Here is a 53,329-nt window from a genome sequence, read left to right as displayed (position 1 = left end):
GAACTCCTGCCGAGGGTCTCGTACACGTCGACCAGCTTGGCGCCCGCGCCGATCGTGCCGTCGGCCGATATATGGGACAGCTTCGACACGTCGATGACGAGGCGGCCGTTGCCGGACGACCAGCCGGCGTAGGAGTGGCCGCCGTTGCGTATCGAGACGGGTATGTGGTGCGCACGCGCGTAGGCGAGGCACTCACGGATGTCGTCCTCGCCCGCGATGTACGCGACGGCTGCGGGCTTCAGGCTGTCGTAGCGGGTGTTGTAGAGCTGACGGGCCGTGGGGTAGTCGGCGTCGCCGGGGCGGATGAGTTTGCCGTCGAGCCCGTGGGCGAGTGCGGTCCAGTCGGCGGCCGCGCGCGGCATGGAGCCGGAGCCGGTCGTGCCGGGCGGGGTGCTGCCGGGTGTGGTCCTGGTGGTGGTGGAACCGGTCGTGGAGCCCGGCGGCTTCTGGTCTGAACTGCCCGTATTGCCCGAACTGTTCGTGTTGCGGCAGGCGACGGCGGTGGCCAGGACGGGTACGGCGGCGAGCAGAGTGCGACGTTGCATGAGTGAACCTCCCGGCGTACGAGACGAGTACCCCGGGTGTACGGGTTCCATGACGCGACCGTCCGTTCGGTCACCGGGCGGTGGGTGCGGGGTGGGGCGGACGTGCCGACGGTGTCTCAGGTCTGTGCCGTGTGCTCCGCCGCGTCCGTACGGGCGCGTTCGCGCGAGCGGCGGGCCGGGCCGGTCCAGCCGCAGACACAGCGGGCCGTGCAGAAGGAGCCGCGTTCGGAGGTCGTGGTGGTGTGCTGCCGGGGGTTCCGCAGGGGGTCGTCGTCGCGCACCCGTCCACGGTACTGGGGCGTGACGAGGGTTCACGGAAGTCGTTAGGCGAAGGAGGCGGGCGCGGACGATTACTGGCCAGGCGTTGGGGGTTGGCAGGCGATGGTGGAGCAGTACAGAGGCAGGGCCAGGGCGCTCGCCGGTGCCGCATTCGCTCTGGCGGGGGTGGTGGGGGCCGGTGGCTGTACGGCCGGGACCGGGGCGTCGGCCGACGACCGGAACGGCGGGCCGGAGGCGGTGCGGGAGGCCGCGCACGTCCTGGCCGGGGCCGGCAGCTCCCGGGCCAGGACGGCGATGACGATGGCGACCGGCGGGACGCGGGTGACCATCCGGGGCACCGGCGGTTTCGACTTCAGGCGGCGCAGCGGCCGGCTCCGGGTCGTCCTGCCCCCGGATGCCGCGGGGGCCGAGGAGCATCCGCCGATCACCGAACTCCTCACGCCCGCCGCGGTCTACATGAAGAACAGGGGCGCCAATGTGCCCGCCGGTGAGTGGGTACGGATCGAGCCGGCGAAACTCTCCGACGGGAACCTGGTGACCAACGGGGCGACCGATCCGCTGGTCGCGGCCGAGCTGCTGCGCGGGGCGCGCGGGGTGGCGTACGCCGGTACGGAGGAGCTGGCCGGTACGCGGGTGCGGCACTACAAGGGGATTGCCGATCTGTCGGTGGCCGCCCGGAACGCGGCGCCGCAGGCCAGGGCGGTGCTGGCCGCGGCGGCGAAAGGGTTCGCCGGACCCGGTGTGCCCTTCGACGCCTACTTCGACGCCCGGGGCCGGCTGCGCAAGGTGCGCGAGATGTTCAGCTTCGCCAACAAGGGGCAAACGGTCCAGGTGGCGTCGACGACGCTGCTCTACGACTTCGGCGCACCGGTGTCGGTGACGCTGCCGCCGCTCGGCGACATCTACGCCGGGAGCGTCGAGTAGGAGTCGGGCGGGGGTCACGTGGGGGCCGAGAGGAACCGTCAGGAACCAGTGGGAAATGGTCCGTCCGTGCCATGCGCGGCGTGTACGCGTTTCCCTACGCTGGGAAGTCGGCTCAGAAAGGGGTGATGGCCATGGCCGGAGTGCTGACCGTCCAGGACCGCATCGCCCTCGTCGAGATCGAACTGTGCGGAGAGTTGATGATCGCGGCCGCCGCTTCGCTGGAGGAGCGGCTCAGCCAGGCCCGTATCGACGAGGTGCTGATGGTGAGGACCGCGCGGCCCGCGCGGACCGCGCCCCCGGAGGGGTGCGCCGGCACCCGCCGGGACCGCGAACGCGACCGCTGAGCGGGACGCGGCAACCGGAGGACGCAGGGTGGCCGGGGGCAGGGCTCCCGGCCGCACCGACTGCCCGGCGGCTCTGGCTCCCGCGGTCGCAGCGGTCGCAGCCGGGGGCAGCGGTCACAGCCGGGGGCAGCGGCCGCCCTGACCGTACCGACCGACGATTTTCAGCCACCACCGACCACCACCAGTCACCACCGGCCACAGCCGGCGACCGCTGGGCGGAGCGGGGGCTCAGGTGCGCAGCAGCCGGGCGATCGCCTTGGTGGCTTCCTCGACCTTCGCGTCGATCTCCTCGCCGCCGCGGACCGCCGCGTCCGCCACGCAGTGCCGCAGGTGCTCCTCCAGGAGCTGGAGCGCGAAGGACTGCAGGGCCTTGGTGGAGGCCGATACCTGGGTGAGTATGTCGATGCAGTAGACGTCCTCGTCCACGAGCCGCTGGAGCCCGCGGATCTGGCCCTCGATCCGGCGCAGCCGCTTGAGGTGTTCGTCCTTCTGCTTGTGGTAGCCGTGCACGACGGGCTCGGTGCCCGGCTCCTGGCCCGTACGGTCGGGCGCGCCGGCCGCCTCGGTGGTTGTCATCGCGTCCTCCCGTTGTGGAACCGTTGTGAATGATGGTGTCTCGCTGTCCAGAAAGGTTCTTGATACCCCTCGTGGGTATATAGTACCGATCCTTCCGAAAATCGGGGCGGGCCCCGTGCTGATCACTGTGCCCCATGGGCGACACTGAACAACGCCGGTTAGCCGTGGCCGGATGATGCGCCTAGCATCAGCCTGACCGAATCCAGAGCCCCGAGGACCCCACGTGCGCTTTCGTCTGACCCCCAGGGAGACGAGCTTCTACGACATGTTCGCCGCATCCGCGGACAACATCGTCACGGGCTCGAAGCTCCTCATGGAACTGCTCGGCGCGGACGCATCCGGCCGGGTCGAGATCGCGGAGCGGATGCGGGCAGCGGAGCACGCGGGGGACGACGCGACTCACGCGATCTTCCACCAGCTCAACTCCTCCTTCATCACGCCGTTCGACCGCGAGGACATCTACAACCTCGCCTCGTGCCTCGACGACATCATGGACTTCATGGAGGAGGCCGTCGACCTCGTCGTGCTGTACCAGGTCGAGGAGCTGCCCAAGGGCGTCGAGCAGCAGATCGAGGTGCTGGCCAGGGCAGCTGTGCTGACCGCTGAGGCGATGCCGAGCCTGCGGACGATGAACAACCTGACCGAGTACTGGATCGAGGTCAACCGGCTGGAGAACCAGGCCGACCAGATCCACCGCAAGCTGCTCGCCCACCTCTTCAATGGCAAGTACGACGCCATGGAGGTCCTGAAGCTCAAGCAGATCGTGGATGTGCTGGAAGAGGCTGCCGACGCGTTCGAGCACGTGGCCAACACGGTGGAGACCATCGCGGTCAAGGAGTCCTGAACCTCGTGGACACCTTCACTCTGATCGTGACCATTGCTGTCGCGCTCGGATTCACCTACACGAACGGCTTCCACGACTCCGCCAATGCCATCGCGACCTCGGTGTCCACCCGGGCGCTGACGCCGCGTGCGGCTCTGGCGATGGCCGCTGTGATGAACCTCGCGGGCGCCTTCCTGGGCAGCGGGGTCGCCAAGACCGTCAGTGAAGGGCTGATCGCCACGCCCACCGGGCAGAAGGGGATGGGCATCCTCTTCTCCGCGCTCGTCGGCGCGATCGTCTGGAACCTGATCACCTGGTACTTCGGGCTGCCGTCCTCGTCCTCGCACGCCCTGTTCGGCGGACTGGTCGGCGCCGCGCTCGCGGGCGGCACGATGGTGCACTGGAGCGGGGTGGTCGAGAAGATCGTCATCCCGATGTTCCTGTCCCCGGTCGTCGGTCTTGTGGTCGGCTATCTGGTGATGGTCGCGATCCTGTGGTTGTTCCGTAAGTCCAACCCGCACAAGGCGAAGCGCGGATTCCGTATCGCCCAGACGGTCTCCGCCGCGGGCATGGCGCTCGGCCACGGTCTTCAGGACGCGCAGAAGACCATGGGTGTCGTCATGATGGCCCTGGTCATCTCCGGGCACGAGACCTTCAGCGACGCGATCCCCGTCTGGGTCAAGCTCGTCTGCGCGCTGATGCTCTCGCTCGGTACGTACGCGGGCGGCTGGCGCATCATGCGGACCCTCGGCCGCAAGATCATCGAGTTGGACCCGCCGCAGGGCTTCGCGGCGGAGACCACCGGTGCAGCGATCATGTTCGGCTCGTCATACCTCTTCCAGGCGCCGATCTCGACCACGCACGTCATCACCTCGGCGATCATGGGTGTGGGAGCGACCAAGCGCCCGCGCGCGGTGCGCTGGGGCGTGGCCAAGAACATCGTCCTCGGCTGGTTCATCACCATGCCGGCCGCCGCGGTCGTCGCTGCCCTCAGCTACTGGGTCGTCCTGCTGCTCTTCTGACCGCCGGCGCACTCGCCCGGGCGGCCGTACGAAGTGGGCCCGCCCCCCGGAATCCACGGGGGGCGGGCCCTTTTTTCTGCCTTGCGGTGGCACCGCCATGCAGCACCGCAAGCCGTGGCGTCTATCCGAAGCGGCCCGAGATGTAGTCCTCGGTCGCCTGGACTGACGGGTTCGAGAAGATCCGTTCGGTCTCGTCGATCTCGATGAGCCGGCCCGGCTTGCCCACCGCCGAGAGGTTGAAGAAGGCCGTGCGGTCCGAGACGCGCGCCGCCTGCTGCATGTTGTGCGTCACGATGACGATCGTGAAGCGTTCCTTCAGCTCACCCACCAGGTCCTCGATGGCGAGGGTGGAGATCGGGTCGAGCGCCGAGCACGGCTCGTCCATCAGCAGGACCTGCGGTTCGACCGCGATGGCGCGGGCGATGCAGAGCCGCTGCTGCTGGCCGCCGGAGAGCCCGGAGCCCGGCTTGTTGAGGCGGTCCTTGACCTCGTTCCAGAGGTTGGCGCCCCGGAGCGACTTCTCGACGATGTCGGTCAGCTCGCTCTTGCGGTACGAGCCGTTCAGGCGCAGGCCCGCCGCGACGTTGTCGAAGATCGACATGGTCGGGAAGGGGTTCGGGCGCTGGAAGACCATGCCGACCGTACGGCGTACGGCGACGGGGTCGACGTGGCTCCCGTACAGGTTCTCGTCGTCCAGCATCACCTTGCCCTCGACGCGGCCGCCCGGGGTGACCTCGTGCATCCGGTTGAGGGTGCGCAGGAAGGTCGACTTGCCGCAGCCGGACGGGCCGATGAAGGCGGTCACCGAGCGGGGTTCCACGGTCATCGAGATGTCCTCGATGGCCTTGTGGGAGCTGTAGTAGGCGGTCAGGCCGCTGATGTCGATTCGCTTGGCCATGAAAATCAGCTTCTTCTCTCGGCCTCAGCGGCCGGTCTTCGGGGCCTTCCAGCGGGCTATGCCGCGGGCGACGAGGTTCAGGATCATGACGAAGGCGATCAGCACCAGTGCCGCTGCCCAGGCCCGGTCGATCGCGGGCGGCTCGCCGAGCTTGTACTGCTCGAAGATGTAGTACGGCAGGGAGGACTGGCCGTCCTTGAAGGGGTTGGTGTTGATCATCTGGCTGCCGAACACCAGCAGCATGATCGGCGCGGTCTCCCCGGCGATGCGCGCGATGGCCAGCATCACACCGGTGGTGATACCGCCGATCGCGGTCGGCAGGACGACCTTGAGGATCATGCGCCACTTCGGTACGCCGAGGGCCAGCGCCGCTTCGCGCAGCTCGTTCGGGACGAGCTTGAGCATCTCCTCGGTGGAGCGGACCACGACCGGCATCATCAGGATCGTCAGCGCGAGCGAGCCCATCAGGCCCGAGGGCGCGGTGTCGGTCATCAGCATGATCGACAGGATGAACAGGCCGGCGACGATGGACGGGATGCCGGTCATGACGTCCACGAAGAACGTCACGGCCCTGGCCAGCGCGCCCTTGCCGTACTCCACCAGATAGACGGCCGTCAGCAGGCCGATGGGGACGGCGATCACCGTGGCGATGCCGACCTGCTCCACGGTGCCGACCAGCGCGTGGTAGACGCCGCCGCCCTGGTCGGACGAGAGGACGCCGACCATCGAGTGGGTGAGGAAGTTGACGCTGAGGTCCTTGACCCCGTGGCCGACGGTCGTCCAGAGCAGCGAGAGCAGCGGGATGACGGCCAGGATGAAGCAGACCCAGATGATGCTGGTCGCGAAGCGGTCCTTGGCCTGGCGCTTGTTCTCGACCAGCGCGGTCGTGACGTAGGAGAGCGCGAGGAAGGCGGCGACGGCGATCAGGCCCCACTGGACCTTGCTGCTGAGGCCTGCGGCGGTGCCGATCCCCGCGCCGATCACGATCGCGGCGGCGGCGAAGCCGGCCGGCGCCCAGCGGGGGAGGCTGCGGGCGCTGAGGCTCGGAGCCGCGTGCACGCGCGGCGTCTGCTCCTGTCCGGTCTCTACGGCTGTGTCGCTCATGCGTTGGCCCCCGAGTACTCCTTGCGGCGGGCGATGATCAGCCGGGCCGCGCCGTTCACGAGCAGGGTGAGGACGAAGAGGACCAGGCCGGACGCGATCAGGGCGTCACGCCCCAGCGGGTTGGCCTCGTCGAACTTCGCCGCGATGTTCTGGGCGAAGGTGCCGCCGCCCGGGTCGAGCAGGTGCAGCGACATCACATAGCTGGGCGAGAGGACCGTGGCGACGGCCATCGTCTCGCCGAGCGCCCGGCCCAGGCCCAGCATGGAGGCCGAGATGACACCCGAGCGTCCGAAGGGCAGTACGGAGAGCCGGATGACCTCCCAGCGGGTGGCGCCGAGGGCGAGCGCGGCTTCCTCGTTCATCCGCGGGACCTGGAGGAAGACCTCCCGGCTGACGCTGGTCACGATCGGCAGGATCATGATCGCCAGCAGGATGCCGACGGTCAGCATGTTCCGCGAGACGCCGGGCTGCGTCTGGTCGAAGATGTACGTCCAGCCGAAGTACTGGTCGAGCCAGACGTTGAGGCCGCCGAGGTAGGGCACCAGGATCAGGGCGCCCCAGATGCCGTAGATGATGCTGGGCACCGCGGCCAGCAGGTCCACCACGTACGCGAGTGTGGTGGCCAGCCTGCGCGGCGCGTAGTGCGAGATGAAGAGCGCGATGCCGACGGCGACGGGGACCGCGATGACCATCGCGATGACCGAGCTGATGACGGTGCCGACGAGCAGGACCGCGATGCCGAAGACCGGCGGTGTCTGCGAGGGCAGCCAGTCGAACGTCGTGAAGAAGTTGCCCTGGTCCTTCGAGATGGCGATGGAGGCGCGGTAGGTGAGGAACCCCGCGATCGCTGCCATCACCACGAGGAGCAGGACGCCCGAGCCTCTGGAGAGGCCGAGGAAGACCCGGTCGCCCAGCCGGCCGGTGGACGGGCCCGACGGGGTGTGGAGGGGGGTTTCCGGTGGAGGGGTGTCTATCTGTGCGGTGGTAGCCATGGTGGTCTTTCCGGTCTGTGTGGGGGAGCTGTGGCTCCCCTGGCGGCGGTGCACCGGATGGGGGGGCGGTGACCGGCCCGGAGGAGCGCTCCGGGCCGGACGCCGTCACTGCTGTGGAACGTGTGGAACGTGGGGAACCGGACTACGAGATCGTGGCGAGCGTCTTGCGCACCTTGGCGTTGATCTCGGTCGGGATCGGCGCGTAACCGGCGGTCGAGAGCTGCTTCTGGCCCTCGTCGCTCGCCGTGTAGTTCAGGAAGGACTTGACGGTGCCGAGGGTGTCGGACTTGTTGCCCTTGTCACAGACGATCTCGTACGTCACCAGGACGATCGGGTACGCGCCGTCGGCCTTGGTGGTGTAGTCGAGCTTGAGCGACAGGTCGGAGCCGGTGCCGACGACCTTGGCCGCGGCGATGGCCTTGGAGGCGTTGTCGGAGGTCGCTTCGACGGGGGCGCTGGCGCCCGTGTCGATCTTGACCGTGGAGATCTTCTGCGAGGTGGCGTACGAGAGCTCGAAGTAGCCGATCGAGCCGTCGACCTGCTTCACCTGCTGGGAGACACCGGCCGAACCGGCCGCGGCCTGGCCGCCGGGCGCGGGCCACGACTTGCCGACCGGGTACTTCCAGTCGCCGGGCGCCGCCGCGGTCAGGTACTTGCTCAGGTTCTCCGTGGTGCCGGAGTCTTCGGCGCGGTGGAAGGGCTGGATCGCCTTGGACGGCAGCTTCGCGCCGGGGTTGAGCTTCTTGATCGCCGGGTCGTCCCAGGTCTTGATCTTCGCCGAGAAGATCTTCGCCAGCGTGGGGGCGTCGAGGACCAGGTTGTCCACGCCCTCCAGGTGGTAGCCGACCGCGATGGGGCCGCCGACCATCGGGAGGTCGATGCCCTGGCCGCCGCCGGTGCAGACCTTCTTGGAGTCCGCGACCTCGGCGGGCTTCAGCGGCGAGTCCGAACCGGCGTAGCCGACCGTGCCCTGGTTGAAGGCGACGATGCCCTCACCGGACGAGGACGACTTGTAGTTGATGTCGACACCGGGGCAGGCGGCCATGTAGCCCTTGGCCCACAGGTCCATCGCGTTCTTCTGCGCGCTCGAACCGGAGGCGCGCAGCTGGCCCTTCGCACCGTCGCACTTGACGTCGGATGCGGCGTTCGTCTTGGTGCCGGTGCCTCCGGTCGAGCCGCTGTTGTTGTCCGAACCGCACGCCGTGAGGACCAGGGCGCCGGATACGGCGAGGGCGCCGAGCGCGGCGGCGCGAAGCCGGGTCTTGCGCTGCTGAAGCTTCACTTCGGGTGTTCCTTCCAGGAGCCGCCGGGTTTCGATTCGTTGTACGGCGGCGTGCGAAGAGGTGACCGGTGCGGCGGGGTGCCGTGCACCGTGTAAGGCCGAAATTAGGCAGATCAGGTGAAGTGGCCGACGGGGGTGAGTGAACGGAGAGTGAACCTCGGCGGACGACCGGGTGCGGGGTCCTGTGCGGTGACCGCAGGGTGACGCACCGTCCGCCGCCACAGGCCCCGTACGCCCCATGCCTCTGTGCGGCACCGCTGTTTCCAGCCCTTCTGCGGCGCCTCTGTGGCCTCGCGGTGGCCCGTTGTTTCCGGGCGTTTCCGGGCGTTTCCGTGCCTCCTGGGCCGGTGCGGGGCGGTCCGGTGCGGTCCGGTGGCGTCAGCGCAGCGCGGCGTGCAGTGCGTCGAGCAGTTCCCGGTCGCGCTGCTGGGTGAGGCGGGCGCGGGCAGCGGCCGGGGAGAGCCAGCGCACCCGGTCCACCTCGCTGTTCGGGGTGAACTCTCCGGCCGTCGCCTCGGCGGCCCAGTAGCTGACCTCCTTGGGGCGGCCGTTCGCCCGGTACCGCACGGTGGGGAGGCGGGCGCCGGGGGCGCAGTCGTGGCCGGTCTCCTCGTGGACCTCGCGCAGTGCGGCGGCCAGGGTGTCCTCGCCCGGTTTCAGCTTGCCCTTCGGGTGCGACCAGTCGTCGTACTTCGGCCGGTGGACCAGGCAGATCTCCAGCCCGCCGGCCGGGGCGCGGCGCCACAGCACGCACCCCGCCGCCCGTACGGGAACCTCCGCGTCACTCGTCATGGGGTGCTCACCGCCGTGCGCTGCCAGGTCTGCTGGAAGGTGTAGCGGGCGGCTTCGACCTCGTGGCGCTGGTCGGCGTGGAGCACCCCCAGTGCGTACGCCGTCGCCGGGGCGATCCGGGGCGTACGGGCCGCCGAAGCGGCTGCCCCCGCGGCCTCGGCCGCTTCGCGGTGCTGGTCGAGGGCCTGGCCCGCGCCGTAGAGCCGCAGGTCGGGGCCCGGCCGGTCGTCCTGGCCGGCGTGCAGGGCCTCCTGCGCGTAGCGGTGCAGCCGCAGCAGCAGTCTGACCTGGTGCCAGGGGGCGTCCTGGGCGTCGCTCAGCCCCTCCGCGTTGTACGGGTGCGCGGCCCGGTGCAGCGGCAGCGCCGTCACCGCGTCCGAGAGTCTGCGGCCCGCCGTCTCGGCCGCGGGCGGCAGGGTCTCGGTGGCGTACGTGGTCGCGGCGGGCGCGAACGGCACGTCCGACGCCAGCAGCGCGACGGCGTCCGCGGCCGCGTGGAAGCGGGAGGAGCCCAGCGCCTGGAGCGCCGCCGAGTGGGCGCGGGTCCTGGCCAGGGTCAGCTGCCGCTCCAGGAGCGCGCCGGCGCGCGCGGCGCCCATGGCGAGCGCGGGGTGCGGGGCCGTCCCGTCGCGCGGCCCCGGCAGCGAAGCCGTACCGGCCGAGAGCCTGCCGAGTGCTTCGAGCAGCCGGGCCAGCCGCTCGGCGTACGCGTGCTCACGGGCCAGCGTGCCGGAGAGCCAGGCCAGTTCGGACCGCAGCTGGTCGGCCCAGGCCGCGTCGAGGTGGCCGCGGAAGGTGTGCAGGGTGCCGCTGATACGGCGGGCGGACCGGCGCAGCGCGCGGGCGGCCTCCTCGTCTCCTTCCGAGTACGTGCGCAGGCTGCGCAGGAACTCCGCGGCCTGGTCGTGCAGATAGCGGGCGAGGAGCTGGCCCGCGGTCGCCGTCGGGTCAGGGCGTGGCACGACTGCGCCTCCGGGGAGCGTCAAGGGGTGGTCGCACGGCGGCGCCTCCGTGGGGCATCAAGACGCCTCCGTGGGGCGTCAAGGGGGGCATCAAGGGGTCGCACGGCGGCGCCTCCTGGCGTCTATCAGCATTTCCTGCACATGGCGCAGCGGCCGTCCCTCGGCGTCGGTCGCGTGACGCGTCCAGTTGCCGTCGGCCCCCAGGTGCCAGGAGGACGTGGTGTCGGACATCCCGGTCTCCAGGAGCCGGCTGAGCGCGGCGCGGTGGGCCGGGTCGGCGACGCGGACCAGCGCTTCGATCCTGCGGTCGAGGTTGCGGTGCATCATGTCGGCGCTGCCCAGCCACACTTCGGGTTCGCCGCCGTTACCGAAGGCGAACACCCGGGAGTGTTCGAGGAAGCGGCCCAGTATCGACCGGACCCGGACGTTCTCGGAGAGGCCGGTGACACCGGGGCGTATCGCGCAGATGCCACGCACCCACACGTCGACGGGAACGCCGGCCTGCGCGGCCCGGTAGCAGGCGTCGATGACCGCTTCGTCGACCATGGAGTTGACCTTGATGCGGACGTAGGCGGGGCGGCCCGCGCGGTGGTGCGTGATCTCCTTGTCGATCCGGACGACCAGGCCGTCGCGCAGGGACTTGGGGGCGACGAGCAGCCGCCGGTAGGTCTCGCGCCGCGAGTAGCCGGAGAGCCGGTTGAACAGGTCGGAGAGGTCGGCGCCGACCTGCGGGTCGGCGGTGAGCAGCCCCAGGTCCTCGTACAGCCTGGCCGTCTTCGGGTGGTAGTTGCCGGTGCCGACGTGGGAGTAGCGGCGCAGCGTGTCGCCTTCCTGCCGTACGACGAGCGAGAGCTTGCAGTGTGTCTTCAGCCCCACCAGGCCGTAGACGACGTGGCAGCCCGACTCCTCCAGCTTCCTGGCCCACTTGATGTTGGCCTGCTCGTCGAAGCGGGCCTTGATCTCGACCAGGACGAGCACCTGTTTGCCGGACTCGGCCGCGTCGATCAGGGCGTCCACGATCGGTGAGTCGCCGGACGTCCGGTACAGGGTCTGCTTGATGGCGAGCACGTCCGGGTCGCCGGCGGCCTGTTCCAGGAAGGCCTGGACGGAGGTGGAGAACGAGTCGTACGGGTGGTGCAGCAGCACGTCCCGTTCCCGCAGGGCGGCGAAGATGTCGGGCGCCGAAGCGGACTCGACCTCGGCGAGGTCGCGGTGGGTGCCCGCGATGAACGGCGGGAACTTCAGCTCGGGCCGGTCCAGCGTCGCGAGGCCGAAGAGCCCGGTGAGGTCGAGCGGGCCGGGCAGCGGGTACACCTCGGCGTCGGAGACCTTCAGCTCGCGGACCAGCAGGTCGAGGATGTACGGGTCGATGGACTCCTCCACCTCCAGCCGGACGGGCGGCCCGAAGCGGCGCCGCATCAGCTCCTTCTCCAGGGCCTTGAGGAGGTTCTCGGCGTCGTCCTCCTCGACCTCCAGGTCCTCGTTCCTGGTGACCCGGAACATGTGGTGCGCCAGCACCTCCATCCCCGGGAAGAGCTCCTCCAGATGCGCCGCGATGATGTCCTCGACGGGCACGTACCGCTGGGGCGACGCCTCCAGGAACCGGGTGAGCAGCGGCGGCACCTTGACCCGGGCGAAGTGGCGGTGGCCGCTGACCGGGTTGCGGACGACCACGGCGAGGTTGAGCGAGAGACCCGAGATGTACGGGAAGGGGTGCGCGGGGTCGACGGCCAGCGGGGTCAGCACGGGGAAGATCCGCTGCCGGAAGAAGGTGAAGAGCCGGGCCTTCTCCTTGTCGGTCAGGTCATCCCAGCGGATCAGGTGGATGTTCTCGTCGGCCAGCGCGGCCGAGACGTCCTGCTGGTAGCAGGCGGCGTGCCGGGCCATGAGCTCGCGCGACCTGGTCCAGATCTGCTCCAGCACCTCGCGGGGCTGGAAGCCGGATGCGGAGCGGGTGGCGACACCGGTCGCGATACGGCGTTTGAGGCCCGCCACCCGGACCATGAAGAACTCGTCGAGGTTGCTCGCGAAGATGGCGAGGTAATTAGCCCGTTCGAGGAGGGGGGTCGCCGGATCCTCGGCCAGTTCGAGGACCCGTTCGTTGAAGGCGAGCCAGCTCTGCTCCCGGTCGAGGAACCGGCCGGACGGCAGCTCGGCGCCGGCGCCGTCGGCGGACTCCTCGTACGCGTCGACGTCGGCGTCGATGCCCGGATCCAGGTCGGGAACGGCTGCCGCGACGGTGTGCGGACGGTGTGCTGCTATGGAACCGACGGAGGGCTGGAGGTGCTTGACCGGGACCTCTGCACTGGGCTGCTGGCTCATATGCCCATTGTTCCGCGCGGGAGGGTCGGCGGGCGCGGTGACGGGTTGCATTCCGAGAGGGTCGCAAGCGCGTCTGAATGACGGGTAACGAGGACATGACGTCCGGGAAGCGCGCCATGACGTCCGGGAGGCGGGTGCCGGTCGGTCTGCACCGATGATTCTCCGCCCCCGGCGCAGTCAACATCGGTATCGGCATCGCGTCAGCAGCAGGAGGACCGGTATGCGCACCCTCGCGATCACCCAGAACATCACGGTCGACGGCTCGGTCGAGATGCTCACGGACTGGTTCGACCCGCAGGGCCAGGGCGCTGTGGACATGAGCGACCTCATGGAGGAGAGCCACCGGCAGGACAGCCGGGCCGACGCCCTGCTCGTCGGCCGGCGGACCTTCGAGGACTTCCGCGGCTACTGGCCGCAGCAGACCGACGACACCACCGGCATCACCGACTATCTGAACCGGGTCCAGAAGTACGTGGTGTCCGCCTCGCTCACGGATCCGCGGTGGGAGCACACGACGGTGCTGAAGGGCGACCCGGTCGAGGAGGTGACCGCGCTCAAGGCGCGGGAGGGTGGCAAGGACATCGTGCTCACCGGCAGCATCACCCTGGCGCACACGATGATCGCGGCCGGCCTGGTCGACGAGTACCGCTTCTTCGTCTACCCCGTGGTCCAGGGCCGCGGCCGCCGTCTCTTCCCGGAGGGGTACGGGATCCCGCGGCTGCGGCTCCTGGAGTCGAGGGCCTTCCGCAGCGGGATCACCCTCCAGCGTTACGCCCCGGCCCCTGAGGGCTGACCCGGCGTCGCGGCGTTCAGACCGCCATCCGCTTGACGACGCGGAACACCACCAGGGCCAGCACGGCGGCCAGGGCCAGCAGGATGCCGGTCTCGACCAGCTGGAGCGGCCAGAAGTGGGACACCGGGTGCGAGGAGCGGAAGTAGCCCGCCAGGTGGTGGGCCGCCTGGCACTGCTTGTCGTCCACACAGATCGGGTCGGCGACGTGGGCGCCGCTCGTCGTGACGGCGCCCTCGCCGGTGACCATGCCGTTCATCGCCGGGTAGCCCGTGGCGAGGCTGGTGCGGACGGTCACGACCGGCCAGAGGTGGCCGCGTACGGCCTCAAGCACACTGGATACGGCCGCGGTGGCGATCAGGCTCGTCACGATCGCGGGCACGGTGCGGCGGATCAGCAGGCCGGTCAGGGCGCCGAGCGGGACCACGAGCAGGGCGGTGGCGATGCCGATGGGGCCGATGGCGTGGTAGACGCTGTCGGAATACCAGTTCAGGGCCACGTCCTCGTGCCGGCTGGTGCTCCACACCCAGCGGTAGAGGCCGTCGAGTACGACCGAACCGACGAGGGCCAGCGCGGTCGGCACGGCGAGCTTCGCCGCGAACCAGCGGACGGGGGAGACGGACTGCGTCCACAGCAGCTGGTGGGTGCCGGACTCCAGCTCGCGGGCGACGACCGGTCCGGCCACGAAGGCGGCGATCAGATAGGGGAGCAGCGCGATCACCGATGCGGCGTTCTCCACAATCCGGGTGTCCGTCCAGTACCCGCCCGCCAGGCCGCCGCCCCAGACGCGGATCGCGATCAGCAGGAGCACGGCCAGGACGAGGAGCCCGGCGGCCCCCTGGAGGGTGGATCGGTGCGTCCGGGCGGCGACCCAGTACGGTCCGCGCAGCCGCTGCGATCCGGTGCCGGCGTCGGTGCCGGCGTTGGTACCGGCGGGGGTGCCGGGGTCGGTCACGGTGTTCTGGTGCAGGGTGCTCATGTCCTTGCCTCCGTACGGTGTTCGGCGCTCGGTGTCAGCAGGGCGGGTGCGTCGGGTGACCGCAGATGGGCGAGGAGCAGCTCCTCCAGGGACGGTTCCATGGCCTGCCAGTCACCCGACACCGGCCCGTCCCGCCGTACCAGCGCCGTCAGTTGGCGTCCTGTGGTGCGCGACTCGATGACGGTGTGCGGGTCGAGGGATGCCACAGGACCGGTCAGCAGGGTGTGGACGGCGAGCAGGTCCTCGGTCTCGCCGCCCAGCCGTACCCGGCCGGCGTCGACCAGCAGCAAGTAGTCGCAGGCGCCCTCCAGTTCGGCCAGGACGTGGGAGGACATCACGATCGTCGTGCCGTGCTCGGCGGCCTCGGACATCAGAGCGCCCATCAGCTCGTGCCGGGCGAGCGGGTCGAGATCGGCCATCGGCTCGTCCAGCAGCATCAGTTCGGGCCGCTTGCCGAGGGCGAGTGCGAGGGCGACGCGGGTGCGCTGGCCGCCGGAGAGGGTACGGATGGTGTCGTTCCGGTTCAGCTTGCCGCCGGCGATGATCCGCTCGGCGGCCGCCGCGTCCCAGCGGGCCGGGTTCAGCTCGTACCCCATGCGCAGGGTCTCGGCGACGGTCAACTGCCCGACCAGCGGCTTGCTCTGGGCGACGAAGGCGATCCGTTCACGGGCAGCGGCGGCCGACGTTCCGAGCACCTGTACGGCGCCCTCGGTGGGCCGCAGCAGCCCCGCGGTGTGGGCGAGCAGCGTCGACTTGCCGGCGCCGTTGGGGCCCACGAGTGCGCAGACCCGCCCGACGGGCAGCCGGAAGGAGCAGCCCCGCAGCGCCCAGCCGCGCCGTCTCCCGTAGGTCTTGCCGAGCCCGGAGGCCTCGATGGCGGTGTCGGTCATGTGTGCATGTCCCCCTTGGAGCGGGCTGCGTCGGTGGTGGCGCGGGTGTGGATGTGGGTGTCCGAGGCGGCGGTGGTGGCCGTGGAGCCGGTGGTGGCCGTAGCGCCGGTGGTGCCGGCGGTGTCCTGGAAGCAGTCGTCGAGTACGGAGGCGCAGAGCGCTGCCGCGTCGTCCTTCTCCAGTCCGGCCGTACGGGCCCGGGCGGCCCACTCGGTCAGCTCGGCCCGCAGCGCCGAGTCCGCGGGCGGGGTGTGCCCGAGCGACTTGCGGATGAAGGTGCCCATGCCGCGCCGGGCCTCGACCAGTCCCTCGCGTTCCAGTTCGCGGTAGGCCTTCAGGACCGTGTTGGGGTTGATGGCGGTGGACTCGACCACCGCGCGTGCGGTGGGCAGCTGGTCACCGGGCTGCAACAGGCCCAGGCGCAGAGCCTGTTTGGTCTGCTGGGCGATCTGGAGATACGTCGAGACGCCGCTGCGCCGGTCGATACGGAACTCGATCACGTGCCCACCCCCCTTTCACTAGTTGAGTAGTGAAAGGGTGATGCAAGGTCGGAGGCATGTCAACTCCATGATCGGATCCGGGATCGGAAACGCCCTCCCCGGGCGGCCGGGGAGGGCGGTGTGCCGTGCAGCGTTTCCGCAGGTCAGGACTGTGAGTTTCCGCAGGTCGGGGCTGTGGGGTTCCGCGATTCAGGGCTCCGGGTCTCCGTGGGTCAGGACTCCGAGCGGTACATCAGGTCGACCTCGTGCGTGGTGAAGCCCAGCCGCTCGTACACCGTGACGGCCGCCGTGTTGTCGGCGTCCACGTACAGCATCGCCGTGGGCAGCCCCTCGGCCGCGAGGTGGCGCAGCCCGGTCGCGGTCAGCGCCTTGCCGAGGCCGCCGCCCTGGGCGTCCGGGCGGATGCCGACCACGTACACCTCGCCCAGCTGCTCGTCGGCGTGCACCTTCGTCCAGTGGAAGCCGACGATCTCCCCGCCGGGGCCGCCGTCCGCATCCGCGTCCCGTACCGCCAGGAAGAACCCCTTCGGGTCGAACCAGGACTCCGCCTTCCGGTCGTCCAGGTCGCGCTGGCTCATCGACCCCTGCTCGGGGTGGTGGGCGAAGGCGGCGGCGTTCACGGCGAGCCAGGCCGCATCGTCCTGACCGGGTACGAAGGTCCGTACGGTGACGCCGTCCGGGTACACCGGCTCGGGGATGTTCAGCGGGGCCAACGGGCGCCGCAGCTGGCGCAGTTCACGGAACTTGGCCAGCCCGAGCACCTGGGCGAGGTGGCGGGCCGCCGCGTGTCCGCCGTGCGCCCAGACGCGCAGCCGCCGCCCGGAGGCGGCCAGCAGTGCGGAGCCGAGCGCGCGGCCGTTGCCCTGTCCCCGGTGCGAGGGGTGGACGACGAGTTCGGCGGCGGGTGCCTCGACGGGGTCGGTCGCCTCCAGCTGGGCGTACCCGGTGAGCGTGTCACCGACGCTGACCAGGAAGTGCTGAACCCCTTCGCGGCGCCCTCCGCGCAGCTGAAGCCGTCCCTGCTCGGAGACGGCCTGCTGCCCATCGGTCCGCGCGGCCTCGGCGAGCAGCGCGCGTACGGCTTGCTCCTGGTCGGCGGTGAGGGCGTCGAGGGTCTGGATCTGCCGGCCGGGTGCGGGGTCTGCGGGCGCATTCGTCATGGGGGCGAGCGTACAGACGCCGGGAACGTGACCCGCCGGGAAGCGACTGGATCCGACCTGACCTCTGGCCGATGCCGGGTGGCTCGTACGCCGGCTGCAACGCGGCCGCCGGGACCGTCGGCCGGCCAGCACCGTCCGGCTCAGTTCGAACGCTGAGCGATGAGCAGACCCAAACCATCCAGGATGCGCTGCAGTCCGAACTCGAATCCCTGGTCCTGCCCGCCGTGCTGGGTCGCCGAGGTCAACGCGGCGGTCAGAGCGGGGTAGTCCGCGCCGTGTGCCTGCATCAGCTCCCCAAGGGTGACGATGAGCTGCGCTTCAGGGGTACCTGCATGACCTGCCGCACGGGCCTGCTGAACGATTCCACGCACATGGCCGGCCAGCAGCAGGACCGCGTCCAGCCGTTCGGCGCCCGAGAGGCCCGTGCCGTCCAGTGCGGCGAGGGCCTGCTCCGTCCAGGCAAGCTCTCCGGGGCCCATGATTCTCGGGCCGACCGTTGCATCCAGCAGCCATGGGTGCTGCTCGAAGACGCTGACCAGCTGACCGGCCCAGTCGCTGAGTTGCTCGCGCCACCCACAGCGCGATCCGTCAGGCGAAGGCGCCTCGCCGACTGCGGTCTCCACCATCAACGCGACCAACTCGGACTTGCCGGGCACGTACCGGTAGAGCGCCATCTTGGTGACGCCGAGCAGCCCGGCAACCCGCTGCATGGATACAGCGGCCAGCCCCTCCGCGTCGGCGATCTCGATGCCGGCCCGCGCGATGCCGCCCAGGCTGAGTGCGGGCTTGGGCCCTCGTGAGGGCTTCAGGTGCGGGCCCCAGAGCAGCCGTACGGTCTCGCTCCGCTCGTCGCTCACTTCGCCGTTCCCCTCCGCAGTGTTGCCAATCCGCCAAAACTGTGTCTACCGTACACACTAATAATCAGTATCCGGTGGACACAGTTTCTGTGAGGAGTGGTTCCCCTGAACAAGAACGTCCTCATCTCCGGTGCCGGCATCGCTGGTCCGGCCCTGGCCTACTGGCTGGGCCGCTATGGCTTCCGGCCCACAGTGGTCGAGCTGACACCGGCCTTGCGTGCCGGTGGCCAAGCCGTCGACTTCCGCGGAGAGGCACACCTCACCGTGCTGAAGCGCATGGGTGTTCTCGCGGAGCTGCGCCGGATCCAGACCGGCGGCAGCCCCATACGCTTCGTCGACGAGCACGGCCGATCTCTTCTGCACCTGCCCGCCGAGTTCGCCGGCGGCGACGTGGAGGTACTCCGCGGAGACCTGGCCCGGGTGCTCTGCGAGCACAGCCGCCCGCACACCGAATACGTCTTCGGCGACTCGATCACCAGCCTTACCGAGACCACCGGAGGCGTACAGGTGACCTTCCGGCACGGCACACCGCGAGAGTTCGACCTCGTCATCGGTGCGGACGGGCTGCACTCCAATGTGCGCCGACTCGCCTTCGGCCCCGAGGAGAGTTTCGTCCGCCATCTCGGCTACTACGCCGCCACCTGGCAGCTGCCCAACGACCTTGGCATCGGGCGATGTTCGGTGGGCTACAACACGCCGGGCCGACTCGCCAGGGTCGGCGGCGATCACCGGGACGCGGCGAAGGCCAGTGCCTTCTTCGTCTTCGCCTCGCCCCAGGTCACGTATGACCGCCATGACCTGGAACAACAGAAGGCTTTGATCGTCAAGGCATTTGCCGGGCTCGGCTGGGAGGTACCGCGGCTTCTCGACTCCCTGCAGCAGGCCCCGGAACTGTACTTCGACTCGATCAGCCGGGCAGACGTACCCGCCTGGTCCACAGGGCGCATCGGCCTCGTCGGGGACGCCGCCTGCGGCGCGACGATCGGCGGCATGGGCACCGGAACCGGCATGGTGGCCGCCTACGTGCTGGCCGGCGAACTCGCGCTGGCCAATGGCGACCGGCGTGCGGCCTTCAGCCGGTATGAGAACGCGATGCGCGGCTATGCCCAGGGCTGCCAGAAGGGCGGCAGCCGCACCGGGAAGTTCCTCGCCCCTGGCACCACGGTCGGCCTCCGGATCCGGAACGGCCTTCTGAACAGGCGCTCCCTCCTGAACTGGATGCTCAAGGAGGGGCAGAAGATCAGCACCATCGACCTGCCCGACTACCGTTCTCAGCTCGGCCGGCTCAGCAAGTAACCAGAAAGATCACTGAGAAGCACGGGTGCCCCACACGGAGAGCGGCCCCCCCCCGTCCGCCTGCTGGTGGATTCGCAGCCCGTCCGGCTATACACACAGTGTTTAGAGGATCGTATAGTCTCCGCATGGTTTCTGTTTACCTGTTGCCGGTGAAGACGGCCGCGGCGCTCTTCCCTCTCCTGGCCCTGGTGTTGTTCCTGCCGACGGCGGTCGTCCTGTACCGGCGGCACGGCGTCATGTCGCAATGGCGCGTGATGTCGCTCCTTGGCTTCCTGTATTACGCGATCTCGGCCCTGTGCATGACGATCGTGCCGCTGCCCAAGGAGACGCAGGGCATGTGCCGGAGGTTCGCCGCGGTCGCCCATCCGCAGTGGATACCGGGCAACACCTTCGGTGACATCTGGAAGGACGCGCACCACAAGGTCTCGCTTGGCGCATTGGTGTTCCACAACCCAGCGGTGGCCGGTGCGCTGCTGAACCTGGTCATGCTGGTGCCGCTGGGTGCCTTCGTCCGCTATCACCTGCGGCGCGGCATCGCGGCGGCGGCGGTCGCGGGCTTCGGCGCCTCACTGTTCTTCGAAATCACGCAGGGCACCGCGCTGTGGGGTATCTACCCGTGCCCCTACCGGCTGTTCGACGTGGACGACCTGCTGATCAACGCCGCGGGAGCACTGGTCGGCTGGTGCGTGGCCGGACCGCTCGCCCGGGTGCTGCCGACACTGGACACGCCGGAAGAGAGGGTGGGTGAGCGGCGGCTCGTCCCCGTCGGTCAGCGGCTGGTGGCGCTGCTGGCCGACCTGGCCGGGGCCGCGGCCGTGATCGCCGCTGCGGTCCTGGCCCTGATGTACGCCGGGCAGCAAGGCTCTGAGGTCCTGCCGCCGGTGATGGCCGTGGCCCTCCCCGCCTACTTCGTCGTGGTGCCCTGGCTGATCGGGGTGACCCCGGGCAAGCGGCTGCTCCTGCTCCGGCTCGTACCGGTCGGAGAAGACGGCAAGCCCGCGCTGTGGCGGCTCGTTGTACGCGCGGTGCTGCTGGGCGTGGTCGCCCTCCCGCTGGTGGCGACCTTTGTGGCGGCGTCGCTGGTCCTGCTGGACAGGCCCATGGGGCTGCTCCGCCAGGTCACCCAGGCGGGCGTGCATGATGTCTACTGGCTGCTGATCGGCCACTTCCCGCAGATACTGCTGGCTACCTTCGTCTGCGGCTGGGTAGGCGCGTACGTACTCCTGGCCCGACGCCGGGCGCCTCAACTCTGGTTCCACGAACTGGCCTCCGGGGTGCGGACCGTGGCATCGCCGCGCGCCCGCACCAGCACCCGCTCGGAACATCCGGACGGCCTGCAGGTCACTGAACCGGACGACACCACCGGCCGACCGGACGCCGACTCCACGCGGTTGCCGAATCCCAGGACCGGCCGGCCGGCACCGGCCGCGGAGGAAGAGCCGACGCCGGAATCAGCCCGGCGTTCATGAACAAGCCCGGGTTCAAGAACGCGTCCAGCCCTGTCGGCCACTTGCCCTGGACGAGCCGACCACCACTCTCCGAGGGCGTCCGTGTGCTCGCACGACGGCAGGGTTGACGACGGGGCCGGGCCCCAACAATGCCGGTGGGCGGGCTGATTCCAGTCCACTTTGTAACCGTCGCCTGGAACAAGTACGGCGTCACGGTGAGCGAGTCGTCGAAGGTGCCCGGACCGACTAGGCAGACGGGGGCCGCAGCCCGTGGCGGGAGAGCGAGATCAGGGCGCGGGGACTTCCTTCGTGATGTGCGAGGACCAGGGGCACCAGACCAGGCCCGGGAGGAACGCCCCGCCCGCCTCGTCCAGGTGCTCCTCGACGTACGCGGGGTGCGCGTCGCAGACCTCGATGGCGTAGTCGAAGAAACTGATGGTGTCCGGGCGGAGGTTGTAGCTCCAGCGGGGGTTGTACGGCGCGGGCCGCTTGTCGATCCGCCCGATGACGTGGGGCCTCTCGGTCGTCGCGCCGCTCGCCAGGTCGCGGGCGTGCTGGATTTCCTCGGGCTTGGTCAGCTTGATGACCCAGGTGTTGCGGTAGTCATGGTCATTGGCCACCTCGAAGTAGGCGGCGTCGCCTGCTGCGGCACGGGTGGTGGCGGTGTCCGGCTGGGCGGTGGCGGTGGCGGCGCCGGTGAGGGTGAGCATCAGGGCCGAGGCAAACAGGCCGATCTTGGTGACACGTCGCATGGTGCAGAGGTCCTTCCGGGAAGCACGGCCGTCCACACGGCCGTTGCGTCACTGAAAGTAGCGGACTTGCTACGTAAAGTGAGCAAGGTGTGGATCTTGGTCCGGTGGTGTCGGCGAGGGGCCGGCGTCCCGGCGCTCGGTTCTCGGTGTGCGGTTGGCGGGGCGGAGACCCGACGGGCCCTGACGGCTCGCCGCCCCTTCTTCATTTCGGCTGTCAGCCTTCAGCTCCCGGGTCGGGAACTGTCAGGTCAGTCACCCGTGTTGGTCGCCCAGACGGGGCGGTGCTCGTTGTTGTAGATGACGACGTTGCCGTCGTCCTGGATGGCCAGGTAGGCGCCCTTGTGCCAGGTGCCGGACGCCCACACGGGCTCATTCGCGGAGTTGTAGACGACGAAGTTGCCGTCCTCCTGGAACACGGCGCAGTTCCCGTGCGACCAGGTGTGGGGCGCCTGCCAGGCCGGGTGGCCGTCCTTGTAGAGGACGAAGTTGCCGTCCTCCTGCATGCGGAGGATGGTCCGGCCGTTGCCCGACGTCCACGCACCGTTCTTACAGATCTGCGCGCGCGGCCGGATGATGGTGTCACTGGTGGGACGCGCGGCGGCAACCTTGGCCGCTCCGGCCTGGCTTGTGGTCAGGGCGGGAGCCGCGAAGGCACTACCCGCACCGAGGATCAGCGAGGCCGATACGGCCGCGACACACAGAGAATTACGGAACTTCACCAGATGCTCCTTGGCGCTGACGGGTCACTTGAATAAGTAACCCTCCGTAGCCATAGGTATACAGATCGACTGCTTCGAGCAGAAGATCAGCCCGGGGCATCCACTCCAACGAGCTACGGAGTCGGCCTGCGTTGCCGACTGCACGCGCCGGAGCGTCGCATCGGTCCGAGTATGGGAAAACAGCAGGTGAGGAGGGGCGCGCGGCGCTATCGAGGCTCGCCGGTCCCGGCCCTGGCGAGCGTGAACCAGACGGCCTTGCGGTCCGGGGTGCAGCCGCCCAGGAGGGTCCATCCCCAGGCGAACGCGAGTCGGTCGAGCAGTAACAGTCCGCGCCCGCACTCCAGTTGATCGTCCGCAGGTGAGGGGGCGAGGGCGGGAAGGAACCAGGGCGCGTTGTCCGCCACGGAGACGGTGATCTGCTTGCGGTTGACGGTCGCGTACAGCTGGATCCGGGGCGTACGGGTGTGGCGATGGGCGTTGGTCACCACCTCCGCTACGCAGAGCCGCGCGTCGTCGGTGAGGTCGCGGTGACGGCTGACGGTGAGCAGCGAGGTGACGAAGTCCCGTGCGATGCGGGGTGCGTTGGCGGTGTTGGGCAGGGCGATGCGGTAGAACTCGCCGCCCTGTGGGCGGCGTGGTGCGGCGGGGGTCATGAGGGTTCTCCCTACGCGATGCGATCCGAAACGGGTGCGCCGCTCGTTGTCCGTGGCAATGGCCGGATCGGCGCGCAGGACTCAAGGCGCGCTGAAGCGGCTGCACTTCGGGCTTGTCGACGTCGATGACGACGTTAGTGCACAAGGCTAATTAGTGTGACCAAGTCGACTCATTCACTCAACGAGGTGGACTGTCGAATGGGCACGGGCCACACTGGGTTCCGACTTAAGGAGAGGTCGATGCCATCGAGGAAGGCGCCCACGGCGCGGCAGCGCCGTCTGGGCACTGAGCTGCGGAAGATGCGTGAGCACGCGGGGTTGTCGCTCGCTCAGGCCGCAGCGCTGCTCAGTACGGACCGCACTGCGATCAGCAACACCGAGTCAGGCCGATTTGGGGTCAGTAGTGAACGGGTGCGGACCTGGGCCGGCCAGTACGAGTGCCCTGACGCGGCCTATATCGATGCTCTGGCCGACATGGCGTCGGAGCGCATAAGCGGCTGGTGGGAGGACTATCGCAACGACTTCTCCAGCGGTGCGCTCGACCTGGCCGAGCTGGAGCACCATGCCGTCGGGATCCGCTCGGTGCACATCATGTACATGCCTGGCCTGCTCCAGAATGAGGACTACGCCCGTGCCGTGTTCGCGGAAGTGGTGCCGCCACTGAGTCCGGCACGGCAGCGGCGGCAGCTGTCCCATCGGCTGAAGCGTCGAGACGTGCTCGACCGTGAAGCACCGCTCGCCTGCACGTTCCTCATTCATGAGGCCGCTCTGCGGATGACGTACGGCGGCCCGAGCGTGGCCCGTAGTCAACTTGCCCATCTGCTGAAGGAATCGGACCGGGACAACGTCACTATCCGGGTGATCCCCTTCGCGGCAGGCGGTTTCCCGGAGCCCGGCAGTTCGACACAATACGTCTACGGCTCAGTCCCGCAGCTCGACACCGTTCAGATGGACACTGCGACCGGGCCTGCATTTCTGGATGCCGAGACTCGTCTCGTGAACTATCGAGCAGTGCTCGACCGGACCGAGGAGCGGTCGCTCGATCCGGAGAGTTCCCGGGACTTCATCCGAAGAATCGCACAACAAGCATGAAGGCGTGAGAACCATGGAAATCCAGTGGCGCAAGTCCTCGAAGTCGTCGGGTGCGGAGGGGAACAACTGTCTCGAACTCGCCGAGCAAGGGGGCGAGATCCTGATGCGTGAGAGCGACAACCCCGGTGTGGTCATCCACACGACCCGCGCCAAGCTGCGTGCCTTCCTCGGGGGTGCGAAGGAGGGCGAGTTCGACGACCTGGCGTGAGTCGGGCCCACTTCCGCTTCGGGCGGCCCCCACCGGCGCAGGTGGGGGCCGCCTTGTTTTGTTCCGTAGCACTCATCCGGGCGACTGGTATCACTCGTTAGACGTCAAACGCTTGATACGGGGTGGGTGCAACCGCTAGCTTCATATCGCGCCGCCAACGGGGCTACTGGTGACCTGTGTTCATGCAAAGGCGCTTCAACTCCCCTTCGGTCTGCGCCGATTGAGGGGGCAAGAAGGGGCCGCCCCCTGCCTGCAGCTCGTCACGCCGGCAGTAGGCAGGGGGCGGCCCCGACGTCGCGTCAGGAGGCCACATCATGCGTGTCGCGCACCCCACCCGCGCCTTCTGGTGCGAGCGGATCACCTACTGCACGATGGGCGCCGACGACGTTGCGGACGTGGCGCGGTACGCGGCCACCGCACCGGCCGAGGCGATCCGCCGTATCCGAGCGGACGTACGCGAGCTGGCGCACGCCCTTCCGCCCATCGAGCGCCACCGCGCGCTGAGTTGGGTCGACGGAGGTGGCTGTGTCGGTGCGATCGGCGCACTGCACCGGGGTGAGCCGTGCGGGTTCTCGCTGAGTCACCGGGGGCGGTGGATCGAGTGGTCCGTGCGCCCGTACCTGGAATTCCGTGTCGACGGCGGGGCGCTGATCCCCGTCCTGGGCGGCACGTGCGGGCCGTACTGAGGTGGGCCGGTCCGGCATGGGAGCGGTTACGGGCAAGGCTCCCGGGGCCGACTGCTCAGGTGAGGGTTTCGCCGCCGTCGACGGTGATGACCTGGCCGGTGACGTAGGTGTTGGCCATGAGGAAGAGGGCCGAGGCGGCTGCTTCCTCAGCGGTGCCGAAGCGGCCGAGGGGAGTGGTCGATCCGGCGGTGGCGATCGCGTCGTCGGAGTCCAGGCCCGGCAGCGAACGCAGCAGCGGTGTGTCTATCCGGCCGAAGCGGACGGTGTTCACGCGCAGCCGTGCGGGGGCCAGCTCCACGGCGAGAACCCTGGTGAGGGTCTCCACAGCACCGGCCACCGACAGCGGGGCGGCCATCCCGGGCACGGGGCGGACCACGAGGATCCCCGAGCTGAACGTGAGCGAGCCTCCTGCCGGAAGCCGTGTCGCCGCCGTGCGGGCGGTGGTGAAGGCCGCCTGGAGCCGGGAGTCGAAGGCCGTGCGGATGTCATCGGCCGACAGTCCGGTCAGGGGGCCGATGCCGTTCATGCCTCCCGCGGTGACGAGCACATGGTCGACGTGACCCGCCCTGTCGAAGGCATCGGCGAGGGTCCGCTCGTCGCCGCCGTCGCCGGGAACGGCCAGCACGGCATCGTCGGGAGCCCCGGCCGGGCTTGCGCTGTGCAGCCGGTGGACGGCGGCCTTCAGCCGGTCGGGGTCGCGGCCGACCAGCACGACACGGGCGCCGACCGAACGCAGCAGGGTGCCCGCCGCCAGGCCGATTCCCGAGCTTCCGCCGACGAGGACGACAGTCGTACCGGAGAGGGCGCTCGGCAGCGGCGAGCGAACGGGGATGGGGGTCGGGACGGGAGTCGCAGTGCTCATGGGAGAGCCTTCCGTGAATAAACCATCTGGTTGTTTTACTCTTGTGTTCATACTGCTGCCTGGACAGGGAGCAGTCAACCGGATGGTTTAATTTGTTCATGGCCTATGACGCGGAAGACACCAGGCGGCGCATCTTCGCCGCCGCCGTCGCCGAGTTCGCCGAGCACGGTCTGGCGGGGGCCAGGGTCGACCGGATCGCCAAGGCCGCCAGGGCCAACAAGCAGGCCATCTACCTGTACTACGGCAGCAAGGAGAAGCTGTTCACCGCCATCCTGCGAGCCAAGCTGGAGGAGGTCCGGCTCTCCGTGTCCGTCGATCCCGACGCGATGGCCGAGGTGGTCGGGCAGCTCTTCGACTGGTACCAGGAGCACCCGGAGCTGATCAGGCTGCTGCTGTGGGAGGCGCTGGAGGCGGGCGACGAACCCGAGAGTGAGCAGGAGCGCCGGGACGGTTTCCGCGAGAAGGCTCGCCATCTCGTGGACGGAGGCGTGGCCCGTCATCTGCCCGAGGACGCCCGGGTCCGCGCTGCCCAGGACCTGCTGTTCACCATCATGGGGCTGATCGCGTGGAACTTCGCGGTGCCCAGGATGGCCCGCATGGCTCTGGACGAGGAGACCGACGAGGCCGCCTTCGCCCGCCGCCGCGAGACAGTGATCGAAGCCGCCCGCACACTCGCCGCCAACGCCGGACGCCCCCGGGGCGGGGTCTCGGAGTAAGGGCCGGAGCAAAGGGCGGGGCAGAGAGGCGCGCGGTCATGGCCGGCGGTCGGGTCGGCCGCGTTCCGTTACCGCCGCCACCGCCGTACCGGTCGGGACCTCAGCAGGCTGTCGGGCCGGACGCAGGGCGGTCACCAGCAGGGCTGCTCCGGAGAGTGCGATCAGCATGGTCCAGGCCGCGCTGACGTGCATGGCGTGGATGAACGCGTTGTCGGCAGCGTGTGCCAGGGCGGGCTGGTGGGTCGCGGCGGCGGCGTGACGGGCCTGTTCCGCGGAGACCTGCGCCTGGTCCCGTACCGGGCGGGGCTGATCGCGCAGCGAGGCTTCGATCCCGCGGCGATACACGATCGACATGATCGTGCCGCCTGCCGCGATCCCGAGCAGACTGCCGGTCTGCCGCACGGTGTTGATGACGGCTGATCCGGCGCCGGCCCGTTCCAACGGCAGGGTGCTCATCAGCCCTGCGGTCACCGGGCCGATCACCATGCCGATCGAGAGGCCCTGGATCAGATACGCGATCTCGTTCCGGGCGAGGGGGGGTGTGCAGCCCGAAGAACATGGTGGAGCCCATGGCCAGTCCTGCCGTGGCCAGCGCCGTCGCGGTGACGGGGCGCAGTGCCCAGCGACGGGACAGCCGGACGCCGAGCGGCGCTCCCCCGATGGCGCCGAGCGCGGTCGGGGAGAAGGCCAACCCGGCCTGGAGCGGCGAGAAGCCACGTGCGCCTTGCAGGTAGAAGGCGCCGTAGAAGCCGGCGGCGGTCATGGCGAAGAGCAGCAACCCGAGTGCCGCGTTGCCGCCGCCGAACATCCGCTGGGCGAGCAGCCGGGGGTCGAAGCTGGGCTGCCGGGTGCGCAGTTCGACGCGTACGAAGGCGGCCAGCGCGCCTGGCCGATGCCCGGATCGCCGTCGCCCGCCGTGAAGCCGAGCTGGAAGCCGCGTTCACGGCGGAGCAGCGAGGTGCGATCCGCGACTGGCTGGACGGCGTATCCGATGCCTGCCGCTGAGCCCCTGGCGCTTGAGCCCCTGGCCGAGACCCGGCCCGGCGTAGTGCCGCCGCGCTCTCGATTCGTCGCTTTTCCGTAGGGTTCTTCTTCGTTCCTCTTCGAGTCCTATTGATTTTCCGTCGGGGAATTGTGGCGCTGAGAGGCGTACTGAGAGTTGCGTTGAGGGACGTGCCGAGAGGCTGGGAAAGTTACTGTCGGGGACTTTCCGGAGCTTCGAGGAATGAAGCAGTGATGTCGGGGCACTCGATGCTTCGGAGGTTAAAAAAATGATTCCTGTTCTTCTTGTTCTTGTCCTTGCAGTGATCCTTTTCGGTGCTGGTTTCGCCGTCCAGGCCCTGTGGTGGATCGCCGCTGTCGTGCTGGTCGTGTGGCTGCTGGGATTCGTCATCCGTCCCGCGGCGAGCGGTGGAAAGCGCAGTCGCTGGTACCGGTGGTAGACGGCGCCCGCCGGACAGAGTGACGCGTTGGTTTCCTCGGCAGGGAATGTGTGAAGTGTCGCGCGGCGGGGCACCCGGTGTTCCGGAGATCATTTCGCCGCTATCGGTGAATGTTTTCCCGGACTTCTGGTCCGGGGTCGCAGTAATTCGAATGAGGGAGCAGTTATGTGAGTGACAGCATCCGGGGCAGCCCGAAGCCGCGGCCGCCCCAGGCTCACTGTGTCCCTTCACCGAAGCGGGGCGGCCAGACTTTTTCTGGCCGCCCCGCTTCGGGCTGTGACCGGCCTAACATCCGGCGGTAGCCGACAAAGGGTGCAAAGCAGGGTGCTACCCCCGGTACGACTTGCGTTCGGGGGGCGCACGCGTGGTGGGATGAGCCGATGCGACCCCCCACACGCATACCCCCGCATCCGCGTAATCCCTACGACGAACTGGCACAACTCCGCGATCCGGAGCCGGGCTTCGAGCCGTACGGCTACGACGAGCACGACCCCCTCGGGCTGGGGCTGAAGTCCGATGGCGACGAAGCCGACGGTTACGACGAAGCCGACGGTGTCGCCGGCGAGAGCCGTGACGACCCCGATGACCGCTGGTCGCCGCCCAACCACCGGGCCCGGCGCCGGTTCGCCGCCGTGTCCACCGTGGTGAAGGTCGCCGTCGCCGCCCTGGTCTGCACCGGATTCCTCTTCCTCGCCGACCGGTTCGCCGAGCTGTACGCGCAGAACAAGGCCGCCGAGAAGCTCCAGCAGTCGATGCACCTGGTGACCAGACCGGAGGTCGACATCCACGGCTTCCCGTTCCTCACCCAGGTTCTCGACAAGCACCTCGACCGGGTCGACGTGGCCGTCCCCGACGTCCCGGCCGACCGGGTCTCCCTCGCGGAGGTGCACGCCACCGCCAAGGACATCCGGATCAACGGAGACCTCCCCAGCTCCATCAAGGGCGCCGTGGTCGGCTCGATGGACGGCGACGTCTTCCTCTCGTTCGAGGACATGAACCGCGAGCTCGGCGCCTCCCAGGTCAAGTTCACCGACGAGGGGCACGACTCGATCAATGTCCACGGCGGCCTGCCCGTGGCGGGCACCGAGGTACGCGTCCAGGCCAAGGCACACGTCCAGCGGGACGGCGGCCGGGCGGTCTCCACGACGGTCGACCACATGCGGATCGAGGTGCCCGGCATCGCGACGTACACGCCCGGCAAGGACCGCGCGCACTCCGGGCTGCGGCTCGCCCCCGAGGCTGCCGCCCGGATCGCCCGCGAGGAGAGCCACATCAAGGCGCTGCTCTCCGTACCGTCCATCGTCCAGCGCATCGGCGTACCGCAGAAGCGCGTACAGCAGGCGTTGCAGAGCGACGACCAGCTGCACAAGCTGACCGGCACACCGCGCTTCGCCCACCAGCTGATGCAGGTCAACCTGGTCGACGAGGTCGTCGCCCACCCCTGGCTGCTGCAGAAGGCGGGCATCGACCCCAAGCTGATCGCCGCCGTGATGAGCCTTCGCCCGCCGGAGCTCTCCAGTCAGTTCTCGCTCTCCTTCAAGCTGCCCAAGGCGCCCGGCGACATCAGCCTGCGCCATGTGGTGGTGGAGAAGGACGGGATCAGGGCGGACCTGGCGGGCTCCGGCCTGCACTGGGGCAAGCAGCGCTGAGGACGGGCGGGGCCCCGGTCGCCCGATGGCGGAAGGACCGGGGCCCGGTGGGGTGACGTCCGGTGGCGCGGAGCCCGGTGGGGCGGGCGCCTCACGCCTCTGCTGAGGGCGGCGCGTCCGGCGGTGGTGTCGCGGCGCCCGGGATCCGGATGACCGCCTCGGTGCCGCCGCCCGGCGCGGGGTTGAGCTCGATGTCGCCGCCGGACTGCTGGACCGTACGGGCCACGATGGAGAGGCCGAGGCCCGAGCCGGGCAGGGAACGGGCCGACGAGGACCGCCAGAACCGCTCGAAGACGTACGGGAGGTCGTCGGCGGGGATGCCGGGGCCGTGGTCCCGTACCGTCAGCCGGCCCTCGCCCAGGGTGACTTCGATGGTCCCGCCGGGCGGGCTGAACTTCACCGCGTTGTCCAGCACATTGATCACGGCCCGCTCCAGCGCGGCCGGTTCGGCCTGTACGTACCAGGGCCCGAGGTCGGCGGTGAAGGTCAGCTCCGGGCCGCGTAGCACCGCCCGGTCCAGCGCCGACTGCGCGATGTCGTGCAGCGCGACGACGTTCAGGGTCTCCGGCGCATGGGTCGCCTCGTGGCGGGACAGCTCCTGCAAGTCGCCGATGAGCGCGGCCAGTTCGGTCATCTGCGCCTTGACCGAAGCCATCAGGGCCTTGCGGTCGTCGGGCGGGATGGGGCGGCCGGTCTCCTCGCTGCGGGCGAGCAGCTCGATGTTGGTACGGAGCGAGGTGAGCGGGGTGCGCAGCTCGTGCCCGGCGTCCGCGATGAGCTGCGCCTGACGGTCGCGGGATTCGCCGAGCGCGGCCGTCATCGAGTTGAAGGACCGGGAGAGCCGGGCGATCTCGTCCTCGCCCTCGACCGGGATCCGTACGGTGAGGTCCTCCGTACGGGCCACGTGCTCGACGGCCTCGGTCAGTTCGTCGACCGGTTTGAGCCCGGCCTGCGCGATCCACAGGCCCGCCGCGCCCGCCCCGATGACACCGACACCGGAGACAGCGAGAAGCAGCAGGGCCAGTTCGCTGAGGGTGCTGCGGGTGTCCGCCAGCGGGTAGGCGACCATCTGCACGATGTCCGGGTAGGGCACTCCGGGCTGGTAGAGCACGTGCGCCGTGAGGATGCGGACGGCGTGCCCGTCGGAGTCCGTGCCGTTGCGGTATCTGGGCAGCTTGGTGTTGCCGGCTTTCGCCAGGGAACGGTCGTCGGCGGTGACCTTGATGGTGCCCGCGCCACCGCGCACACAGATGGTGCCGTCCGACTGCACGAGCTGCGCGTAGTACGGGGAGGTCTGCTGGCCGAAGTTGCCGGGCGGCTCCGGTGCGCGGCAGTCGTTGAGGTTGTTGCGCAGGGTGGTGGGGGAGACGGTCTGGGTGTAGATCTGCCCGGCGAGCTTCGAGTCGATCTCGTCGTACAGCTTCCCCTGCACCAGGAACCAGCAGATCACCGAGACCACGGCCACCGCGAACGCCACCGCGGCCGCCGTCAGCATCGCCAGCCGGGAGCGCAGCGGAAGCCGCCGGAACCAGCGCACGGGCTGGGGGAAGCTCACTCGGCGCTCCCGGTCCGCAGCGCGTACCCCACGCCCCGCACCGTGTGGACCAGACGCGGTTCACCGCCGCCCTCCGTCTTGCGGCGGAGGTACATCACGTACACGTCCAGCGAGTTGGACGACGGCTCGAAGTCGAAGCCCCACACCGCCTTGAGGATCTGCTCGCGGGTGAGCACCTGGCGCGGGTGGGCCAGGAACATCTCAAGCAGCGTGAACTCGGTACGGGTCAGCTCCACCCGCCGCTCACCACGCGTCACTTCGCGCGTCGAGAGGTCCATCCGCAGGTCGGCGAAGGACAGCACGTTGTCGTCGGGGACCTCGCCCGCGGCCGCCGTGTACGAACTGCGCCGCAGCAGCGCGCGGATACGGGCGAACAGCTCGTCCAGTTCGAACGGCTTCACCAGGTAGTCGTCGGCGCCCGCGTCGAGTCCGGTGACCCGGTCGCCGACGGTGTCACGGGCGGTGAGCATCAGGATCGGGGTGGTCGACCCCGACGCCCGCAGCCTGCGGGCCGCGGTCAGGCCGTCCATGCGGGGCATCTGGATGTCGAGGACGATGAGATCCGGCGCGTACGGGGCCGCCTTCGTCAGCGCGTCCAGACCGTCGACGGCGACCTCCGTCCCGTACCCCTCGAAGGCGAGACTGCGGCGCAGCGCCTCGCGTACGGCGGGCTCGTCGTCGACGATCAGGATGCGCTGCTGGTCGTGGCCGTCCTCGGCGGGGCTCATCGGCTCTCTGTCCTCGTTTACTGGGGGGCGTCGGTCTTCGGCGTGGCGTCCCTCAGCCTCGCACGGCCGACCGTCGGCGGCGCGCGGCACGCCCCTTGGAGCGCGCGGGGGAGGGGGCGGAGGAGGCGGAGGCGCGCACCTCGGGGGCCCGTGCCGCTGCTTCCTGTCCGGTCTTCCCGCTCTGGTCGGTCTTTCCGGCCTGCTCGGTCTTTCCGGCCTGGTCTGCCTGGGACTGGGCCAGCGCGAGGGGGAGCCCCAGACCGGCGGGGTCCGCCCAGGAGATCGCGGTGAGCAGGGCGTGCCTGGCTCGGTTGATGGTGATGGTGACGGTGGCGGTGCCGTGCGGAGTTGCGGTCACGGGGTCCTCCTGGGTGGCGCCGGCGCGAGTGCTGCGCCGACTGGTGGTGCTGGGTGGTGCTGGCTCACGCGGGTCGCACTAGTTGCTGTTGCTGCCGCCCGCGCGCAGGTGGGCGAGGTCGGCCTTGACCGTGTTGATCGGGATGGCGAAGCCGAGGCCCACGCTCCCGGCGTCGCTCGAACTGTCGCTGCTCTGCGAACTGGCCGAGTACATCGCGGAGTTGATGCCGATGATCTCGCCGTCCATGTTGATCAGCGCACCGCCGGAGTTGCCGGGGTTGAGCGAGGCGTCGGTCTGGAGCGCCTTGTACGTGGTGGTGGAGTTGCCGGTGTCGCCGTTGAACTGCCGCCCACCGAACTGGAACGGCCAGTTCCCGTCGCCGCCGCCCTGCTGCCCGTAGCCCTGCCCCTGGCCGTCCTGGCCCTGGCCCTGGTCCTGGCTCTGCCCCTGGCCCTCTTCCTTGGCGACGGTGACATCGCGGTTCAGCGCCGAGATGATGCCGCTGGTGACGGTGCCGGTCAGGCCCTCGGGGGAGCCGATCGCCACGACCTGGTCGCCGACGGCGACGTTGGACGAGTCACCGAGCGAGGCGGGCTTGAGGCCGGACGCGCCCTGCACCTTGATGAGTGCCAGGTCCTTGCCGGGGTCGGTGCCGACCACCTTCGCCGTGTACGTCTTGCCGTCGCTCAGGGAGACCTTGACCGTGTCGGCACCCGAGATGACGTGGTTGTTGGTGACGATCTCACCGGCGGCGGTGACGATCACGCCGGCCCCGGTGGACTGACCTGCCGTGGAGGTCGCCTTGACCTCCACGATGCTCGGTGAGACGGCCTGGGCGACACCGGAGACCGTGCCCTTGCTCGACTGCGAGACGGTGGTGCCGCTGACGGTGCCCGCGGGGTTCGCGCCGTTGCTGCCGTTGTCCATCAGGGACTCGGCGAGCGCCGCCGAACCGCCGCCGACGACCGCGGCGATGATGGCGACGGCGGCGAGGAGAGCGATCGGCCGCTTGGCGCGCCTGGAGGTCACGTGGTCCGCCGGGGCGGCCGGAGCCGGCGGCGGCCAGGCCGCTGACGGCTGGTGTGCGGGCGGCGGCGGGAAGGACCGGGCCGCGTACGCATCGTCCTGCTGCGGGTTGGGGTACTGCTCCGGGTTCTCGGTCATGTCTCATAGCCTTGCCACCGACCATGAGAGTTTCCTGAGTGCCCGCTGAGAAGCCCGACAGAACCCCGTATGCCCGATATAAAGGCCCGACGGGCCTGTGCGCGGGCGGGGTTGGGTGTCAGGGCCGGGCGGTCAGGATCCGGCGTCAGGACCGGGTGTCAGGACCGCGCATCAGGACCGGGCGTCAGCCGCAGCCGCAGGACCTGCGCACGACGAGCGCCGACGGGAACTGCTTCAGCCGCTCCCGCCGCGACCCCGCGACCCGGAGCGCGTCGTCCAGTACGAGATCGACCGCGGAGCGCGCCATCGCCGGGCGGTCCGAGTACACCGTCGTCAGCGGCGGGTCCGTGAGGGCCGCTTCCTTGACGTCGTCGAAGCCGGCCACCGCCAGCTCGGTGGGCACGTCGATCCGCAGCTCACGGGCGGCCCGCAGGACACCGATCGCCTGGTCGTCGGTGGAGCAGAAGATCGCCGGGGGCCGGTCGGGGCCCGCCAGCAGCTTCAGCGCGACCTGGTACGCGTCGTAGCGGTTGTACGGGGCCTGGAAGAGCCGGCCGTCGACGGAGCGGCCGGACTCCTGCATCGCGCGCCGCCAGCCCTCGACGTGGTCGGCCACCGGGTCGCCGACGGAGGGCGTCGATTCGAGGCCGCCCAGGCAGGCCACGTACGCGTAGCCGTGCTCCAGGAGGTGGCGGGTGGCGAGCTGCGCGCCGCCGATGTCGTCCGTCACGACGGCGACGTCGTCGATGGCCTCGGGCCGCTCGTGCAGCAGCACCACGCGGGCGTCCCACGCCTCTATCTCCGCGGCGGCGCGCTCGCTCATGCCCTGGCTGACCAGGATCAGACCGGAGACCCGCATCCCGAGGAAGGCCCGCAGATAGTGGACCTCGCGCTCGTCGACGTAGTCGGAGTTGCCGACGAGCACCATTTTCCCGCGCTCGGATGCGGCCTGCTCGACGGCGTGCGCCATCTCCGCGAAGAAGGGCTGCCGGGCGTCCGGCACGATCATCCCTATGAGATCGGTGCGCCGTGAGGCCATGGCCTGCGCCACCCGGTCCGGCCGGTACCCCAGCTCTTTGATCGCGTTGACTACCCGCTCGCGCGTGGCCGGGGCGACCGGCCTCGGTCCGTTGTTGATGACATAGCTGACGACAGCGGTCGAAGTCCCCGCCAGTCGCGCCACATCGTCCCGCGTCACCTTGGCCACGCGCGGCAGTCTACGCGGATGGACCTGCCGTTGGACCTACCGTTTTACGGGCCGGACGGCAGCCTCCCGGGAGCCCGCCGTGTCCTCCGTCCGGGTCAGTGCCCCGGAGGCCTGTTCGGCGGCCTTGGCCTGGGCTTCTTCGGCCGCGCGCTCCACCTTCTCGGGGGTGACGAAGCGGTAGCCGACGTTACGTACGGTGCCGATCAGCGACTCGTGCTCGGGGCCGAGCTTGGCGCGCAGCCGCCTTACGTGGACGTCGACCGTGCGCGTACCGCCGAAGTAGTCGTACCCCCACACCTCCTGGAGCAGCTGGGCGCGGGTGAAGACCCGGCCCGGGTGCTGGGCGAGGTACTTGATCAGCTCGAATTCCTTGAAGGTCAGGTCCAGGACCCGGCCCTTGAGCTTCGCGCTGTACGTCGTCTCGTCGACCGAGAGGTCGCCGATCCGGATCTCGGTCGGGGAGTCGTCCGATGTGATCTGCTGGCGGCCGGTCGCGAGCCGCAGCCGCGCCTCGACCTCGGCCGGGCCCGCGGTGTCGAGCAGGACGTCGTCCACGCCCCAGTCGGCCGTGACGGCCGCGAGGCCGCCCTCGGTGACGACGAGGATCAGCGGACAGCCGGGTCCCGTGGAGTGGAGCAGCTGACAGAGACTGCGGACCTGGGGAAGGTCGCGGCGCCCGTCCACGAGGATCACATCGGCACCCGGGGTGTCGATGAGAGCCGGGCCTTCGGCGGGAGCGACCCGCACACTGTGCAGCAGAAGTCCGAGGGCGGGTAGCACCTCCGTCGACGGCTGGAGGGCGTTGGTCAGGAGCAGCAGAGAACTCATCGCGCTCCACCTGCCGTGGTCGTCATACGGTCGTGCATATATCGCTCGCCCATTACGTCGGTTCCTCCTCGGTCCCTGCGAGGACGTATGTGGCACTGCTTTTTTTCTGCGCATACCCCGCGCCCGGGGTTCGCTGCGCGGCTCCGGCGGGTTTCGTATACAACCCACCGAAAGCACAAAAGGACCTGGGGGCAACTTTGCCCAGGTCCTGATCCCACCAGAATAGCCCACATGAGTTCTGCGTCAGAAGAGCCTTTCCGGAATGCCTCTGTTCCCTTGGTCACTCCGGGCGACCTCAGGGTGATCCTTCGTACCCGGGACGGAGTACCGGTCGAGGCGCGGTACGAGCCGTGTGTGAAGGGTCCGGGCGACACGGCGATCGTGGTCGCGCACGGGTTCACGGGGTCGGTCGACCGGCCCGCGGTGCGGCGCGCCGCGGGGGTGTTCGCGCAGCGTGCGGCCGTGGTCACGTTCTCGTTCCGGGGGCACGGGCGGTCGGGCGGGCGCTCGACGGTGGGCGACAAGGAGGTGCTCGACCTGGCGGCGGCGGTCGAGTGGGCCCACAGCCTCGGGCACAGCCGGGTGGTGACGGTCGGCTTCTCGATGGGCGGCTCGGTGGTGCTGAGACATGCGGCGCTGCACGGGGACGGGGCGGGGGGTGCCGGGGGTGCCGGTGTTGACGGTGGTGCGGGTGGGGCTGCCGGTACCGGCTCTGCCGGGTCGCGTTCTGCCGAGTCCCGCTCTGCCGGGTCCGTGCAGGCGGTGGCCGCGGTGAGTTCTCCCGCGCGGTGGTACTACCGGGGGACGGCGCCGATGCGGCGGCTGCACTGGGTGGTCACGCGACCGCTGGGGAGGCTGGTGGGGCGGTTCGGGCTCCGGACCCGGATCCACACGGAGGAGTGGGACCCGGTACCGCTGTCACCGGTGGACGCGGTGCCGATGATCGCGCCTGCGCCGCTGCTGATCGTGCACGGGGACCGGGATCCCTACTTTCCGCTGGACCATCCGCGGATGCTGGCCGCGGCGGCCGGGGCGGGGGCCGCGGAGCTTTGGGTGGAGCCGGGGATGGGCCATGCGGAGAATGCGGCCGGGGACGAGTTGTTGGGGCGGGTGGGGGAGTGGCTGATGCGTCCGGAAGGGGCCTGACCCGGGCCGGTCTCAAGCGTTCAGGCAATCCCGTACTGCCTCGATGAGGCGGGTCGCGCGGGCGTCGCCATAACCGATCATTTTGGTGGAGACGTAGGCGAAACCCACCCCGAATTCGTCGTCCCCGAATGCGAACTGGCCGCCCGCACCGTCGTTGCCGAAGCTCCGGGGGCCGAGCAGGGGACGCGGGGCCGTCGAGTCGAGCAGGAAGCCCGAGCCCCAGCGCTGGCCCGTGTCGAAGCCCTGCCAGGTCGGGCCCGCCGACACCTCACGTACCGCGTCCGTGACCGTGGCGGGCGTCAGCAGGCGGGCCGAACCGTCCACTTCCGTCACCGCGGCCGCGTACAGCGCGGCCAGGCCGTTCGCCGAGGAGACCGCGCCGGCTCCGGGGATCTCGGCGCTCAGCAGCTCGGGGTCGTTCCAGCCGTGGGGCTCGTCCAGTCCGGGGAAGGCGAACGCCCCGTTCATGGTCACCATGCGCATGATCAGCGATCCGGACACGCTAGGCGGCTCGGTCGGCCGGTTCCAGCGAATTCGGGGCGGGCCGGGGCCGGGGGTGCGACGGGCAGCGGCGCGGTCGCCTCTCCGCACCCGGCATCATGGACCCGCGCGACGTAAACCAATGAGGAGTACCCATGCCCGCGGGAACCATCCGCTACTGGGCCGCCGCCAAGGCCGCCGCAGGCACAGCCGAGGAGCCGTACAGCGGCGCCACCCTGGCCGAAGCACTCGACGCGGCGCGCGAGCGGCACCCCGGTGAGCTGGCGCAGGTGCTGCGGCGATGCTCGTTCCTCGTCGACGGTGATCCCGTGGGGACCCGCGGCCATGAGACGGTACGGCTTGCCGAGGGCGGCACGGTCGAGGTGCTCCCGCCGTTCGCAGGAGGGTGACCCCCCACGATGAGTGATCAGCCATATCCGTACGGGCAGCAGCAGTCGCCGCAGCAGCCCGACCCGCGGTTCTACCAGGCCCAGAACGGGCACCAGGATCCGAACGGGCACCAGGATCCGCACCCGGATGATCCGTTCAACCAGACCTGGAACGGGCAGACCTGGGACACCCAGTTCCAGCCGGTGCAGACGCCGGTGCGGCCGGACCCGGCGCAGCAGCCGCCGACACAGGACCCGTACGCGCAGCAGCAGGCCCCGTACCAGGAGGCTCCGTACCAGCAGGCTTCGCAGGACCCGTACGCCCAGCAGCAGGCTCCGTACCAGGAAGCCCCGTACCAGCAGGCCCCGCAGGACCCGTACGTGCAGCAGCCTCCGTACCAGCAGAACCAGCCGTATCAGCAGAACCAGCCGTACCAGCAGAGCCCGGCTCCCCAGCAGCCCTACGCTTCCCCGCAGAGCCCGGCGCCCCAGCAGCACGACCCGCGGCAGCCTTACACCGGGCCCGAATCCACCTACCTTCCGCCCGCGTCGCTCCCCCTTCCGCCGGAGACGCCCGCCCCCGCTCCGTACGCCGCGCGGCCCGCGCCCGCGCCCGCCGCCGCTGAGGCGCCCGCCGCGGCGTCGCCCGCCGACGGCCCCGCGTACAGCGCCCCCAGCACCGTCGGACAGGCGCGGATCACCGACGCGCAGCGGGCCCGCGCCGAGGGGCGGTCGCCGATCATCCCTCCGGGCATGCAGCCCGCCGTGCTCACGGCCGGGCTCGGGATCGTGCTCGCTGCCGCCGCGTTCGGCGGGCGGTACGCCGTGGTCGTGCCGCTGCTGGTGCTCCAGGCGGTAACCGCCGCCGGCTGGTTCCGGCTGAACGGCATGTGGCCCGCCCGGCAGGGCATCGCGCTCGCCTTCCTCGGCGGTGTTGTCGCGGACATCGCGCTGCTCGTCGCGGGCGCCGGCCACGGGCCCGCCGCGATCATCGGCACGCTCGGCGTCTGGGTGCTGCTCACGCTCGTGCTCCAGCTGCGCAGCCACGCACCGGCCGACGAACGGATGGCCGGACTGATGGCCACCATCGCCTCCTCCGCGCTCACCATCGTCGCGACGGGCATCCTCGCGGCGTCGACGGACGCGGTGACGGTCGGCTGTACGGCCGTGGCGGTCGCGGCCGTCGTCCGCGCACTCCCGCTGCCGGGCCCCGCCGGGCTCGTCGGCGCCCTGGTCGCGGCGGCGGCCGCCGGAGCCCTGGCGGGCACTGTCACCGGACTCGGGATGCAGGGCGCGCTGCTCGGGCTCGCAGGCGGCGGCTGCGCCCTGATCGGGCTGCGCGTCGCGAGCTACGACTACCCGTCCCGGTTCGTGCACATGACGGCCGGAGTGGCCCTGCCGCTCTCCGCCGCCGCACCGGCGATCTACCTCATCGGCCGACTCGTCGGCTGATCACCCCGTTAGGGCCTTTCGTTTGGATCATGCCGGGCTCGCGGGGTCTGGCACGCTCATCTGCGGCGTTGTCGTCAATCAACAACGCTCCGCGTTGCCTCAATCCTCCGCCTTGCAGCTGCACGCACCAGACCCCGCTCCCTGATCCGGCCTGATCCAAACGAAAGGCCCTAGGCTCGGGTCCGTGCCACCGGCACGGATCAGGACTCGGGTACGAGCAGAGGGACGACCGGCCATGCGAGCACTGCGGACACTGCTCATCGTCGTCGTGGTACTGGGCGGCCTCTTCGTCCTCGCCGACCGGATCGCGGTGCATGTCGCGGACAACAAGGCGGCGGACCGAATACGCAGCAGCGAGAGCCTCTCGGCCTCCCCCGACGTCGACATCAAGGGCTTCCCGTTCCTGACCCAGGTCCTCGACAAGAAGCTCGGCCGGGTCGACGTCACGCTCAAGGGCGTCGACGCGAAAGCGTCCGGCCGCCACCTGCGGATCAGTGAAGTCCGGGCCGAACTGCACGACGTCACGGTCTCCAGCAACTTCAGCAGCGCGGTGGCCGCGCGCGCCAGCGGCAGCGCGCACATCTCGTACGGGGACCTCACCAAGGCCTCCGAATCCGGCGCCAAGGTCGCGTACGCGGGGAACGGCAAGGTCAAGGTCACCGGCTCGGTGGCCGTTCTGGGGCGCACGGTCAGCCGCAGCGTGATCTCGACGGTGACCATGGTGGGGACGGACCGGATCAAGGTGCACGCGGACGTGGTGCCCGGCGAGGGCATCCCCGGCCTGGAGGGTCTGGTCCGGCAGCAGACCGACTTCGACAGCGCGGTCGGCGGGCTGCCCGCCGGGCTGAAGCTCAGCGAGGTGCGGGCCACGGCGGACGGCGTCGACATCGGCGTCACGGGTACGAACGTCGCGCTGGCCGGGCAGTAGGAGGGGCGGCGGCAGCACGGGGCCGGCGGAGAGCCCCACAGTGACCGGATGGTGAGACGGGGGAGTCCGGTCCTCAGATGGTGGGCAAGTACGGCACCGTGGGGATCCCGGGCCGTACGCGCGCCATTGGCACATTGTCTCGCATCGCGGACGATCGCGTCTCAGTGTGCGATACGGCGGTGACATCTCCGCCCGTACTTCCCTACGATCGACCGTATGAAGCAGCAGGCGGATCTCACGAAGCGGCGGGCAGTCGACCTGTGCCGTGTCTCCGCCATGCTCTGTCGCGCCTTCTGAGCGGGAGCTCCGACTCCCGTATCCCCCGGGTCCCCCGACCGTCTGTCGGGGCTGCCCCCCGCGGTGCCGGATGCGCTCTGTCTCCCGGCCTCCGTGGATCCGTACGCCGACACCATCGCACCATCCCGCCGCACGTCCCCGGGCTCCGCAGGAGCAGGGGATTCCCCATCCCCGGAGGAGATTCCGCATGAGCCGCAGCGACGTTCTGGTAGACGCAGACTGGGTCGAGGCCCACATCGACGACCCGCAGGTCGCCATCGTCGAGGTGGACGAGGACACCTCTGCGTACGAGAAGAACCACATCAGGAACGCGATCCGGATCGACTGGACCAAGGACCTCCAGGACCCGGTCCGCCGTGACTTCATCGACCAGGCCGGCTTCGAGAAGCTGCTGTCCGAGAAGGGCATCGGCAACGACACGACCGTCGTGCTCTACGGCGGCAACAACAACTGGTTCGCCTCGTACGCCTTCTGGTACTTCAAGCTGTACGGCCACAGCGACGTCCGGCTGCTCGACGGCGGCCGCAAGAAGTGGGAGCTCGACTCCCGCGACCTGGTCGACGCCGTGCCGTCCCGCCCGGCCACCACGTACAAGGCCAAGCCGCAGGACGAGTCGATCCGCGCCTACCGCGACGACGTGGTGGCCGCGATCAACAGCAAGAACCTGGTCGACGTCCGGTCGCCCGACGAGTTCAGCGGCAAGCTGCTCGCCCCGGCGCACCTCCCGCAGGAGCAGTCGCAGCGCCCCGGCCACGTGCCGAGCGCCCGCAACATCCCGTGGTCGAAGAACGCCAACGACGACGGCACCTTCAAGTCGGACGACGAGCTCAAGGCCCTCTACGAGGACGAGCAGGTCGACCTTGCCAAGGACACCATCGCGTACTGCCGCATCGGTGAGCGCTCCGCGCTGACCTGGTTCGTGCTGCACGAGCTGCTCGGCCAGGAGAACGTCAAGAACTACGACGGCTCGTGGACCGAGTACGGCTCCCTCGTGGGTGTGCCGATCGAGCTCGGCGCCAACAAGTAGTACCGACCTTCACCAACCTCTCAGGCCCCTCAGGAGAACAGCATGTGCGGAGCGAAGGCCGGCGGCCCGGACGCCTCGACGATCAAGCCCGGTGAGACCACGATCCAGGGCAGCGTGACCCGTGACGGCGAGCCCGTCACCGGTTATGTGCGCCTGCTGGACTCGACCGGCGAGTTCACCGCCGAGGTCCCGACCTCGGCCACCGGACAGTTCCGCTTCTACGCGGCCGAGGGCACGTGGACGCTGCGCGCCCTCGTCCCGGGCGGCACGGCAGACCGTACGGTCGTCGCGCAGACCGGCGGCCTCGCGGAGATCGCGATCGCTGTCTGACCGAGCAGGATCCGAGCAGGACCTGATCTGGCCGGAGGGCCGCACCCCAGGGGGTTGGACGCCACTTGGACCGGGTGCGGCCCTCCGCGCCGTCCGGGGCAGGCGAGGGCCGGAAATTTGCCGAGCGCCTTCCGGGGGCGACGAGTTGCCGATCGGTCTTACGCTGGATGCATGTACTCGCGACGTCGGCGCGGCTATTTTCTGTTGATGGGCGGCTGTCTGCTGCTCTTCGTCTCAGCCTGGGCTTTCGTGCGTCTCTGGTCGGTGCCTGCCGCCATCGCCATGTGTTTCGTCGCGATGGTCATCCCGCCGGTCGCGGCGATCGTCGGCAACCGGCGCGGTCCCGATGACCGCTGGTGGGACGAGCCGCCGCCCGACAGCGGGTCCGCCGACAGGCCGACGGGCAAGTCCACGGACAGGCCGACGGCCAAGCGCACGGACAAGCGCTCGGACCTGCCGCCTTCGGGGGACCGTACGTCCGACGAGTGGTGGGACGAGCTGGACGGGAAGAAGCGACGCCGGTAGGCGGGGCGGCGCACCCGGCAGTTGCCGGTCGTTCCAGACCTCAGTAGACGAGCGCCTGGACGCCGTCGGCCATCGCTTCCTGTACGAAGAGCTGGGCGCCCGCGATCCGTACGCCCTCCAGTACGTCCTGCTCCGTGATGTCGCGGCGGGCCGCGCACTGCGTGCAGACGGTGATCTGTCCGCCCGCCCTGATCGAGTCGATCAGATCCGGCAGCGGCGCCGCGTGCGGCAGCTCGAACTCGGCGGCCCGGCCCGGCAGGGCGAACCACGACGACTCACCGGTGAGCCAGAGCGAGACCTCCACCCCGCTGGCCACGGCGACCGCGGCCACGGTGAACGCCTGGGAGCACCGCTCGGGGGCGTCGGATCCCGCAGTCACCTTGATCACTAGCTTCTTCTGGGCCATGGCGGAACTCTAATCGTCGGCCGCCGCCGCACCTCGCAGAGAGGGCTCGGCCCCCACCCATTAGGCTGGGGCCCGGCCCTTCCTGCTTTTCACGTTCACGCGGCCGCCGTCGTCCGTGCAGTCGCTCATACAAGGAGCACCTCGTGCTTGACGCCATTTTCATCGCTCTGCTGATCCTGGTCTGCGTCGGCGTCATCGCCTTCGCCGGTCTTTCGGTGAAGAAGCTCTACCAGGGCCAGCGCTGACCGCTCGGCAACTGGCAGCCGGTAGCCCGAACCCCTCTCACAGATCGTCTGAGCCCTCATGATCGAGATTCCGTCGGACCTCCATCCGAGCCTCGTCCCGCTGGTCTTCCTCCTCGGTAAGTGGACCGGGGCCGGTGTCGCGGACTTCCCCGGTGAGGAGAAGTGCAACTTCGGCCAGGAGGTCGCCTTCACCCACGACGGCCGCGACTTCCTTGAGTACACCTCGCACACCTGGGTGCTGGACTCCGAGGGCGCGAAGGTCAGGCCGCTGGAGACCGAGTCCGGGTACTGGCGCGTGGACGAGCACCGCAAGGTCGAGGTCGTGATGGTGCGCGACCAGGGCGTCGTCGAGATCTGGTACGGCGAGCTCGCCGACCAGAAGCCGCAGATCGACCTGGTGACCGACGCGGTCGCGCGGACCGCGGCGTCCGGCCCGTACAGCGGCGGGAAGCGGCTCTACGGCTATGTGAACAGCGACCTGATGTGGGTGGGCGAGAAGGCCACGCCCGAGGTCGAGCTGCGGCCCTACATGTCCGCGCATCTGAAGAAGTCCGTCGACCCCAGCGAGTGGGCGAAGGATCTGAAGGACCTTCCTGACGACGGAATCGCCTTCTTCAAGTAGGCCGCTCCTACACTGGAGGCGTGGTGACCACTGACTGGCAGAGCGACCTCCGCAGCCGCGGGTACCGGCTGACCCCGCAGCGACAGCTCGTGCTGGAGGCCGTGGACGCGCTGGAGCACGCGACGCCCGACGACATCCTCACCGAGGTGCGGAAGACGGCGGGCGGCGTGAACATCTCCACGGTCTACCGCACCCTGGAGCTGCTTGAGGAGCTGGGCCTGGTGAGCCATGCCCATCTCGGGCACGGTGCTCCCACGTACCACCTCGCCGACCGGCACCACCACATCCATCTGGTCTGCCGGGACTGTACGGACGTCATCGAGGCCGACATCAGTGTGGCCGCGGACTTCACCGGGCAGCTCCGCGAGTCGTTCGGCTTCGAGACGGACATGAAGCACTTCGCCATCTTCGGGCGGTGCCGGAAGTGCGCGGCCAAGGCCGCCGAGGAGCAGCCCCAGGGGCAGGCCGAGGCTCAGGCCCCTGCTTCCGGCGGCGGTTCGTAGCCTTGCGGCGGGCGGTCGTACGCTTGCGGACATGAAGAGCCCGCTGTTGTCACTGCCCGGTGCCGTCCCCGCCGAAGGCCGGGACGAAGGTGTCGCCGCCCACTACGGAGACCTGTTCCGCGAACAGCGTGCGCTGTCGGACGGTACCGGCCTCGTGGACCTCTCCCACCGCGGCGTCATCACGGTCACCGGCCCCGACCGGCTGAGCTGGCTGCATCTGCTGCTCACCCAGCACGTCAGCGAGCTGCCGCAGGGCGTGGCCACCGAGGCGCTCATCCTCTCGGCCAACGGCCACATCGAGCACGCCCTCTACCTCGTGGACGACGGCGAGACGGTGTGGGCGCATGTCGAGCCGGGCACGCAGCAGGAGCTGATCGCGTACCTGGAGAGCATGAAGTTCTACTACCGGGCCGAGATCGCCGACCGCACTGAGGACATCGCGGTCGTGCATCTGCCGGCCGGTTCGATCGCCGGGGTGCCGGACGGCGTGGTCGTACGGGAGACGGCGCACGGCCGTGATCTCTTCCTGCCCCGGGAGCAGCTGGAGGCGTATGCGGCCGAGCACGGTCCGGTCGCCGGGCTCCTCGCGTACGAGGCGCTGCGCATCGAGGCGCACCGGCCGCGGGTCGGTCTGGAGACCGACCACCGGACCATCCCGCACGAGCTGGGATGGATCGGCACCGCGGTCCATCTGGAGAAGGGCTGCTACCGGGGCCAGGAGACGGTCGCCCGTGTCCACAACCTGGGGAAGCCGCCGCGCCGGCTGGTCTTCCTGCATCTGGACGGCAGCGAGGTGCTGCTGCCGGGGCACGGTACGCCGGTCCGGCTCGCATCGGACGGCGCCGAGGGCCGCCAGCTGGGCTTCGTCACCTCGTCGGCCCGCCACCACGAACTGGGACCGATCGCGCTGGCACTGGTGAAGCGCAATGTGCCGGTGGACGCGGAGCTGCTGGCAGGGGACACCGCGGCCGCCCAGGAAGTCGTCGTGGAGCCGTAGAGCCGTGGCGCCATAGGGTTCCTGGCGGCCGGGCTCAGATCTCCAGCAGGACCGTGAACGGGCCGTCGTTCGTCAGCGAGACCCGCATGCTCGCGCCGAACCGGCCCGTCCCGACCGTCGCGCCCAGGGCGCGCAGCTGGTTCACCACCTCGTCCACGAGCGGCTCGGCCACCTCGCCGGGGGCGGCCCCGTTCCAGGTGGGGCGGCGGCCCTTCCGGGCGTCTCCGTAGAGGGTGAACTGTGAAATCACCAGCAAAGGTGCATTCACGTCCGAGCACGACTTTTCGCCCGACAGGATCCGCAGCGACCAGACCTTTCGGGCTAGTTGCGCCGCTTTTTCCGCAGTGTCCTCATGAGTGACCCCCACAAGGACGCACAGACCCTCCCCGGAGATCTCACCCACGGTCTCACCAGCCACGACGACGCTCGCGCCGTCCACCCTCTGCACCACTGCACGCATACGGTCCAACCTATCCGGGGCCGAACGGGCGCGGAGAGCCAGCAGCGGCACCATCCGGAGTGGCACCATGCACGAGAGGCGGTGCACCGCACCGGTCGAGGGGACGGAATACGCATATGAGTACATCTGGCGCCGGGCAGTCGCCCGGTCCCGTGTCCATGACCCGGATCAGCTCCGTGCCACGAGCACCCGCGCAGCGCGCGGGCGCCGCGCTCCCGGCGGCCACCGAGCACGACATCGGCGGGCTGCGCCTGCCCGAACTGCGCACGCTGCGCAGGGACGCCCAGCGGGACGAGGCCGACCTCAGCTACGTACGCCGGATGCTGCACGGGCGGATCGACATCCTCCGCGCCGAGCTGTCCCGGCGTACGGGACCGGAGTCCCCGGTCGTCGAGCGGCTCTCCGAGATCCTGGCCGACGTGCCGTCCTCGCACCGCTCGTCGGCCCGCCATGTGACGCTCTCGACGCCGCGCAGCGCGGAGAACAGCAAGCTGGCCGCCGACATGCTCGCCGAGGTGGAACTCTCCGACCTCTGCGCCCGTACGGACGAAGAGCTGCACACCGGAATGGGCCGCCTCGTCCGCTACGAACAGCAGGTATCCAGCCGCCGACAGCACCTCCAGCGGACCGCCGACGATTGCAGCGCGGAGATCGCCCGCAGGTACCGTGAGGGCGAAGCGCAAGTAGACGACCTGCTCACCTGAGGCGATCCTTCCGGTGAGCGGGCCCCGTTCCCGGAAGGCCGACGATGACCGCCAGCACCACCGCCCCTGTATCTCCGGTCCTCGCCGAGGTCGTGCGCTCCGGCTTCGTGGAGGGCCGGCACCGGGGCTCGCTGGTGGTGCTCGCGGCCGACGGGAGCGTCGATTACGCGCTCGGTGACCCGTCGCTGCCCGTCTTCCCGCGCTCCAGCAACAAGCCGATGCAGGCGGCCGCCATTCTGCGGGCCGGCCTCGACCTCTCCGGTGAGCGGCTGGCACTGGCCTCGGCGAGCCACTCGGGCGAGGAGTTCCAGCGGGCGCTGGTGCGCACGATGCTCAGTGAGTACGGGCTCCAGGAGAGCGATCTCCAGTGCCCGGCCGATCTCCCGCTGGACCCGGTCGAGGCCGAGGGGTATCTCGCCGCGGGCCACGGGCGTGAGCGGGTCACCATGAACTGCTCGGGCAAGCACACCGCGATGCTGGCCGTCTGCGCGCTGAACGGCTGGCCCACCGACTCCTACCTCGACCCCTCCCACCCGCTCCAGCGGCTGGTGCTGACGGTGATCGAGGAGGCGGCGGGCGAGCGGGTGGCGTCGGTCGGTACGGACGGGTGCGGGGCGCCGCTGATGGCGATCAGCCTGGTGGGCCTGGCCCGTGCGTTCCGTACGTTCGTGCTGGCCCCCGAGGGGTCGCCGGAGCGCCGGGTCGCGGACGCGATGCGCGCCCACCCCGAGTACGTCGCGGGGACCCGCAGGCCCGACACATGGGTGATGCGGGCGCTGCCGGGCACGCTCTCCAAGATGGGCGCCGAGGCGGTCCAGGCGCTGGCGCTCCCCGACGGCCGGGCGCTCGCCTTCAAGGTCGACGACGGTGCGACCCGGGTGCTCGGTCCTGTGCTGGCGCGGACCCTGGAACGGATGGGCGTGGAGAGCCCGGTGCTGGCCAGGCTGGCGGACGCGCCGCTGCTCGGTGGCGCCGCGAAGGTCGGCGAAATCCGCGCGGCGGTCTGAAAGCGCCGGTCTGAAAGCGCCGGTCCGGAAAGGCTGTTCCGGAAAGTGGCTGTTCCGGAAGGGCCATTCCGGAAGCGGCAGTCCTGAGGCGGCGGTCCGGCGGCGGCAGTCCGGTGGCGGTTTCACAGGCTCCGGTCCGAAATTCGCGCGACAGTCCGAGGAGGGGTGCTTACCGTGGCCACCATGGCAGTTGACGTCCGTACGATCTCCGATTCCGAGTACCCCGACTGGCTCCGCGCCTGTCACACCGGCTTCCTCCAGCCGCCGTCGGCCTCCGACGAGGAGGTGCGCAGCCGCCTCCCGCACACGGATCTGGCCCGCACCCGGGGCGCGTTCGACGGCGGGCGCTGTGTGGCGACCTTCCGGTCCTTCGCGCAGGAGATCACCGTCGTCGGCGGAGCCTCGCTCCCGTCCGACGCGGTCACCCACGTCACGGTCACCCCGACGCACCGCAGGCGCGGTCTGCTCAGCCGGATGATGGCGGTGGATCTGGCGGCGGCGAAGGAGCGCGGCGAAGTGCTGGCCACGCTGATCGCCGCCGAGTACCCGATCTACGGCCGGTTCGGCTTCGGCCCGGCGACCTGGGCCACCGACTGGACGGTCGACGTGCCGCGCGCCGGACTCGACCCGCGCTGGGCCCGCCCGGAGTGTGGCGGCCGGATCGATCTGGTCGACGGTGCGGACGTACGGAAGCTCGGCCCCGAACTGCACGCCCGTTTCCGGAAGTCGCAGCCCGGCGCGGTCAGCAGGAACGAACGCTGGTGGGCCCTGCAGACGGGCCTCGACCAGGTGCCGGGCCGGCCGTGGACCGAGCCCTTCTACGCGGTGTACCGCTCGCCCCGGGGCGAGATCGACGGCCTCCTCGCGTACAAGGCCGACGACCACTGGGGCCCCGCCAAGCAGCCGCTCAACACCGCGACGGTGGAAGATCTGATCGCCGTGTCCCCGGCCGCCGAGCGCGCCCTGTGGCACTTCCTCTGCTCGGTCGACTGGGTCACTACGGTGAATGCCGGGCACCGGGGTCCGGACGATCTGCTGTCGTCGCTGCTGCCCGACCCGCGCGCGGCCAGGCTCACCCAGCACGCGGACTTCCTGTGGATCCGGCTGCTCGATGTCGTACGGGCGCTGGAGGCCCGTACGTACGAGGCGTCCGGCACCCTGGTCCTGGAGGTCACGGACCACGACGGGCTCTCGGCGGGCCGCTACCGGCTGGACGCCTCGCCCGACGGTGCGACCTGCGCGCCGACCTCCGAAGCGGCCGATGTCACGCTGGACGCGGGGGAGTTGGCGGCGCTGTATCTGGGTGAGGCCTCGGCGGTCCGGCTCGCCGCGCTGGGCCGGATCTCGGAGGAGACGGCTGGTGCGGTCGCCGTCACCGAGGCGCTGTTCCGTACGGCCGTCCGGCCGTGGTGCCCGGACGGCTTCTAGGACGAACCGGCCCAGGGGGTCCCGTTCGGCCTCAGCCGATCAGGGCTTTGACCTGGACGAACAGCATGAAGGCGCCCAGGCAGCTGCACGGGACGCTGCCTGCTTTCACGCCGACGGTGAGCATGCCGAATCCGACGAGACCTGCGATTCCGAACGCGGACTGAACGGTCTGCTCGATGACGAATCCGAGTCCTGCGACCAGGAGAGCTGCGGTAGGCATGGGGTTCCCTCCTTCGGGATGGTGGGGGAGCACCAGTTGCCTGCACACCGTTGTATCGGCTCGTGCCCCGTGGAGTGGTTCTCCGTGGAGAGGTTCTTGCAGTCAAGTACCAGACAAGTTGGCCTGGTTGGCCTGACGGTGGTATGCCCGCTGGTTACATGTCCGTAAACTTGTCTGGCGACTGGCCTGGTTGGTTGGCCGGAAAAGTGACCCTGCCTGTTGGGTCCTGTCTGTTTGGTCCTGTCAATTACGCCGAGGTGCCCGGTAGTTGTACGGTGGTGCGGTGGCCCCACGTGACGCAGGCAGCACAGACAGCAGGAAGTTCCAGGTCATCGCGGACGACCTGCGGACCGAGATCGCCGACGGCGTCCACCGGGTGGGCCGCCAACTGCCCTCGCAGCGCGAACTCCAGGCCACCTATGGCGTTTCGCGCGAGACCGTCGGCCGGGCACTCGAAGTACTCAGGGCCGAGGGGCTGATCTCGTCCAGCCGGGGCCGCCCCGCGACCGTGACCGAGGGCCACGGTGTGGCGGCCGCCGCGCACCCCGTACCGTCCGCGCAGCCCGCGCAGGTCACTCTCCAGCCCAGGCTGCGGGCCGCCTTCGAGGCCGAGGAGATCACGATGGACGTGCTCTCGCTGACGTCGGAGACGATGGCCCAGCACCTCGGCGCACAGGTCGCCCGGATCAGCGACGGCGAGATCGGGCCGCAGAGCATCGCACTGCGGCTGATGCTCCCCGACATCACCGGGATACGGCTCGCCTTCCCGCGGGGGGTCGAGGACCCCGATGACGACCGGCCGCGCAAGCGCCACCGCGACATGGTGATCAACCACGCCAGGTCGCTGCGCCACTCGCTGCTGCGACTGCGCCACCAGGGACTGGTCCCCGAGGTCTCGGTGCAGATCCGGACCGTGCCCTTCACCCCGCCGCTGAAGTTGTACCTGCTGAACAAGGACCAGCTGCTGGAGGGCTACTACACCCTGGAGCAGTGGACACCTGAGCCCATCGACGGCGTGGAGGTCACCATCCTCGACTCGCTCGGTGTGGGCGCGACGCTCTTCCCGTACACCAAGCCCGGACAGGCACTGAAGGTGGAAGCGGCGCAGAAATTCTTCGACTCCTACTGGGACCAGCTGGCCCAAGATGCGGATTTCGGCGACTGACGTGCTGCCCTCCTCCGATGCCACCTCCACTTCCACCTCCACCCCTGTCCACGCCCTCACCCCCGCCGCCGGGCTGCGGGCGCTGCTCTCCCGTGCCTCGCTGGTCCTCTGGGACTTCGACGGGCCGGTCTGCGGGCTGTTCGCCGGGCTGCGCGCCCCGGCGATCGCCGCCGAACTGCGTGCCATGGCCGCCGTGCGACTGCCGCACTGGTCGGAACCGGACGAGCCGCACGATCCCCTCGCGGTGCTCCGGCGTGCGCACGACGCCTTCCCCAGCGACCCGGACGGACTGGTCTCCGCCCTGCGCAAGCGGCTGGAGGAGCTGGAGACGGAGGCGGCGGCCACCGCGGAGCCCACGCCCGGCGCGTTCGACCTGATGGAAGCGCTGCTGACGGCCGGCAAGCAACTGGTCATCGCGACCAACAACAGCGAGGCCGCCGCCCGCGCTTATCTCGAACTGCACGGAATCGAGAAGTACTTCGGCGCGGTCGTGGGGCGGCACGACGATCCGCGGCTGATGAAACCGCATCCGTACTGCCTGGAACGGCTGCTCGCGGAGACCGGTACGGCAGCCGCTGACGGGCTGATGATCGGGGACTCGCCGGCTGACGCTCGCGCGGCCACCTCGATCGGCGTTCCGTTCGTGGGGTACGGCACCGGGTCCGTGAAGCTGCTGCGGCTCAGGGGCGCGGGCGCGGAGTACTTCGTGGCGGACCTGGCCGCCATGACGGAGGCGGTCGGGGGCTGACCCGCCCCGGCGCAGCCGGCCCGAGGGGCGGGCGCGCTGCACGGCCGGCGACTGAACTCCGGCTCGGGCAAACGGAATTGCTACGCAGGAGGCATATGCCGGTACTCCTGTCGATCCCCCCTGGGCGGGACGGCGCTTCCAGCCGAAATGCTTCCGGCGGAGCCACTCCCGACCTCACCCCACAAGCAGGCAGGGATCAAAACATCGATTTACTGGCTTGTTAGGTATTAAGACAAGCATTCACCCCCTTTGAAGGTCCGTCCCGGCCCGGATGATTGCACCCAACACAGGCTCTACGGAGGGTGGTTCGGCATGGCGGATTGGGTGAAGGTGGCGGGCAGTCTCACTGCCATCTCAGCGGGGTCCAGGACGACGGTGTGGGGCGTGAACGGGGCGAGCGCCATCTACCGGTACACCAACTACGACGCCAACCCCTGGATCAACATCCCCGGGGGCCTGAGTGACATCGGCGCGGGCGCCGACGGCACCGTGTGGGGCGTCAACAGCGGCAACCAGATCTACCGGTACACCGGCGATCAGAACGACCCGGGCCCGTGGAAGGGCATCTCCGGCAGCCTGGTCCGCATCGACGCGGGCTCCCGGACGAACGTGTGGGGAGTGGACTCCGCCAGTGCCATCTACCGGTACACGAACCACGACGCCAACCCGTGGATCAAGATCCCGGGGGCGCTGAGCGACATCGGAGCGGGCGCGGACGGCACGGTGTGGGGAGTGAACGGCGGGAACCAGGTCTTCCGGTACACCGGGGACCAGGACGGCTCGAACCCGTGGAAGAGCGTCAACGGCAGTCTCAAGCGCATCGCGGTGGGCTCCCGGACCAATGTGTGGGGTGTCGATCCCGCCGGCAGCATCTACCGGTACACCAACAACGACGCCAGCGGCGGCAACCCGTGGATCAAGATCCCCGGCACTGCCACCGACATCGCCGCGGGCGCCGACGGCACCGTGTGGCACATCAACAGCGGCAACGAGATCTACCGGTACACCGGCGACCAGCCGAGCTGACCCCCACCCTGTGATCCCTGCGGGCCCCGGCCGGGAGGCCGGGGCCCGCAGTTGGTACAACTCCCTTTCATCCCGAGGGGTTTGAGGCCATCAGTACCCTTGGGTATGAAGGTGGGCAGCGGCCAGGGACGGCCCGCCGGCGAGCTTCCGGTCACGAGAGCGCAGGAGCCGCATGCCTGATGTAGCCCGCGGCGCCTCCGGCCGCACGGCCGACAGCTGGGACCTGCTGTACCGAGCCGCCGGTGAGGGGGAACCCCTCAGCGGCTACTACCACCGGAACTACCGCGTGGGGCTGCCACCCGACCTCGCCGCCGCGGTGTCGCTCCCCGCCGGTACGCCCGTGAAGGTGCGCGCGCCCATCCCCGAAGCGGTGCAGTTCAATCTGCGGATCTGGCCGGAGGGTGAACTGCTCCGTGCCATCGCGGGACGGGTGGACGGCAGCCCGCGGGTGCTCGCCGACCGGCCGGGCTTCACCGTGCACTCCTTCGCGCAGGGCGTGCCGCTCTCCGGCCGGTACGGGGCCGGCCGCCGCCCCGGGCGCGGCTACACGGCGCGACTGGAGGCGCTCTTCCGGCAGACGGCCGCAGTCCCGTCCCACGCGCTGCCGCCGCTTCCCGGCGGCTGGCCGGCGGACGGGGACTGCGGCGGGTTCCTGCGTACGCTCGTCGACTTCACCGAGTCCGAGGTCAAGGGCCGCAGCAGCCGGGCCCACCAGGAGCTGTTCGCCGCGCTCGGAGTGGGGGACGGCGCGCTCGGGAGGCTGCGGGAGCGGGCGGCGGGACTGGGCGAGCGGCCGTTCACGCTGCTGCACACGGACTCCCACGCCGGGAATCTGATCGTGGGCCCGGACGGAGAACTCTCCCTGATCGACTGGGAGTTGGCGCTGTACGGCGACCCGGTATACGAGATCGCCGCCCATCTCGGACGGATGCGGTACGCCACCGGCCGCCGGCGGAGGGCCGCGCTCCGGGCGTGGCGGTCGGCGGTCGCGGTGAGCTGCCCCGGCGCGCTGAGCGGCCACCGGGGCGCGCTGCGGGTCTATCTGGACTTCGAGCGGCTGCTCTCCGTCCACATCGATGTGATCCGGCTGACGCTGGCCCTGCCGCACCGGGCGGGCCCGGTGGAGCTCATGGCGACCGCGGAGCGGATCCTCGTTCTGCTCGCCGCCGCGCGGGGGCCGCTCGGGCTGCGCAGGGTGCCGGACGCGGAACGGATCGCGGCGGCGTGTGCGGTGTGGCAGCGGAACGAGAGGGATGTCACCCGGATGTGGAACGGCCGGGCGGAGACTGGCGTCTTGACGTACGGACAGACGCATTCGCAGAGAAGTTCGCCGAGCGGTCCGCAGCCAAAACGGAACGTGGTGGAAGAGCCGCGGAAGTGGTTCGATGCAGTCAGGACCGCGAAGGGTCCGGACCTGGGGAGCCTGTCCGAGTGACTTCAGATGCGACTGACACGACTGAGACAGCCAACGCGACTGACCCGGCTGACACGACGAGAAGCGAACAGGCGGTATCCGTGATCCGTGAGAACCTCCGAGACCGGATCACCTCGACACGGTATGTGCTGTTCGGCTTCGACGGCCCGCTCTGCCGGCTGTTCGGCCCGAGCGCCGAGCGGGCCGCTTCCGACGGGATGCGGACCTTCCTGGAGGAGCGCGGGATCACCGCTCTCGCCCCGGACGCGGACCTCGGCGGGCTCGCCGGTCCGCTCGACATCCTGCGTACGGTCGGGATGCTCCACCCGGACAGTGATCTCGTGGCCGACCTGGAGGAGTGGCTGACGCGCCAGGAGCAGCGCGCCGCCGCCGGGGCGTGGCCCAC

At 69.8% G+C, this 53,329-nt stretch carries 60 protein-coding genes and 2 pseudogenes (2 of these 62 cut by a window edge); 32 read left to right on the top strand and 30 right to left on the bottom strand.

The features are described 5' to 3' along the window. Together OHB13_RS17205 and OHB13_RS17200 are read right to left on the bottom strand one after the other, a co-directional pair. On the bottom strand, positions 1–545 hold the start of the coding sequence (locus OHB13_RS17205; RefSeq protein ID WP_328377703.1) for an FAD-binding oxidoreductase. The gene continues 1,063 nt to the left of window position 1, outside the view; only the first 545 of its 1,608 coding nucleotides appear in the window; the start codon lies at positions 543–545; its stop codon lies beyond the left edge, outside the window. Between the two features lie 116 nt (positions 546–661). Beyond that, the gene (locus OHB13_RS17200) at positions 662–826 is read right to left on the bottom strand and encodes a hypothetical protein (protein ID WP_266855455.1); all 165 of its coding nucleotides are present in this window, start codon (positions 824–826) and stop codon (positions 662–664) included. Positions 827–926: 100 nt separating this feature from the next. On the opposite strand from OHB13_RS17200, the gene OHB13_RS17195 reads away from it, so the two are divergent. Beyond that, complete coding sequence (locus OHB13_RS17195) at positions 927–1,748, top strand: hypothetical protein (RefSeq protein WP_266855456.1); 822 nt, start codon at positions 927–929, stop codon at positions 1,746–1,748. Positions 1,749–1,879: 131 nt separating this feature from the next. Then, positions 1,880–2,092 (top strand): hypothetical protein, encoded by a 213-nt coding sequence (locus OHB13_RS17190; protein WP_266855457.1) that lies wholly within the window; start codon positions 1,880–1,882, stop codon positions 2,090–2,092. Positions 2,093–2,320: 228 nt separating this feature from the next. Here the strand turns inward: OHB13_RS17190 and OHB13_RS17185 are convergent, their stop codons facing one another. Further along, complete coding sequence (locus OHB13_RS17185; protein ID WP_266855458.1) at positions 2,321–2,668, bottom strand: metal-sensitive transcriptional regulator; 348 nt, start codon at positions 2,666–2,668, stop codon at positions 2,321–2,323. Positions 2,669–2,891: 223 nt separating this feature from the next. Here OHB13_RS17185 and OHB13_RS17180 point away from each other — a divergent pair, with 223 nt between their 5' ends. Beyond that, the gene (locus OHB13_RS17180) at positions 2,892–3,512 is read left to right on the top strand and encodes a DUF47 domain-containing protein (RefSeq protein ID WP_164266361.1); all 621 of its coding nucleotides are present in this window, start codon (positions 2,892–2,894) and stop codon (positions 3,510–3,512) included. 5 nt (positions 3,513–3,517) lie between these two features. Continuing rightward, positions 3,518–4,513 carry an inorganic phosphate transporter gene (locus OHB13_RS17175; protein ID WP_266855459.1) on the top strand — a complete coding sequence of 332 codons (996 nt, stop codon included), beginning with the start codon at positions 3,518–3,520 and terminating at the stop codon, positions 4,511–4,513. 121 nt (positions 4,514–4,634) lie between these two features. On the opposite strand, the gene pstB is transcribed toward OHB13_RS17175, so the two are convergent. The 7 genes from pstB to OHB13_RS17140 all read right to left on the bottom strand — a co-directional run bounded on the left by pstB (position 4,635) and on the right by OHB13_RS17140 (position 12,865). Then, on the bottom strand, positions 4,635–5,411 hold the full coding sequence (pstB, locus tag OHB13_RS17170; protein ID WP_266855460.1) for a phosphate ABC transporter ATP-binding protein PstB: 777 nt from the start codon (positions 5,409–5,411) through the stop codon (positions 4,635–4,637). Positions 5,412–5,435: 24 nt separating this feature from the next. Beyond that, on the bottom strand, positions 5,436–6,515 hold the full coding sequence (gene pstA / locus OHB13_RS17165) for a phosphate ABC transporter permease PstA (RefSeq protein WP_328377702.1): 1,080 nt from the start codon (positions 6,513–6,515) through the stop codon (positions 5,436–5,438). Then, positions 6,512–7,507 (bottom strand): phosphate ABC transporter permease subunit PstC, encoded by a 996-nt coding sequence (pstC, locus tag OHB13_RS17160; RefSeq protein ID WP_328377701.1) that lies wholly within the window; start codon positions 7,505–7,507, stop codon positions 6,512–6,514. The genes pstA and pstC overlap by 4 nt, the downstream gene beginning before the upstream one ends. 142 nt (positions 7,508–7,649) lie before the next feature. Beyond that, positions 7,650–8,789 (bottom strand): phosphate ABC transporter substrate-binding protein PstS, encoded by a 1,140-nt coding sequence (pstS, locus tag OHB13_RS17155; protein ID WP_266855463.1) that lies wholly within the window; start codon positions 8,787–8,789, stop codon positions 7,650–7,652. Positions 8,790–9,167: 378 nt separating this feature from the next. After that, positions 9,168–9,581 (bottom strand): NUDIX hydrolase, encoded by a 414-nt coding sequence (locus OHB13_RS17150; protein ID WP_266855464.1) that lies wholly within the window; start codon positions 9,579–9,581, stop codon positions 9,168–9,170. After that, complete coding sequence (locus tag OHB13_RS17145; protein WP_328377700.1) at positions 9,578–10,543, bottom strand: CHAD domain-containing protein; 966 nt, start codon at positions 10,541–10,543, stop codon at positions 9,578–9,580. The genes OHB13_RS17150 and OHB13_RS17145 overlap by 4 nt, the downstream gene beginning before the upstream one ends. 90 nt (positions 10,544–10,633) lie before the next feature. Then, entirely contained in the window at positions 10,634–12,865 is a 2,232-nt protein-coding gene (locus tag OHB13_RS17140; protein WP_266855466.1) for an RNA degradosome polyphosphate kinase, read from the bottom strand. Between the two features lie 220 nt (positions 12,866–13,085). Here OHB13_RS17140 and OHB13_RS17135 point away from each other — a divergent pair, with 220 nt between their 5' ends. After that, the gene (locus tag OHB13_RS17135; RefSeq protein WP_266855467.1) at positions 13,086–13,658 is read left to right on the top strand and encodes a dihydrofolate reductase family protein; all 573 of its coding nucleotides are present in this window, start codon (positions 13,086–13,088) and stop codon (positions 13,656–13,658) included. Positions 13,659–13,674: 16 nt separating this feature from the next. Here OHB13_RS17135 and OHB13_RS17130 read toward each other — a convergent pair whose 3' ends face one another. The 5 genes and pseudogenes from OHB13_RS17130 to OHB13_RS17110 all read right to left on the bottom strand — a co-directional run bounded on the left by OHB13_RS17130 (position 13,675) and on the right by OHB13_RS17110 (position 18,041). Beyond that, entirely contained in the window at positions 13,675–14,634 is a 960-nt protein-coding gene (locus OHB13_RS17130; protein WP_328377699.1) for an ABC transporter permease, read from the bottom strand. Further along, entirely contained in the window at positions 14,631–15,524 is an 894-nt protein-coding gene (locus tag OHB13_RS17125) for an ABC transporter ATP-binding protein (protein ID WP_266855469.1), read from the bottom strand. Before OHB13_RS17125 ends, OHB13_RS17130 begins: the two co-directional genes overlap by 4 nt. A 125-nt stretch (positions 15,525–15,649) precedes the next feature. Next, positions 15,650–16,024 (bottom strand): annotated as a pseudogene (locus tag OHB13_RS17120) (GntR family transcriptional regulator); the annotation flags it as partial. Positions 16,025–16,236: 212 nt separating this feature from the next. Further along, complete coding sequence (gene mshD, locus OHB13_RS17115) at positions 16,237–17,184, bottom strand: mycothiol synthase (protein WP_266855471.1); 948 nt, start codon at positions 17,182–17,184, stop codon at positions 16,237–16,239. A gap of 140 nt (positions 17,185–17,324) precedes the next feature. Continuing rightward, positions 17,325–18,041: a TetR/AcrR family transcriptional regulator gene (locus tag OHB13_RS17110; protein WP_328377697.1), complete on the bottom strand. Its 717-nt coding sequence runs from the start codon at positions 18,039–18,041 to the stop codon at positions 17,325–17,327. A gap of 105 nt (positions 18,042–18,146) precedes the next feature. Between OHB13_RS17110 and OHB13_RS17105 the strand changes: the two genes are divergently transcribed. After that, positions 18,147–19,337 (top strand): FAD-dependent monooxygenase, encoded by a 1,191-nt coding sequence (locus OHB13_RS17105; protein WP_328380312.1) that lies wholly within the window; start codon positions 18,147–18,149, stop codon positions 19,335–19,337. A 125-nt stretch (positions 19,338–19,462) separates the two neighbouring features. Further along, positions 19,463–20,806, top strand: a complete 1,344-nt coding sequence (locus OHB13_RS17100) for a VanZ family protein (RefSeq protein ID WP_328377696.1) — start codon at positions 19,463–19,465, stop codon at positions 20,804–20,806. 266 nt (positions 20,807–21,072) lie between these two features. On the opposite strand, the gene OHB13_RS17095 is transcribed toward OHB13_RS17100, so the two are convergent. From OHB13_RS17095 to OHB13_RS17085, 3 genes are all read right to left on the bottom strand, one after another. After that, positions 21,073–21,537 carry a BP74-related protein gene (locus OHB13_RS17095; protein ID WP_328377695.1) on the bottom strand — a complete coding sequence of 155 codons (465 nt, stop codon included), beginning with the start codon at positions 21,535–21,537 and terminating at the stop codon, positions 21,073–21,075. Between the two features lie 248 nt (positions 21,538–21,785). Beyond that, positions 21,786–22,256: a hypothetical protein gene (locus OHB13_RS17090; protein ID WP_266855474.1), complete on the bottom strand. Its 471-nt coding sequence runs from the start codon at positions 22,254–22,256 to the stop codon at positions 21,786–21,788. A 206-nt stretch (positions 22,257–22,462) separates the two neighbouring features. Further along, positions 22,463–22,909 (bottom strand): ATP-binding protein, encoded by a 447-nt coding sequence (locus tag OHB13_RS17085; protein ID WP_328377694.1) that lies wholly within the window; start codon positions 22,907–22,909, stop codon positions 22,463–22,465. Positions 22,910–23,149: 240 nt separating this feature from the next. Here OHB13_RS17085 and OHB13_RS17080 point away from each other — a divergent pair, with 240 nt between their 5' ends. The 3 genes from OHB13_RS17080 to OHB13_RS17070 all read left to right on the top strand — a co-directional run bounded on the left by OHB13_RS17080 (position 23,150) and on the right by OHB13_RS17070 (position 24,895). Continuing rightward, a complete protein-coding gene (locus OHB13_RS17080; protein WP_328377693.1) occupies positions 23,150–24,001 on the top strand; it encodes a DUF5753 domain-containing protein in 852 nt (283 codons plus the stop codon). Positions 24,002–24,014: 13 nt separating this feature from the next. After that, positions 24,015–24,209, top strand: coding sequence for a DUF397 domain-containing protein (locus OHB13_RS17075; RefSeq protein WP_266860931.1), 195 nt, complete (start codon positions 24,015–24,017; stop codon positions 24,207–24,209). A gap of 314 nt (positions 24,210–24,523) precedes the next feature. Beyond that, positions 24,524–24,895 (top strand): hypothetical protein, encoded by a 372-nt coding sequence (locus tag OHB13_RS17070; RefSeq protein ID WP_328377692.1) that lies wholly within the window; start codon positions 24,524–24,526, stop codon positions 24,893–24,895. Positions 24,896–24,950: 55 nt separating this feature from the next. On the opposite strand, the gene OHB13_RS17065 is transcribed toward OHB13_RS17070, so the two are convergent. Beyond that, on the bottom strand, positions 24,951–25,757 hold the full coding sequence (locus OHB13_RS17065; RefSeq protein WP_328377691.1) for an SDR family oxidoreductase: 807 nt from the start codon (positions 25,755–25,757) through the stop codon (positions 24,951–24,953). Between the two features lie 98 nt (positions 25,758–25,855). On the opposite strand from OHB13_RS17065, the gene OHB13_RS17060 reads away from it, so the two are divergent. Beyond that, positions 25,856–26,473 carry a TetR/AcrR family transcriptional regulator gene (locus tag OHB13_RS17060; RefSeq protein WP_328377690.1) on the top strand — a complete coding sequence of 206 codons (618 nt, stop codon included), beginning with the start codon at positions 25,856–25,858 and terminating at the stop codon, positions 26,471–26,473. A gap of 36 nt (positions 26,474–26,509) precedes the next feature. Here OHB13_RS17060 and OHB13_RS17055 read toward each other — a convergent pair whose 3' ends face one another. Continuing rightward, entirely contained in the window at positions 26,510–26,944 is a 435-nt protein-coding gene (locus tag OHB13_RS17055; RefSeq protein ID WP_328377689.1) for a hypothetical protein, read from the bottom strand. Positions 26,945–27,744: 800 nt separating this feature from the next. Here OHB13_RS17055 and OHB13_RS17050 point away from each other — a divergent pair. Both OHB13_RS17050 and OHB13_RS17045 read left to right on the top strand, forming a co-directional pair. Next, positions 27,745–27,915, top strand: coding sequence for a hydrophobic protein (locus OHB13_RS17050; protein WP_266855480.1), 171 nt, complete (start codon positions 27,745–27,747; stop codon positions 27,913–27,915). Between the two features lie 380 nt (positions 27,916–28,295). Further along, positions 28,296–29,564 carry an LmeA family phospholipid-binding protein gene (locus OHB13_RS17045; RefSeq protein ID WP_328377688.1) on the top strand — a complete coding sequence of 423 codons (1,269 nt, stop codon included), beginning with the start codon at positions 28,296–28,298 and terminating at the stop codon, positions 29,562–29,564. A 91-nt stretch (positions 29,565–29,655) separates the two neighbouring features. Here the strand turns inward: OHB13_RS17045 and OHB13_RS17040 are convergent, their stop codons facing one another. The 6 genes from OHB13_RS17040 to OHB13_RS17015 all read right to left on the bottom strand — a co-directional run bounded on the left by OHB13_RS17040 (position 29,656) and on the right by OHB13_RS17015 (position 35,404). Then, entirely contained in the window at positions 29,656–31,059 is a 1,404-nt protein-coding gene (locus OHB13_RS17040; RefSeq protein WP_328380311.1) for a sensor histidine kinase, read from the bottom strand. A 56-nt stretch (positions 31,060–31,115) separates the two neighbouring features. Beyond that, positions 31,116–31,847, bottom strand: coding sequence for a response regulator transcription factor (locus OHB13_RS17035; protein ID WP_328377687.1), 732 nt, complete (start codon positions 31,845–31,847; stop codon positions 31,116–31,118). A 52-nt stretch (positions 31,848–31,899) separates the two neighbouring features. Further along, positions 31,900–32,205: a hypothetical protein gene (locus tag OHB13_RS17030; protein WP_328377686.1), complete on the bottom strand. Its 306-nt coding sequence runs from the start codon at positions 32,203–32,205 to the stop codon at positions 31,900–31,902. 78 nt (positions 32,206–32,283) lie between these two features. Beyond that, positions 32,284–33,369, bottom strand: a complete 1,086-nt coding sequence (locus OHB13_RS17025; protein ID WP_266855484.1) for a S1C family serine protease — start codon at positions 33,367–33,369, stop codon at positions 32,284–32,286. 184 nt (positions 33,370–33,553) lie between these two features. Then, positions 33,554–34,576 carry a LacI family DNA-binding transcriptional regulator gene (locus tag OHB13_RS17020; protein WP_266855485.1) on the bottom strand — a complete coding sequence of 341 codons (1,023 nt, stop codon included), beginning with the start codon at positions 34,574–34,576 and terminating at the stop codon, positions 33,554–33,556. A gap of 36 nt (positions 34,577–34,612) precedes the next feature. Beyond that, entirely contained in the window at positions 34,613–35,404 is a 792-nt protein-coding gene (locus OHB13_RS17015) for a response regulator transcription factor (protein WP_266855486.1), read from the bottom strand. A gap of 231 nt (positions 35,405–35,635) precedes the next feature. Here OHB13_RS17015 and OHB13_RS17010 point away from each other — a divergent pair, with 231 nt between their 5' ends. Further along, complete coding sequence (locus OHB13_RS17010) at positions 35,636–36,550, top strand: alpha/beta hydrolase (protein ID WP_328377685.1); 915 nt, start codon at positions 35,636–35,638, stop codon at positions 36,548–36,550. A 12-nt stretch (positions 36,551–36,562) separates the two neighbouring features. On the opposite strand, the pseudogene OHB13_RS17005 reads toward OHB13_RS17010, so the two are convergent. Further along, a pseudogene (locus OHB13_RS17005) lies at positions 36,563–37,042 on the bottom strand (serine hydrolase); the annotation flags it as partial. A gap of 143 nt (positions 37,043–37,185) precedes the next feature. On the opposite strand from OHB13_RS17005, the gene OHB13_RS17000 reads away from it, so the two are divergent. The 7 genes from OHB13_RS17000 to OHB13_RS16975 all read left to right on the top strand — a co-directional run bounded on the left by OHB13_RS17000 (position 37,186) and on the right by OHB13_RS16975 (position 41,978). Beyond that, entirely contained in the window at positions 37,186–37,440 is a 255-nt protein-coding gene (locus OHB13_RS17000; RefSeq protein WP_266855489.1) for a MoaD/ThiS family protein, read from the top strand. 9 nt (positions 37,441–37,449) lie between these two features. Further along, positions 37,450–38,871 (top strand): hypothetical protein, encoded by a 1,422-nt coding sequence (locus OHB13_RS16995; protein WP_328377684.1) that lies wholly within the window; start codon positions 37,450–37,452, stop codon positions 38,869–38,871. Between the two features lie 235 nt (positions 38,872–39,106). Next, entirely contained in the window at positions 39,107–39,799 is a 693-nt protein-coding gene (locus tag OHB13_RS16990) for an LmeA family phospholipid-binding protein (protein WP_328377683.1), read from the top strand. Between the two features lie 216 nt (positions 39,800–40,015). Further along, positions 40,016–40,096 carry a putative leader peptide gene (locus tag OHB13_RS38770; protein WP_353963180.1) on the top strand — a complete coding sequence of 27 codons (81 nt, stop codon included), beginning with the start codon at positions 40,016–40,018 and terminating at the stop codon, positions 40,094–40,096. Between the two features lie 187 nt (positions 40,097–40,283). Then, positions 40,284–41,123 carry a sulfurtransferase gene (locus tag OHB13_RS16985; protein ID WP_266855492.1) on the top strand — a complete coding sequence of 280 codons (840 nt, stop codon included), beginning with the start codon at positions 40,284–40,286 and terminating at the stop codon, positions 41,121–41,123. 42 nt (positions 41,124–41,165) lie between these two features. After that, positions 41,166–41,453: a DUF1416 domain-containing protein gene (locus OHB13_RS16980; RefSeq protein WP_164259678.1), complete on the top strand. Its 288-nt coding sequence runs from the start codon at positions 41,166–41,168 to the stop codon at positions 41,451–41,453. Between the two features lie 171 nt (positions 41,454–41,624). Continuing rightward, positions 41,625–41,978, top strand: a complete 354-nt coding sequence (locus tag OHB13_RS16975) for a DUF3099 domain-containing protein (RefSeq protein WP_328377682.1) — start codon at positions 41,625–41,627, stop codon at positions 41,976–41,978. A gap of 40 nt (positions 41,979–42,018) precedes the next feature. Here OHB13_RS16975 and OHB13_RS16970 read toward each other — a convergent pair whose 3' ends face one another. After that, the gene (locus tag OHB13_RS16970) at positions 42,019–42,384 is read right to left on the bottom strand and encodes a DsrE family protein (protein WP_266855494.1); all 366 of its coding nucleotides are present in this window, start codon (positions 42,382–42,384) and stop codon (positions 42,019–42,021) included. A gap of 303 nt (positions 42,385–42,687) precedes the next feature. Here OHB13_RS16970 and OHB13_RS16965 point away from each other — a divergent pair, with 303 nt between their 5' ends. The 3 genes from OHB13_RS16965 to ygfZ are packed head-to-tail and all read left to right on the top strand — an operon-like array spanning position 42,688 to position 44,751. Then, a complete protein-coding gene (locus tag OHB13_RS16965; protein WP_328377681.1) occupies positions 42,688–43,251 on the top strand; it encodes an FABP family protein in 564 nt (187 codons plus the stop codon). A gap of 20 nt (positions 43,252–43,271) precedes the next feature. Further along, positions 43,272–43,754 carry a Fur family transcriptional regulator gene (locus OHB13_RS16960; protein ID WP_266855496.1) on the top strand — a complete coding sequence of 161 codons (483 nt, stop codon included), beginning with the start codon at positions 43,272–43,274 and terminating at the stop codon, positions 43,752–43,754. A 31-nt stretch (positions 43,755–43,785) separates the two neighbouring features. Next, positions 43,786–44,751, top strand: coding sequence for a CAF17-like 4Fe-4S cluster assembly/insertion protein YgfZ (gene ygfZ, locus OHB13_RS16955; protein ID WP_266855497.1), 966 nt, complete (start codon positions 43,786–43,788; stop codon positions 44,749–44,751). Positions 44,752–44,785: 34 nt separating this feature from the next. Here ygfZ and dtd read toward each other — a convergent pair whose 3' ends face one another. Further along, positions 44,786–45,211 (bottom strand): D-aminoacyl-tRNA deacylase, encoded by a 426-nt coding sequence (gene dtd / locus OHB13_RS16950; RefSeq protein ID WP_266860933.1) that lies wholly within the window; start codon positions 45,209–45,211, stop codon positions 44,786–44,788. Positions 45,212–45,327: 116 nt separating this feature from the next. Between dtd and OHB13_RS16945 the strand changes: the two genes are divergently transcribed. The 3 genes from OHB13_RS16945 (at position 45,328) to OHB13_RS16935 (ending at position 48,350) form a co-directional block, all read left to right on the top strand. After that, positions 45,328–45,915: an RsiG family protein gene (locus OHB13_RS16945; protein ID WP_266855498.1), complete on the top strand. Its 588-nt coding sequence runs from the start codon at positions 45,328–45,330 to the stop codon at positions 45,913–45,915. Positions 45,916–45,959: 44 nt separating this feature from the next. Beyond that, positions 45,960–46,922: an asparaginase gene (locus OHB13_RS16940; RefSeq protein WP_328377680.1), complete on the top strand. Its 963-nt coding sequence runs from the start codon at positions 45,960–45,962 to the stop codon at positions 46,920–46,922. A 183-nt stretch (positions 46,923–47,105) separates the two neighbouring features. Next, a complete protein-coding gene (locus tag OHB13_RS16935) occupies positions 47,106–48,350 on the top strand; it encodes a GNAT family N-acetyltransferase (protein WP_328377679.1) in 1,245 nt (414 codons plus the stop codon). Positions 48,351–48,381: 31 nt separating this feature from the next. On the opposite strand, the gene OHB13_RS16930 is transcribed toward OHB13_RS16935, so the two are convergent. Then, positions 48,382–48,570 carry a hypothetical protein gene (locus OHB13_RS16930; protein ID WP_266855501.1) on the bottom strand — a complete coding sequence of 63 codons (189 nt, stop codon included), beginning with the start codon at positions 48,568–48,570 and terminating at the stop codon, positions 48,382–48,384. Positions 48,571–48,853: 283 nt separating this feature from the next. Between OHB13_RS16930 and OHB13_RS16925 the strand changes: the two genes are divergently transcribed. The 5 genes from OHB13_RS16925 to OHB13_RS16905 form a co-directional block, all read left to right on the top strand. Next, positions 48,854–49,735 carry a winged helix-turn-helix domain-containing protein gene (locus OHB13_RS16925; RefSeq protein WP_328377678.1) on the top strand — a complete coding sequence of 294 codons (882 nt, stop codon included), beginning with the start codon at positions 48,854–48,856 and terminating at the stop codon, positions 49,733–49,735. Then, on the top strand, positions 49,716–50,483 hold the full coding sequence (locus OHB13_RS16920) for an HAD family hydrolase (protein WP_328377677.1): 768 nt from the start codon (positions 49,716–49,718) through the stop codon (positions 50,481–50,483). The genes OHB13_RS16925 and OHB13_RS16920 overlap by 20 nt, the downstream gene beginning before the upstream one ends. Before the next feature lie 312 nt (positions 50,484–50,795). After that, on the top strand, positions 50,796–51,509 hold the full coding sequence (locus OHB13_RS16915) for a tectonin domain-containing protein (RefSeq protein ID WP_328377676.1): 714 nt from the start codon (positions 50,796–50,798) through the stop codon (positions 51,507–51,509). Between the two features lie 172 nt (positions 51,510–51,681). Then, on the top strand, positions 51,682–52,944 hold the full coding sequence (locus OHB13_RS16910; protein WP_266855505.1) for a phosphotransferase: 1,263 nt from the start codon (positions 51,682–51,684) through the stop codon (positions 52,942–52,944). 80 nt (positions 52,945–53,024) lie between these two features. After that, positions 53,025–53,329, top strand: the 5' end (the start) of a protein-coding gene (locus OHB13_RS16905) for an HAD family hydrolase (protein WP_328377675.1). 400 nt of this gene lie beyond the right edge of the window; only the first 305 of its 705 coding nucleotides appear in the window; the start codon lies at positions 53,025–53,027; its stop codon lies beyond the right edge, outside the window.

Origin of the sequence: Streptomyces sp. NBC_00440, assembly GCF_036014215.1 — a bacterium.
Taxonomy (GTDB): Bacteria; Actinomycetota; Actinomycetes; order Streptomycetales; family Streptomycetaceae; genus Streptomyces.
Note: the sequence above shows the minus strand (reverse complement) of the source record. Positions and strands in the feature narration are given on the sequence as shown.

What these genes read in the sequence shown, in the direction of transcription:
- OHB13_RS17195 (WP_266855456.1), top strand. Translation starts at nt 927, where the DNA reads ATGGTGGAGCAGTACAGAGGCAGGGCCAGGGCGCTCGCCGGTGCCGCA.
- OHB13_RS17190 (WP_266855457.1), top strand. Translation starts at nt 1,880, where the DNA reads ATGGCCGGAGTGCTGACCGTCCAGGACCGCATCGCCCTCGTCGAGATC.
- OHB13_RS17185 (WP_266855458.1), bottom strand. Translation starts at nt 2,668, where the DNA reads ATGACAACCACCGAGGCGGCCGGCGCGCCCGACCGTACGGGCCAGGAG.
- pstB (WP_266855460.1), bottom strand. Translation starts at nt 5,411, where the DNA reads ATGGCCAAGCGAATCGACATCAGCGGCCTGACCGCCTACTACAGCTCC.
- pstA (WP_328377702.1), bottom strand. Translation starts at nt 6,515, where the DNA reads ATGAGCGACACAGCCGTAGAGACCGGACAGGAGCAGACGCCGCGCGTG.
- pstC (WP_328377701.1), bottom strand. Translation starts at nt 7,507, where the DNA reads ATGGCTACCACCGCACAGATAGACACCCCTCCACCGGAAACCCCCCTC.
- OHB13_RS17150 (WP_266855464.1), bottom strand. Translation starts at nt 9,581, where the DNA reads ATGACGAGTGACGCGGAGGTTCCCGTACGGGCGGCGGGGTGCGTGCTG.
- OHB13_RS17140 (WP_266855466.1), bottom strand. Translation starts at nt 12,865, where the DNA reads ATGAGCCAGCAGCCCAGTGCAGAGGTCCCGGTCAAGCACCTCCAGCCC.
- OHB13_RS17135 (WP_266855467.1), top strand. Translation starts at nt 13,086, where the DNA reads ATGCGCACCCTCGCGATCACCCAGAACATCACGGTCGACGGCTCGGTC.
- OHB13_RS17130 (WP_328377699.1), bottom strand. Translation starts at nt 14,634, where the DNA reads ATGAGCACCCTGCACCAGAACACCGTGACCGACCCCGGCACCCCCGCC.
- OHB13_RS17125 (WP_266855469.1), bottom strand. Translation starts at nt 15,524, where the DNA reads ATGACCGACACCGCCATCGAGGCCTCCGGGCTCGGCAAGACCTACGGG.
- mshD (WP_266855471.1), bottom strand. Translation starts at nt 17,184, where the DNA reads ATGACGAATGCGCCCGCAGACCCCGCACCCGGCCGGCAGATCCAGACC.
- OHB13_RS17100 (WP_328377696.1), top strand. Translation starts at nt 19,463, where the DNA reads ATGGTTTCTGTTTACCTGTTGCCGGTGAAGACGGCCGCGGCGCTCTTC.
- OHB13_RS17095 (WP_328377695.1), bottom strand. Translation starts at nt 21,537, where the DNA reads ATGCGACGTGTCACCAAGATCGGCCTGTTTGCCTCGGCCCTGATGCTC.
- OHB13_RS17085 (WP_328377694.1), bottom strand. Translation starts at nt 22,909, where the DNA reads ATGACCCCCGCCGCACCACGCCGCCCACAGGGCGGCGAGTTCTACCGC.
- OHB13_RS17080 (WP_328377693.1), top strand. Translation starts at nt 23,150, where the DNA reads ATGCCATCGAGGAAGGCGCCCACGGCGCGGCAGCGCCGTCTGGGCACT.
- OHB13_RS17075 (WP_266860931.1), top strand. Translation starts at nt 24,015, where the DNA reads ATGGAAATCCAGTGGCGCAAGTCCTCGAAGTCGTCGGGTGCGGAGGGG.
- OHB13_RS17070 (WP_328377692.1), top strand. Translation starts at nt 24,524, where the DNA reads ATGCGTGTCGCGCACCCCACCCGCGCCTTCTGGTGCGAGCGGATCACC.
- OHB13_RS17065 (WP_328377691.1), bottom strand. Translation starts at nt 25,757, where the DNA reads ATGAGCACTGCGACTCCCGTCCCGACCCCCATCCCCGTTCGCTCGCCG.
- OHB13_RS17060 (WP_328377690.1), top strand. Translation starts at nt 25,856, where the DNA reads ATGGCCTATGACGCGGAAGACACCAGGCGGCGCATCTTCGCCGCCGCC.
- OHB13_RS17050 (WP_266855480.1), top strand. Translation starts at nt 27,745, where the DNA reads ATGATTCCTGTTCTTCTTGTTCTTGTCCTTGCAGTGATCCTTTTCGGT.
- OHB13_RS17045 (WP_328377688.1), top strand. Translation starts at nt 28,296, where the DNA reads ATGCGACCCCCCACACGCATACCCCCGCATCCGCGTAATCCCTACGAC.
- OHB13_RS17040 (WP_328380311.1), bottom strand. Translation starts at nt 31,059, where the DNA reads ATGCTGACGGCGGCCGCGGTGGCGTTCGCGGTGGCCGTGGTCTCGGTG.
- OHB13_RS17035 (WP_328377687.1), bottom strand. Translation starts at nt 31,847, where the DNA reads ATGAGCCCCGCCGAGGACGGCCACGACCAGCAGCGCATCCTGATCGTC.
- OHB13_RS17025 (WP_266855484.1), bottom strand. Translation starts at nt 33,369, where the DNA reads ATGACCGAGAACCCGGAGCAGTACCCCAACCCGCAGCAGGACGATGCG.
- OHB13_RS17015 (WP_266855486.1), bottom strand. Translation starts at nt 35,404, where the DNA reads ATGAGTTCTCTGCTGCTCCTGACCAACGCCCTCCAGCCGTCGACGGAG.
- OHB13_RS17010 (WP_328377685.1), top strand. Translation starts at nt 35,636, where the DNA reads ATGAGTTCTGCGTCAGAAGAGCCTTTCCGGAATGCCTCTGTTCCCTTG.
- OHB13_RS17000 (WP_266855489.1), top strand. Translation starts at nt 37,186, where the DNA reads ATGCCCGCGGGAACCATCCGCTACTGGGCCGCCGCCAAGGCCGCCGCA.
- OHB13_RS16995 (WP_328377684.1), top strand. Translation starts at nt 37,450, where the DNA reads ATGAGTGATCAGCCATATCCGTACGGGCAGCAGCAGTCGCCGCAGCAG.
- OHB13_RS16990 (WP_328377683.1), top strand. Translation starts at nt 39,107, where the DNA reads ATGCGAGCACTGCGGACACTGCTCATCGTCGTCGTGGTACTGGGCGGC.
- OHB13_RS38770 (WP_353963180.1), top strand. Translation starts at nt 40,016, where the DNA reads ATGAAGCAGCAGGCGGATCTCACGAAGCGGCGGGCAGTCGACCTGTGC.
- OHB13_RS16985 (WP_266855492.1), top strand. Translation starts at nt 40,284, where the DNA reads ATGAGCCGCAGCGACGTTCTGGTAGACGCAGACTGGGTCGAGGCCCAC.
- OHB13_RS16980 (WP_164259678.1), top strand. Translation starts at nt 41,166, where the DNA reads ATGTGCGGAGCGAAGGCCGGCGGCCCGGACGCCTCGACGATCAAGCCC.
- OHB13_RS16975 (WP_328377682.1), top strand. Translation starts at nt 41,625, where the DNA reads ATGTACTCGCGACGTCGGCGCGGCTATTTTCTGTTGATGGGCGGCTGT.
- OHB13_RS16970 (WP_266855494.1), bottom strand. Translation starts at nt 42,384, where the DNA reads ATGGCCCAGAAGAAGCTAGTGATCAAGGTGACTGCGGGATCCGACGCC.
- OHB13_RS16965 (WP_328377681.1), top strand. Translation starts at nt 42,688, where the DNA reads ATGATCGAGATTCCGTCGGACCTCCATCCGAGCCTCGTCCCGCTGGTC.
- ygfZ (WP_266855497.1), top strand. Translation starts at nt 43,786, where the DNA reads ATGAAGAGCCCGCTGTTGTCACTGCCCGGTGCCGTCCCCGCCGAAGGC.
- dtd (WP_266860933.1), bottom strand. Translation starts at nt 45,211, where the DNA reads ATGCGTGCAGTGGTGCAGAGGGTGGACGGCGCGAGCGTCGTCGTGGCT.
- OHB13_RS16945 (WP_266855498.1), top strand. Translation starts at nt 45,328, where the DNA reads ATGAGTACATCTGGCGCCGGGCAGTCGCCCGGTCCCGTGTCCATGACC.
- OHB13_RS16940 (WP_328377680.1), top strand. Translation starts at nt 45,960, where the DNA reads ATGACCGCCAGCACCACCGCCCCTGTATCTCCGGTCCTCGCCGAGGTC.
- OHB13_RS16935 (WP_328377679.1), top strand. Translation starts at nt 47,106, where the DNA reads ATGGCAGTTGACGTCCGTACGATCTCCGATTCCGAGTACCCCGACTGG.
- OHB13_RS16930 (WP_266855501.1), bottom strand. Translation starts at nt 48,570, where the DNA reads ATGCCTACCGCAGCTCTCCTGGTCGCAGGACTCGGATTCGTCATCGAG.
- OHB13_RS16920 (WP_328377677.1), top strand. Translation starts at nt 49,716, where the DNA reads ATGCGGATTTCGGCGACTGACGTGCTGCCCTCCTCCGATGCCACCTCC.
- OHB13_RS16915 (WP_328377676.1), top strand. Translation starts at nt 50,796, where the DNA reads ATGGCGGATTGGGTGAAGGTGGCGGGCAGTCTCACTGCCATCTCAGCG.
- OHB13_RS16910 (WP_266855505.1), top strand. Translation starts at nt 51,682, where the DNA reads ATGCCTGATGTAGCCCGCGGCGCCTCCGGCCGCACGGCCGACAGCTGG.